53 protein-coding genes and 1 tRNA gene (2 of these 54 cut by a window edge) are annotated in these 56,728 nt (G+C 65.8%); 25 read left to right on the top strand and 29 right to left on the bottom strand.

Annotated elements, in window-relative coordinates; genetic code table 11:
* Nucleotides 1–104, top strand: partial view of an NUDIX hydrolase gene (locus VIK36_RS10370; RefSeq protein WP_071416678.1) — the 3' end only. It extends 385 nt beyond the left edge of the window; 104 of the gene's 489 nt are visible here — the last part of the coding sequence; its start codon lies beyond the left edge, outside the window; the stop codon is at nt 102–104.
* 5 nt (nt 105–109) lie between these two features.
* On the opposite strand, the gene VIK36_RS10375 is transcribed toward VIK36_RS10370, so the two are convergent.
* From VIK36_RS10375 to VIK36_RS10395, 5 genes are all read right to left on the bottom strand, one after another.
* Nucleotides 110–655 (bottom strand): GrpB family protein, encoded by a 546-nt coding sequence (locus tag VIK36_RS10375; RefSeq protein ID WP_071416677.1) that lies wholly within the window; start codon nt 653–655, stop codon nt 110–112.
* 224 nt (nt 656–879) lie between these two features.
* Nucleotides 880–1,278 (bottom strand): nuclear transport factor 2 family protein, encoded by a 399-nt coding sequence (locus VIK36_RS10380; protein WP_255175445.1) that lies wholly within the window; start codon nt 1,276–1,278, stop codon nt 880–882.
* Between the two features lie 388 nt (nt 1,279–1,666).
* On the bottom strand, nt 1,667–1,978 hold the full coding sequence (locus VIK36_RS10385) for a 4a-hydroxytetrahydrobiopterin dehydratase (protein WP_255175446.1): 312 nt from the start codon (nt 1,976–1,978) through the stop codon (nt 1,667–1,669).
* Between the two features lie 1,282 nt (nt 1,979–3,260).
* On the bottom strand, nt 3,261–3,440 hold the full coding sequence (locus VIK36_RS10390; protein WP_324645104.1) for a hypothetical protein: 180 nt from the start codon (nt 3,438–3,440) through the stop codon (nt 3,261–3,263).
* Nucleotides 3,441–3,596: 156 nt separating this feature from the next.
* Nucleotides 3,597–3,770 (bottom strand): CsbD family protein, encoded by a 174-nt coding sequence (locus tag VIK36_RS10395; protein ID WP_159633138.1) that lies wholly within the window; start codon nt 3,768–3,770, stop codon nt 3,597–3,599.
* Nucleotides 3,771–3,826: 56 nt separating this feature from the next.
* On the opposite strand from VIK36_RS10395, the gene VIK36_RS10400 reads away from it, so the two are divergent.
* Complete coding sequence (locus VIK36_RS10400) at nt 3,827–4,039, top strand: hypothetical protein (RefSeq protein WP_324645107.1); 213 nt, start codon at nt 3,827–3,829, stop codon at nt 4,037–4,039.
* A gap of 80 nt (nt 4,040–4,119) precedes the next feature.
* On the opposite strand, the gene VIK36_RS10405 is transcribed toward VIK36_RS10400, so the two are convergent.
* Nucleotides 4,120–4,443: a hypothetical protein gene (locus VIK36_RS10405; RefSeq protein ID WP_255175448.1), complete on the bottom strand. Its 324-nt coding sequence runs from the start codon at nt 4,441–4,443 to the stop codon at nt 4,120–4,122.
* A gap of 217 nt (nt 4,444–4,660) precedes the next feature.
* Here VIK36_RS10405 and VIK36_RS10410 point away from each other — a divergent pair, with 217 nt between their 5' ends.
* Complete coding sequence (locus tag VIK36_RS10410; RefSeq protein ID WP_324645110.1) at nt 4,661–5,449, top strand: helix-turn-helix transcriptional regulator; 789 nt, start codon at nt 4,661–4,663, stop codon at nt 5,447–5,449.
* Nucleotides 5,450–5,472: 23 nt separating this feature from the next.
* Here VIK36_RS10410 and VIK36_RS10415 read toward each other — a convergent pair whose 3' ends face one another.
* Both VIK36_RS10415 and VIK36_RS10420 read right to left on the bottom strand, forming a co-directional pair.
* Nucleotides 5,473–7,449 carry an amino acid transporter gene (locus VIK36_RS10415; RefSeq protein ID WP_324645112.1) on the bottom strand — a complete coding sequence of 659 codons (1,977 nt, stop codon included), beginning with the start codon at nt 7,447–7,449 and terminating at the stop codon, nt 5,473–5,475.
* Nucleotides 7,450–7,679: 230 nt separating this feature from the next.
* Complete coding sequence (locus VIK36_RS10420; protein WP_255175451.1) at nt 7,680–7,895, bottom strand: hypothetical protein; 216 nt, start codon at nt 7,893–7,895, stop codon at nt 7,680–7,682.
* 454 nt (nt 7,896–8,349) lie between these two features.
* Here VIK36_RS10420 and VIK36_RS10425 point away from each other — a divergent pair, with 454 nt between their 5' ends.
* The gene (locus VIK36_RS10425; protein WP_324645114.1) at nt 8,350–8,793 is read left to right on the top strand and encodes a YdeI/OmpD-associated family protein; all 444 of its coding nucleotides are present in this window, start codon (nt 8,350–8,352) and stop codon (nt 8,791–8,793) included.
* Nucleotides 8,794–8,950: 157 nt separating this feature from the next.
* On the opposite strand, the gene fdhA is transcribed toward VIK36_RS10425, so the two are convergent.
* On the bottom strand, nt 8,951–10,168 hold the full coding sequence (gene fdhA / locus VIK36_RS10430) for a formaldehyde dehydrogenase, glutathione-independent (RefSeq protein ID WP_255175453.1): 1,218 nt from the start codon (nt 10,166–10,168) through the stop codon (nt 8,951–8,953).
* 443 nt (nt 10,169–10,611) lie between these two features.
* Nucleotides 10,612–11,544 (bottom strand): LysR family transcriptional regulator, encoded by a 933-nt coding sequence (locus VIK36_RS10435; protein ID WP_255175454.1) that lies wholly within the window; start codon nt 11,542–11,544, stop codon nt 10,612–10,614.
* A 157-nt stretch (nt 11,545–11,701) separates the two neighbouring features.
* Between VIK36_RS10435 and VIK36_RS10440 the strand changes: the two genes are divergently transcribed.
* From VIK36_RS10440 to VIK36_RS10450, 3 genes are all read left to right on the top strand, one after another.
* Nucleotides 11,702–13,006: an aromatic ring-hydroxylating oxygenase subunit alpha gene (locus VIK36_RS10440; protein ID WP_255175455.1), complete on the top strand. Its 1,305-nt coding sequence runs from the start codon at nt 11,702–11,704 to the stop codon at nt 13,004–13,006.
* Nucleotides 13,003–14,418 carry a ferredoxin reductase gene (locus VIK36_RS10445; RefSeq protein ID WP_255175456.1) on the top strand — a complete coding sequence of 472 codons (1,416 nt, stop codon included), beginning with the start codon at nt 13,003–13,005 and terminating at the stop codon, nt 14,416–14,418. Before VIK36_RS10440 ends, VIK36_RS10445 begins: the two co-directional genes overlap by 4 nt.
* A gap of 153 nt (nt 14,419–14,571) precedes the next feature.
* Nucleotides 14,572–14,949 carry a hypothetical protein gene (locus VIK36_RS10450; protein WP_324645118.1) on the top strand — a complete coding sequence of 126 codons (378 nt, stop codon included), beginning with the start codon at nt 14,572–14,574 and terminating at the stop codon, nt 14,947–14,949.
* On the opposite strand, the gene VIK36_RS10455 is transcribed toward VIK36_RS10450, so the two are convergent.
* The 8 genes from VIK36_RS10455 to VIK36_RS10490 all read right to left on the bottom strand — a co-directional run bounded on the left by VIK36_RS10455 (nt 14,903) and on the right by VIK36_RS10490 (nt 24,808).
* Nucleotides 14,903–15,349 carry a rhodanese-like domain-containing protein gene (locus VIK36_RS10455; RefSeq protein WP_324645119.1) on the bottom strand — a complete coding sequence of 149 codons (447 nt, stop codon included), beginning with the start codon at nt 15,347–15,349 and terminating at the stop codon, nt 14,903–14,905. The two genes, VIK36_RS10450 and VIK36_RS10455, sit on opposite strands and share 47 nt — an antisense overlap.
* Before the next feature lie 263 nt (nt 15,350–15,612).
* Complete coding sequence (locus VIK36_RS10460; RefSeq protein ID WP_324645121.1) at nt 15,613–16,944, bottom strand: MFS transporter; 1,332 nt, start codon at nt 16,942–16,944, stop codon at nt 15,613–15,615.
* A gap of 237 nt (nt 16,945–17,181) precedes the next feature.
* A complete protein-coding gene (locus tag VIK36_RS10465; RefSeq protein ID WP_324645122.1) occupies nt 17,182–19,017 on the bottom strand; it encodes a glycoside hydrolase family 15 protein in 1,836 nt (611 codons plus the stop codon).
* A 130-nt stretch (nt 19,018–19,147) separates the two neighbouring features.
* Complete coding sequence (locus VIK36_RS10470; RefSeq protein ID WP_324645123.1) at nt 19,148–20,254, bottom strand: enolase C-terminal domain-like protein; 1,107 nt, start codon at nt 20,252–20,254, stop codon at nt 19,148–19,150.
* 3 nt (nt 20,255–20,257) lie between these two features.
* Nucleotides 20,258–22,048: a thiamine pyrophosphate-requiring protein gene (locus VIK36_RS10475; protein ID WP_255175461.1), complete on the bottom strand. Its 1,791-nt coding sequence runs from the start codon at nt 22,046–22,048 to the stop codon at nt 20,258–20,260.
* A 2-nt stretch (nt 22,049–22,050) separates the two neighbouring features.
* Nucleotides 22,051–23,706 (bottom strand): GMC family oxidoreductase, encoded by a 1,656-nt coding sequence (locus VIK36_RS10480; RefSeq protein ID WP_324645126.1) that lies wholly within the window; start codon nt 23,704–23,706, stop codon nt 22,051–22,053.
* A complete protein-coding gene (locus VIK36_RS10485; RefSeq protein WP_324645127.1) occupies nt 23,703–24,344 on the bottom strand; it encodes a gluconate 2-dehydrogenase subunit 3 family protein in 642 nt (213 codons plus the stop codon). The genes VIK36_RS10480 and VIK36_RS10485 overlap by 4 nt, the downstream gene beginning before the upstream one ends.
* The gene (locus VIK36_RS10490; protein WP_255175464.1) at nt 24,341–24,808 is read right to left on the bottom strand and encodes a hypothetical protein; all 468 of its coding nucleotides are present in this window, start codon (nt 24,806–24,808) and stop codon (nt 24,341–24,343) included. Before VIK36_RS10490 ends, VIK36_RS10485 begins: the two co-directional genes overlap by 4 nt.
* A 140-nt stretch (nt 24,809–24,948) precedes the next feature.
* Between VIK36_RS10490 and VIK36_RS10495 the strand changes: the two genes are divergently transcribed.
* A complete protein-coding gene (locus VIK36_RS10495; RefSeq protein ID WP_324645129.1) occupies nt 24,949–25,398 on the top strand; it encodes a MarR family transcriptional regulator in 450 nt (149 codons plus the stop codon).
* A 124-nt stretch (nt 25,399–25,522) separates the two neighbouring features.
* Here the strand turns inward: VIK36_RS10495 and VIK36_RS10500 are convergent, their stop codons facing one another.
* Complete coding sequence (locus VIK36_RS10500) at nt 25,523–26,491, bottom strand: aldose 1-epimerase family protein (protein WP_324645130.1); 969 nt, start codon at nt 26,489–26,491, stop codon at nt 25,523–25,525.
* A gap of 13 nt (nt 26,492–26,504) precedes the next feature.
* Complete coding sequence (locus tag VIK36_RS10505; RefSeq protein ID WP_324645132.1) at nt 26,505–27,551, bottom strand: glucose 1-dehydrogenase; 1,047 nt, start codon at nt 27,549–27,551, stop codon at nt 26,505–26,507.
* Between the two features lie 199 nt (nt 27,552–27,750).
* Between VIK36_RS10505 and VIK36_RS10510 the strand changes: the two genes are divergently transcribed.
* The 4 genes from VIK36_RS10510 (at nt 27,751) to nrfD (ending at nt 33,787) form a co-directional block, all read left to right on the top strand.
* Nucleotides 27,751–28,023, top strand: a complete 273-nt coding sequence (locus tag VIK36_RS10510; protein ID WP_324645134.1) for a hypothetical protein — start codon at nt 27,751–27,753, stop codon at nt 28,021–28,023.
* Between the two features lie 234 nt (nt 28,024–28,257).
* A complete protein-coding gene (gene fdh, locus VIK36_RS10515) occupies nt 28,258–31,590 on the top strand; it encodes a formate dehydrogenase (protein WP_324645135.1) in 3,333 nt (1,110 codons plus the stop codon).
* A 98-nt stretch (nt 31,591–31,688) separates the two neighbouring features.
* Nucleotides 31,689–32,699: a 4Fe-4S dicluster domain-containing protein gene (locus VIK36_RS10520; protein WP_255175470.1), complete on the top strand. Its 1,011-nt coding sequence runs from the start codon at nt 31,689–31,691 to the stop codon at nt 32,697–32,699.
* Nucleotides 32,696–33,787 carry an NrfD/PsrC family molybdoenzyme membrane anchor subunit gene (gene nrfD, locus VIK36_RS10525; RefSeq protein WP_324645137.1) on the top strand — a complete coding sequence of 364 codons (1,092 nt, stop codon included), beginning with the start codon at nt 32,696–32,698 and terminating at the stop codon, nt 33,785–33,787. The genes VIK36_RS10520 and nrfD overlap by 4 nt, the downstream gene beginning before the upstream one ends.
* Nucleotides 33,788–33,802: 15 nt before the next feature.
* Here nrfD and selD read toward each other — a convergent pair whose 3' ends face one another.
* Nucleotides 33,803–34,813: a selenide, water dikinase SelD gene (selD, locus tag VIK36_RS10530; RefSeq protein ID WP_324645139.1), complete on the bottom strand. Its 1,011-nt coding sequence runs from the start codon at nt 34,811–34,813 to the stop codon at nt 33,803–33,805.
* Between the two features lie 59 nt (nt 34,814–34,872).
* Between selD and VIK36_RS10535 the strand changes: the two genes are divergently transcribed.
* The 3 genes from VIK36_RS10535 (at nt 34,873) to selB (ending at nt 38,135) form a co-directional block, all read left to right on the top strand.
* Nucleotides 34,873–34,967, top strand: a tRNA-Sec gene (locus VIK36_RS10535).
* A 36-nt stretch (nt 34,968–35,003) separates the two neighbouring features.
* The gene (selA, locus tag VIK36_RS10540) at nt 35,004–36,335 is read left to right on the top strand and encodes an L-seryl-tRNA(Sec) selenium transferase (RefSeq protein ID WP_255175473.1); all 1,332 of its coding nucleotides are present in this window, start codon (nt 35,004–35,006) and stop codon (nt 36,333–36,335) included.
* A gap of 3 nt (nt 36,336–36,338) precedes the next feature.
* Entirely contained in the window at nt 36,339–38,135 is a 1,797-nt protein-coding gene (selB, locus tag VIK36_RS10545; protein WP_324645140.1) for a selenocysteine-specific translation elongation factor, read from the top strand.
* Nucleotides 38,136–38,177: 42 nt separating this feature from the next.
* Here selB and VIK36_RS10550 read toward each other — a convergent pair whose 3' ends face one another.
* Nucleotides 38,178–38,693: a nucleoside kinase gene (locus VIK36_RS10550; RefSeq protein ID WP_324645141.1), complete on the bottom strand. Its 516-nt coding sequence runs from the start codon at nt 38,691–38,693 to the stop codon at nt 38,178–38,180.
* Between the two features lie 47 nt (nt 38,694–38,740).
* Between VIK36_RS10550 and VIK36_RS10555 the strand changes: the two genes are divergently transcribed.
* Complete coding sequence (locus VIK36_RS10555; protein WP_324645143.1) at nt 38,741–39,493, top strand: lytic transglycosylase domain-containing protein; 753 nt, start codon at nt 38,741–38,743, stop codon at nt 39,491–39,493.
* A gap of 40 nt (nt 39,494–39,533) precedes the next feature.
* Here VIK36_RS10555 and VIK36_RS10560 read toward each other — a convergent pair whose 3' ends face one another.
* Together VIK36_RS10560 and VIK36_RS10565 are read right to left on the bottom strand one after the other, a co-directional pair.
* Entirely contained in the window at nt 39,534–40,700 is a 1,167-nt protein-coding gene (locus VIK36_RS10560; protein ID WP_324645144.1) for a cytochrome P450, read from the bottom strand.
* A gap of 81 nt (nt 40,701–40,781) precedes the next feature.
* Nucleotides 40,782–41,789, bottom strand: coding sequence for a type II CAAX prenyl endopeptidase Rce1 family protein (locus VIK36_RS10565; protein ID WP_324645145.1), 1,008 nt, complete (start codon nt 41,787–41,789; stop codon nt 40,782–40,784).
* 137 nt (nt 41,790–41,926) lie between these two features.
* On the opposite strand from VIK36_RS10565, the gene VIK36_RS10570 reads away from it, so the two are divergent.
* Genes VIK36_RS10570 through VIK36_RS10590 form a run of 5 tightly spaced genes read left to right on the top strand, consistent with a single transcriptional unit; the run spans nt 41,927 to nt 46,960 of the window.
* Entirely contained in the window at nt 41,927–42,505 is a 579-nt protein-coding gene (locus VIK36_RS10570) for a hypothetical protein (protein WP_324645147.1), read from the top strand.
* Nucleotide 42,506: 1 nt separating this feature from the next.
* Entirely contained in the window at nt 42,507–44,684 is a 2,178-nt protein-coding gene (locus VIK36_RS10575; protein WP_324645149.1) for a bifunctional polysaccharide deacetylase/glycosyltransferase family 2 protein, read from the top strand.
* Nucleotides 44,685–44,711: 27 nt separating this feature from the next.
* Nucleotides 44,712–44,978, top strand: a complete 267-nt coding sequence (locus tag VIK36_RS10580; RefSeq protein ID WP_255175480.1) for a hypothetical protein — start codon at nt 44,712–44,714, stop codon at nt 44,976–44,978.
* A 41-nt stretch (nt 44,979–45,019) separates the two neighbouring features.
* The gene (locus VIK36_RS10585; RefSeq protein WP_324645151.1) at nt 45,020–45,913 is read left to right on the top strand and encodes an SMP-30/gluconolactonase/LRE family protein; all 894 of its coding nucleotides are present in this window, start codon (nt 45,020–45,022) and stop codon (nt 45,911–45,913) included.
* A 15-nt stretch (nt 45,914–45,928) separates the two neighbouring features.
* Nucleotides 45,929–46,960, top strand: coding sequence for an aldo/keto reductase (locus VIK36_RS10590; protein WP_324645153.1), 1,032 nt, complete (start codon nt 45,929–45,931; stop codon nt 46,958–46,960).
* A 30-nt stretch (nt 46,961–46,990) separates the two neighbouring features.
* Here VIK36_RS10590 and VIK36_RS10595 read toward each other — a convergent pair whose 3' ends face one another.
* Together VIK36_RS10595 and VIK36_RS10600 are read right to left on the bottom strand one after the other, a co-directional pair.
* Nucleotides 46,991–47,236: a hypothetical protein gene (locus tag VIK36_RS10595; protein ID WP_420716263.1), complete on the bottom strand. Its 246-nt coding sequence runs from the start codon at nt 47,234–47,236 to the stop codon at nt 46,991–46,993.
* Nucleotides 47,237–47,252: 16 nt separating this feature from the next.
* The gene (locus VIK36_RS10600) at nt 47,253–48,686 is read right to left on the bottom strand and encodes a flotillin family protein (protein WP_255175483.1); all 1,434 of its coding nucleotides are present in this window, start codon (nt 48,684–48,686) and stop codon (nt 47,253–47,255) included.
* 374 nt (nt 48,687–49,060) lie between these two features.
* Between VIK36_RS10600 and VIK36_RS10605 the strand changes: the two genes are divergently transcribed.
* Genes VIK36_RS10605 through VIK36_RS10615 form a run of 3 tightly spaced genes read left to right on the top strand, consistent with a single transcriptional unit; the run spans nt 49,061 to nt 51,779 of the window.
* Nucleotides 49,061–50,383, top strand: coding sequence for an MFS transporter (locus tag VIK36_RS10605; protein ID WP_255175484.1), 1,323 nt, complete (start codon nt 49,061–49,063; stop codon nt 50,381–50,383).
* 6 nt (nt 50,384–50,389) lie between these two features.
* On the top strand, nt 50,390–51,043 hold the full coding sequence (locus VIK36_RS10610) for a flavin reductase family protein (protein WP_255175485.1): 654 nt from the start codon (nt 50,390–50,392) through the stop codon (nt 51,041–51,043).
* Nucleotides 51,036–51,779, top strand: a complete 744-nt coding sequence (locus tag VIK36_RS10615; protein WP_255175486.1) for an enoyl-CoA hydratase/isomerase family protein — start codon at nt 51,036–51,038, stop codon at nt 51,777–51,779. The genes VIK36_RS10610 and VIK36_RS10615 overlap by 8 nt, the downstream gene beginning before the upstream one ends.
* A 36-nt stretch (nt 51,780–51,815) precedes the next feature.
* Here VIK36_RS10615 and VIK36_RS10620 read toward each other — a convergent pair whose 3' ends face one another.
* Both VIK36_RS10620 and VIK36_RS10625 read right to left on the bottom strand, forming a co-directional pair.
* A complete protein-coding gene (locus VIK36_RS10620; RefSeq protein ID WP_303695330.1) occupies nt 51,816–52,679 on the bottom strand; it encodes an SDR family NAD(P)-dependent oxidoreductase in 864 nt (287 codons plus the stop codon).
* Nucleotides 52,680–52,725: 46 nt separating this feature from the next.
* The gene (locus tag VIK36_RS10625) at nt 52,726–55,305 is read right to left on the bottom strand and encodes an excinuclease ABC subunit UvrA (protein WP_324645264.1); all 2,580 of its coding nucleotides are present in this window, start codon (nt 55,303–55,305) and stop codon (nt 52,726–52,728) included.
* Between the two features lie 180 nt (nt 55,306–55,485).
* Between VIK36_RS10625 and VIK36_RS10630 the strand changes: the two genes are divergently transcribed.
* A complete protein-coding gene (locus VIK36_RS10630) occupies nt 55,486–56,310 on the top strand; it encodes a DUF1206 domain-containing protein (protein ID WP_255175487.1) in 825 nt (274 codons plus the stop codon).
* Here the strand turns inward: VIK36_RS10630 and VIK36_RS10635 are convergent.
* On the bottom strand, nt 56,258–56,728 hold the 3' portion of the coding sequence (locus tag VIK36_RS10635; protein WP_324645161.1) for an MBL fold metallo-hydrolase. Its footprint extends 393 nt past the window's final position; only the last 471 of its 864 coding nucleotides appear in the window; the start codon falls outside the window, past its right edge; its stop codon occupies nt 56,258–56,260. The genes VIK36_RS10630 and VIK36_RS10635 overlap by 53 nt on opposite strands.

Here is a 56,728-nt window from a genome sequence, read left to right on the forward strand (position 1 = left end):
CAAGCGCGGACGTACAGGTCTTCCCCGACAACCTGGTCGATCTCGTCCGACAGGCGTCTGAGCTCGTTCGCACTGAGGCGGCCAGCCCGCCTGGCGAGCTGTAGTCGGGTCAGGCGGCAGGGTCGTTGAGGCGCAAGATCTGAAGGCACTCGTCGGAGGTGAGGTCGGACTCCGCGAGGACCTTCTGGAGAACCGCAGACTTTCGAGCGATGTAGGTATCGATGTCCATGTCGGGCTCCGCTGCAAGCGCCAGCTTCACGGCTCCGTACTCGTCACGCAGATCTTCCCGCACACGAAGGACGTCGCGAACCGCGAGGTGGTTGCGGACGTTCAACGTGCCCGCCCGGCAGACATAGACGTTCCGCCGCGGGTTCGCATCAGGAGCATGGAAGGCCTCCCGATCGACAACTCCCAGATCGCCGCGGTGAACGTACCCGGCCGAACCCAGGGCGGCGACCGCTGCCGACATCTCCGCTCCGTCGACGATGACGTCGATATCGAGGATGGGCTTGGCCGCCAGCCCTGGCACTGAGGTTGAGCCCACATGCTCGACTCGCGCGGTCGCCAGTCCAGCGAGAGCCTGCTTCAGGTCGCCTGCGACCAGCGCAAACTGCGCAGGCCACGATGGCGAGGACGCGACCACTTCGATAGGCACTGGGCGATGCTAGCCGCCGGTCTCACCGGGTCTCATACCCGCCGAATACGCGCGGACTTGATACGCAGCCTGTCCACTAAAGCTGGGGGAGAGGCCCGCTCGCGGGGCGCGCTTTTTGAAGAGTTAGCTAGCGCGGCTTGTTTGCGTCGCATTTGCCGTTCGGCCCTCCTGGAATAGCGTGCGACGCACAACGCGGAAACCTTTGGACTGCATCCTCGTCGTTGTCAGGAAGTGACTGTATCGCCGTGGCGGTGGGCTACCTTCCAATGGCCGTCCTCGCGCCGGTAGATCTGGGTTGCCCGGAGGGTGTAGCTCCGCGGCTCGCCGTCTACGGAGGCGGAGGTGTGCTCCAGGCCGGCGGTGTAGGCAATGTCCCCGACCACGTCGTACGCCATCAGCTCGAAGCGGTAGGAAGTGCAGTTGGAGAACTGTCTGGCGAGACCGGTGAACAGGTCATCGAGCTCCTGCCGACCCAGCGCGTTGCGCCAGGCGCCAAGGACGCTCACGGGCTCATTGCGGGACCAGATGGCTCGGCGTGGTCCGGCGTCGCCGTTGTGGAGCGCCAATTCCGCCTCGTAAAGGGTCGACCGTACCCAGGCCAGAAAGTCATCGGAGTCAGCCATGTCTCAGTATGCTCCCGGCCACGGGCGACGGGAAGAGACGGACAGATTGAGGATCGATAGTTACTGTCGCCATTGCCTGGCGCTAGCTTAGCGGCACCGAACAGGGCCCGTATGCGGAATCAATCGTTCAGGACCGGCCACTGGCCTGCCGCCCGTGAAGATCCCGCAGGTATTCGCCAGGCTCACAGCACGTCCGAGACTAGTGACAGCGTAGGAAATCGACGCAGACAGAAAGACCCGCCAAAACCAGCCCGCAGGACCCTCAGCGGGCAGTTGAAACCAGCTCTTTCCGGGTTCCTTCCCCATCAATTTGAATGCCGGTAATGGCGAGTCCGTAAAGGTTGCTTAGCGCCTCGACGATCCTTCACCCCTGCTCGACGGCGGGGACTCACTCCGTGGCGGCGACCCCGAGGTCCGCGGCGTGGCCGCTGATAGTGCGGGCCAGGTCGATGTCGCGGCTGGTAATCCCGCCGACGTCGTGGCTCGAGAGCGTGACGCCGACCTCGGGGTAGGTAAGCGTGAGGTCAGGGTGGTGGTTGGCCTCCTCGGCGGAGGCGCCGATGCGGTTCACGAGCTCCAGCCCGGTGGAGAACTTCCGGGTCCTGAAGGTGGCGGCGAGGGCCTCGCCGGTCACGCGCCACCCCGTGAGCCCGGCCTCGGCGAGCTCGGCGGCGGACAGCTTCCGTTGGGGATCAGTCATAGTGCCATCATGACTCCGGAGGGCCGCCGTGGGCTACCCCGGGAGGCGCCACGCCTCCCCGGGTGATGGCCGGCGGGCCACTGCGGGTAAGACTCCGCACTGGGCGGGGATAACACTGTCGCACCCTGGGTGGGGGAACGGGCCAGTCACGATGCCAGGCGCGTCCTTCTCTGGGCCCCCAGACCCTATGCAAAGGGGGCCTAGAGCGTACTTTCCGTCAATTAGCCGTTGAGAGCTGGTCTGGTAGCGGTGCCGTCGGGGTGGAATTGTTGACCGGCTACCGTTTTCGGAGCTACGGGGTGGTGGTGACGGGCTAATGAATTCGCCCAGAAGACGACCATCTGAGTTCGAGAGTTTGGCGCCTGGGAGGGTGTGGACAATGTCCGCACTTTTCGTATCGGAGTGCCTCGTACCGCCGTCGAACTGACCCGGATTTTGTAGGCTTTCAGGAGTTCCGCATATGTTTTAAGGTCGGGAATGTAGTTCGAGTCCCACCTCGGGCAGAGTGTTTCCGCAAGCCAGCGGCTATGCACCTGGTCAGTCACGCTCCATATGAATGGTGACTTCATAGGAATCTGGGCCTTCCGGAGATGCATCGATACAAAGTGATTCCCGGCTTACTCCAGCAGTCGCGGTCCTGACGCACCCCACAGACCGTTCCAGGGCGGGGCCTCCCTTTCCGGACGTCATCCCGAACCTGCTTGCCGCACTTTCAATGCTGACCTTATGAGTCACGGACCATCGTGCGTTCAGCCGCAAACAGGATGTGTCAATGGAGAGACATCCGGGATCCACCTTGGGGTCGAAGCGGAAGACCTCCACCCAATCATGCTCCGGTACGTTGTCCGCGCGGGCCCTCATGGCACTCGCCTTTTCTTCCTGGGAGCCGCCACCACCATTAATCTCCTGGGCCAGTGCCGAGCATCCCGCGAAGACAAGAATGCACAGTAGGGCTACTGACAGCCCGACTCCGCCGAGGATCCATCCAAGCCAGCTATTCTTAGGCGGCGGAGGCCCCGGCCAGCCTGGCTGAGGGTATCCGTACGGCTGGTGCTGATACTGGACCTGGGGAGAATGGCGCGGCTGAGGGGGATGGGCTGGCTGCTGCTGGTCTGAATTCACTTCAGCACCCCAGTGAGGACCGGCCGCGGCCGCCGGAAGAGGAAGCCAGCCTTGTGGGAGGCGGCCGTGCTCCCGTGCGGTCCAGATGTCTGCTGGAGGTCCGGTGATGAATCCGGGTGGCCTGAAGACTACTCATCGTCTTGGCTTGAGGGACGGGGTGTTAGGTCCGCGCTGCCGCCGCATCATCAGCTTTTTGGGCTTCCGCACCCCCAGCGCCATGGCCGGCCCGGGTCCGCGACCGCCGTCGGGCCTTCGCCAAGGACACCAGCAGGATCACCACGGTACCCATCCAGGCAAATCCGGTGAGGAACACCAGACCGATCGACACTAAGGGGTGCATATCCAGAGCATAGGACCACGCGGCTGGGACATCCGGGTGAAACTCCGCACCATCGGCGCCGGGATCTGCACGGGCAGGCGCGGGCGGTTGCCGTCCTGGCAATGGACACAGAAAAGGCGCGCCCCGTTCGCTGAGCGCGCCTTTCCCTTGATCCGGTCAGTGCTTGAAAGCATCCTTGACCTTTTCGCCGGCCTGCTTCAAGTCACCCTTGGCCTGGTCTGCCTGGCCTTCGGCCCGCAGGCTCTCATCGCCGCTGGCTGCGCCGGCAGCTTCCTTGGCCTTGCCGCCCGCCTTCTCGGCAGCGTTATCAATCTTGTCACCCAGTCCCATGGTCTTACCTCCTGTGGTGTGGCAGCCGTTCGCATTCGGCTGCATCCATAGTAAGCATGCTTAGGTTCCCCATTTCAAGTGTTGTCACTGCCTGCGGCCAAGGCACCCACACCTGGATCACCACCGCCCAGCTCTCCGCCTACGTGCGGGCCGAGGTGCGCCATCCCATGGCCGACGGCACGGCGAGCAACGGGACCAATATGGGAACGACGCTGCTGCTGGGTCCAATGGCAGCATTGACCAACCCGATCTTCCTCGGCGCCAAATAGGGGTCGATAGGCGGAAAAGGCCCTAGGGCCGGGTCCTGCGAGGGACCGGCCCCAGAACCTTCTTCAGCTGTTGGGCTCCCTTATTGCTGCGCCGGGAGTGGGGCCCTGAGGGTGTCGGTATTGGAGGTTAGATAATTGTGTACCTCATGGAAAGTCAGTTTCGGGGGTGCCGCAAAGCCCAGTTCCATGCTGAGAGGTCCGATCTTCTCCTGGGCGAAGGCGTCGAACTGCTCACGGCTTTCCCAGACATCGGTGACTTGGAATCCTTTATCCGTAGCCGTGGCCCAGTGGGATATCGAACCTGCGGGACCGGCGCCGCCGGGCGTCAAGCCCATTTTCTTGTTGATCTCGTCATATTGTTCAAGCGTCGACCCGTCGAACTCCATGATGATTGCGACTGCCATGATCTTCTCCTTCTTGGGTCGGGTCCGTTTTTTGCAGACGCGCGGGTGGATGGCCTGCCACGTCCGGCAAGGCGAATATAGAACCCCTTGCATGGGGCTTATATACGCAATTCTGCGCATCGCGGGTGCGGACCAAATGGGGTAGCCCCCTACAACTGGCAAACCCTTGAATGTGCTGAATTCCGGCCCCTAGCCTTGAAAAACGAACCATTCGCTTATGGCGGGCAGAACAATGGATGCTGTTGGTGACCTTGCCGGCGAACTCGTCCGGCTGCCGGACCGCGGGACCTATCTGAAAGCGGCCAGCGAGCTCCTGTCGAAGCTTTTCCCCTGCGATGGGCTGGCATGGAATGAGCTGGATATGCAGCAGGTCCGAGCGGAGGTCTACGCCCGCCCCGGGAACCACCCGTTCGGTGATCTTGCCCGGAAACTGCTTGAAATCCGAAACGACCATCCGCTCGTCACAAGCGACGTAGGCGATTCCATGGCCGGCGTGTGGCGCCCGCGGCGCCTCAGCGACATTGTTTCCGACCGGGAGTTCTACGAATCGAGGCTTTATCGTGAAGGCTTCCGGGAGATGCGGATTAACCGACAATTGTCGCTACGGACGGCACAGGCGGGCCCCGGAATATTGCACAGTTGGGTCATGAACCGCTGGAATCATGATTTCAGCGACAGGGAAATGGACCTTGCCAGGGAAATCCAGCCTGTGCTGTGCCTCCTCGACACGGCCTATTCACAGCCGCCAACTGCAACGAACAATCCGTGGCGTGCCGACGAGTTCGGTCTGACGGACCGCGAGGCAGAGATCCTTGCGCTTGTGGCGCAAGGCCTGAAAAGCACAGCTGTCGGCCACCTGCTGGGAATCAGCCCGCGGACTGTGTCCAAACACCTGGAACATTCCTACTCGAAGCTCCGGTGCACCAACCGCGTGGACGCCGTCAGGCTGTTTACAGCGGCCCCCAGCAAGGCCCCGGGTACCGGTAACTTCAGCGTCCCGGCGTGAGCCGCGCATCCCCGTTGCGCCGGTCAACCCACATGAATGCCGGGCCTGGCCGCCTTGTCAGGTTCCGTCTCGCGGAGGATTTCCCGCACCAGCGGAGGCGTATCGCCCTGGCCAAGGAACAGGTAGCGCATGAGGTGGTTGACCGGGCTGCCCTCAGACCATTCGAAGTAGCACTGCGGCATGACCCCGGTCGAGTCCCGGAGGGCCAGCAGGACTGCTGCGATGGCGTTCGGCACGGCGGGGGACTGCACGCGGAGGACCCGGTAGCCGTCAACCTCGATGCCCTCGACCCGGAGCGTGTGGCTGAATTCCGAGGGGTCGGATATCTCAACTTCCAGGAAGATGACGTCGGCGGGGCCGGGGACGGGGTTCAGCCCGCGCTGCTCGAACTCCTTCTCGGCGTATTCCGTCCCGTCCCCGGTCTGGCGTTTGTTCGCGATGATGTGGAGTTCCCGGTCGTACGCGATGGAATCGGTAATGAACTGGCGTGCGGGTTGGTCGAATTCGATGGTGTCGACCCGCAGTTCGGTGGTCCGGGTAACGCGGGAGACCAGGGAGACAGCGATGATGCCGCCGATGAAGAACGCGGAGATAAGGAGGCCGTCCGGCTTTTCGATGACGTTATCGGCCAAGGCGTAAAGCAGGATCAGGGTCAGTACGGTGAAGCCCACGGCGCTGGCCCGGCTGCGACGCCGGATGGCCGAGACGGTGACGGCGACCGCCCCCGAGACCATCATGGCCAGGATCCCTGTGGCGTAGGCACCGGCTTGGGCGTTCACGTCCGCCTTGAAGGCGATCGTGATGCCGATGCTCACCACGGTGTAGACCAGCACAACAGGCCTGACGGCGCGGCCCCACTCGGGCGCCATGCCATAGGCGGGCAGGTAGCGGGGCACGATGTTGATGAGCCCGGCCATTGCAGACGCGCCGGCGAACCAGAGGATCAAGGCGCTGGAGATGTCATAGACGGTGCCGAATCCGGCGCCGAAGAGTTCGTGGGCCAGGAATGCCAAAGCCCGTCCGTTGGCTTGGCCGCCGTCCTGGAACTCGCTGGGCGGGATCATGACGGTGGTCAGGAAGCTGGTGGACATGAGGTAGACGCTCATGATCAGTGCAGCGGTGGTGAGCAGCTTGCGGGTATTCCTGACCCGTGAAGCCATGACGTCGTCCGGCGTGCTTCCGGAGGACTTGATCAGCGGCATCATGGAAACCCCGGTTTCGAACCCTGACAGGCCCAGGACCAGCAACGGGAAGGCGATGATGGCCGGGCTGACCAGCCCCATCGGGCCGCCGCCACTGGAGAGCAGCCGGTCTGTCCAGCCGGCCACCAGGGACGGGTCGGCCGCGAGGTGAATGAATCCGGCCACCACGACGGCGGCGTTAAGCAGCAGGTAGATGGCAACCAGCGGGATGGCGACCCCGACGGCTTCATTGAATCCCAGCAGGAACACTCCGCCCAAAATCAGCAGCAGGACCACCGTGATGATTACTGCTCCGCCTTTGAGGGCTTCGGGGATCAAGGGGTTTTCCAGCAGGTGGACTGAGGCGTCGGCGCCCGAGAGCGTGATGGTAATGATCCACGAGGTTGCCACGAAGCCCAGGAGCAGCAGGACGAAGAACTTGCCGCGCCAGAATGGCAGTAGTTTCTCCAGCATGGCCACCGATCCTTGACCATGGGGGCTTTCCTGGGCGACCCTGCGGTACATGGGCAGCATACCCAGCAGTGTCAGGGCCACGATCAGCAAAGTGGCCAGCGGCGACAGCGCCCCAGCGGCCAGGGCTGCAATGCCGGGCAGGTAGGACAGTGTGGAGAAGTAGTCGACGCCGGTCAGGCACATGACCTTCCACCAGGCGTTGGGCTTGTGGTCCTCCTTGGCCTCCGGGCCGCTGGGAGCCACCTGGTTGGCGAGCAGCCAGCGCACCAGAGGATTGCGGTCCGGGCCAGGTGCCTGCTTGAGGTCAACATGCGCGGGGACGACGTGGTCAGAGGGGGTTGTCATCGGGTCTTTCCCTTGGGATCTGGAACCACGGGCCCGAAGCGGAGCCCATGGAGCCGGGCAGGACTGGTTCGGATCGCCGGACCTAAGCTGCTCTTACCCGGCGGTCAGGAGTTCCAGACACTATAGAGTGGCATGTTGTTTTGGGGCTGGCGGAGTGCAGTGCCGGAAACCAGGCTCGGCTCCACGGGCAAGCTGCTTGGTTGGCAGAAGAGTCTTCAGTGCGGTGCACCCTAGCGATGGCATTCCAAGAGCCACGCCGAATCCACCTGGGCTTCCGGGAGGTGCCACAGTCTCCTGACCAGGATGGCGAACGGCAACAGCTGGAGCATCCCGCCTGCGAGAAGCAGGGCAACGAGCAGGAGGATGTCCGGAAGGTAGAGGAGGAAGACGCCGGCGATTGCGGCGAAATATCCGGCGATGAACCCGAGGGTCGTCCTGGTATCCATGATTGCTCCCAAGAACTGGTCACCCGCACTGGGTGATGGACAGTGTTCTGTTGGCGGCCCGGCTCTGTGCAGTACGGAACCGCACTCGCTGGGCGATGCTGCCCGTGGTGGATGACTTCACCGGCGGACTTTTCTGAGCCTCAACCTGCGTCTCGGTCCAGGGCTTTGGCCTGTGACGGAACGGACCCGGCGCCATGGCCTGTGGTGCCGGGGAGCGGTGGCGGCAGGGGGAGGTGGCGCGGAAGCCACGAGTGATGAACTTCTCCTGCGGCGGCGCAACTTCAGGAGGACGAAGACAGTCCCGCCAACCCACATGAAGGCGGCGCCGAGAATCAGAAAGACGGCCTCAACTGTGTTCACGGCTGTTACTTCGGGGAACTTCGGATTGCACCAGCGCCAGCGTGAGCGGGGGCTGAAGATCAATGCTGGTCTTGGGAAGGTGCATACTTTGGAGATGAAATTTACCACTACCCTTCGAGGGAGCGGCAACAAGGTGGGCATCGAGGTTCCCGAGGACGTCGTTCGGGCGCTTGATGCCGGAAAGCGGCCGCCCGTGGTCGTGACTCTCAACGGAAAGAGTTACCGCAGTACCGTCGCGGTGATGGGCGGGCTCAACATGATCGGGCTCAGCGCCGCCAACCGGGAGCTTACCGGTACGTCGGCCGGGGACGTCGTGGAGGTGGACCTGGAGTTGGACACCCAGCCGCGGAGCGTCGACGTTCCGGCAGACCTTGCCGCCGCCTTGGATTCCGACCCCGAAGCGAAAGCTTTCTACCAAACGCTGAGCTACAGCAGCCAGCGCCGCTACGTGGAACCGATTGCAGTGTCTAAGACCGCAGAGACGCGGTCACGCCGGATCGCAAAGGTTGTAAGTGACCTGAAGGCCCGCAGAAAGTAGGACCATTAGGGCCGGCGCGGTTTAAATGCAGTGAAACGAACTTTCAGTGCTGGCGGGTTCTTAGTGAGGATGTTGCTGAGGGGCGGGTGCCGGAGGCCGCAGGACAACTGCGCAGTGGGCGAAGTGCCCCGGACCTCCGGCTTCCCTTTGCTTCCTACTAAGCCTTCACATAGCCGTTGGGGTTCAGCACGAACTTTGTCGCCGCTCCGGCGTCAAATTCGGCATAGCCGCGGGGGGCATCTTCGAGCGGGATGGCCTTGGCGTTGACGGCCTTTGCAATCTGGACCTTGTCATGGAGGATGGCCATCATCAGTTGACGGTTGTACTTCATCACCGGGCACTGGCCCGTAGTGAAGGACAAGGACTTCGCCCAGCCGGTGCCCAAGGACAGTGAGAGGGAGCCGTGCTTGGCTGCTTCATCAATTCCACCGGGATCCCCGGTCACGTAAAGGCCGGGAATGCCAAGGGCGCCGCCGGCGGCCGTGATGTCCATAAGGGAATTCAGGACGGTGGCAGGCGCCTCGTGGGAGGCATCCTTTCCGTGGCCGCGGGCTTCGAAGCCGACGGCGTCCACGCCACAGTCCACCTCGGGAACCCCCAGGATCTGTTCAATCTGTTCCTTCGGGTCGCCCTTCGTCACGTTGACGGTTTCGCAGCCGAACGACCTCGCCTGCGCCAGGCGGTCTTCATTCATGTCGCCCACAATCACGACGGCGGCGCCAAGGAGCTGCGCGCCTACGGCCGCAGCAAGGCCCACCGGTCCGGCGCCTGCCACGTAAACGGTGGAGCCAACACCGACGCCGGCGGTCACGGCCCCGTGGAAGCCGGTGGGGAAGATGTCCGAGAGCATGGTCAGGTCCAGGATCTTTTCCAGGGCCTGGTCCCGGTCCGGGAAGCGCAGCAGGTTCCAGTCGGCGTAGGGGACCAGTACATACTCGGCCTGTCCGCCCACCCAGCCTCCCATGTCGACGTAGCCGTAGGCGCTGCCCGGGCGGTCCGGGTTGACGTTCAGGCAGATGCCGGTCTTTCGTTCCTTGCAATTTCGGCAGCGGCCGCAGGAGATATTGAACGGCACGGAGACAATGTCGCCCACTTTGATGAATTCGACGTCGGGCCCCACCTCCACCACTTCGCCAGTGATTTCGTGGCCAAGGACCAGGTTCTGCGGAGCGGTGGTGCGCCCCCGGACCATGTGCTGGTCCGAGCCGCAGATGTTGGTGGTCACCGTGCGGAGGATCGCGCCATGGGGTACCTTGCGGCCAACGTTCGCCGGGTTTACGCCCGGGCCGTCCTTGAGTTCGAACGTCGGATAGTCCGTGTCGATGATTTCGACGACGCCGGGTTCCTTGTAGGCAACTGCTCTGTTTCCTGACATGGTCACTTCCTTATCGGTAGGTGTTGCGGGGCGTGTGGAGAAGCCGGGATATCCGGTCATGGACGTTGGACTCCATGCCGGGCGGGTCTGGGATGGAGCAAAGTGCTGTCCCGGGGATGGCCGCGGGTAGTAGGGGAAGGCGCGGAGGGGGTGTGCAATTACCAACCCCCTCAACGATATATTCGGGCTACGTCGACTGATATACCAGGCTGGTGTCAGCGTATACGGGGTATTACTGCAGGTCAACAGGGTTTGGGTACTTGCTGCGGCGTCCTTCACCAGCCGGAGCGCGCGACCCCCGGGTCATGAGGGGCGGTGTTCGTTCTGTGTTTCAGGCAGCGCCGGATGGCAGGCATGCCCTGAGCGTCAAAGTTCACCCAACTCCTCAGGCGGGGACTGCCTGCCCCACGCTGCGTCGGGTCTTTCCGTTCAGCATTGCGGCTTCACAGGTCGTCTTCCGGGCGGGCGGCGAGGATCCGCTTGGCGTTGGTCTGCAGGATGCTGAGTGACTCCTGGATCAGGGGGGATCCGATACTCCCTCGGCGCGCGACAGCCACGATCCGCCGGACGGGCCGCCCTTTGCCGGTTATGCGCAGCCGGACCACGTTCTCTGCGCTATGGAGAGGCGCCAGTCGTGGCAGCAGGCCCACGCCCAGCCCCGCACCCACGAAAGCGATCTGGGTCTCCCACTCCACAGCCTCGTGGGCAATCCGCGGGGTCACTCCAACTGCGGTGAACGCGGCCGTGAAAAGGGCGTGGTAAGTGGAACCGGCGGCTTCGGTGATCCAGGGTTCCGAGGCCAATTCTTCAAGCGTCACAGTTTCCCGCGATGAGAACGGATGGTCGGACGGAATGATCACGTCAAGGGGATCGTCGAGCAGAACGGTCTGCTCGAAGCGCAAATCATCGTCGCTGTAGGTGTTGGACTGCATGGCGACTATGACCGCAAGATCGATCCGCTCGGCCACCAGCAAATCGAAGCAGCGGGCCGGGTTGGCTTCGAGTACCTGTACCTCCAACTGGGGGCGCGTGGAGCGGAGGGTGGCGGCCAGAGGGGCGAGCAACTGCGCGGCAGCTGTGGAAAATCCACCGAGGCCGAAACGGGACTGTACTTGGTCGCCGGCTTCCATTGCCGCCGCGCGCAGGCTCTCCCAATCCGCGATGAGGGTGTCCGAACCCGCCACGATGAAGCGGCCTGTGGCGGTCAGCCGGACACCCCGGCCGTCCTTCGTCAGCAGCTGCAAACCGAGCACGCGCTGGAGCTCACGCAGTTGGGCTGAGACTGCGGAAGGAGAGTAGCCCGTAAGCTCCGCGGTTCCGCTGACAGTGCCGCATCTGGCGAATACGCGAAGCGTTATAAGCCGTGGATCAATCATGCATCCATTGTGCACGGTTATCCGCTGATTCTTGCGCTTTTGTTGCAGACCCGGCAGCCCTAATGTGACTACAACGACTTTTGGCGACGGGCTGCGGAAACGCAACCCTTGTCTACGCAAACCAGCACACTCACCCACGCCTCTCGGGAGAAAAACCATGACTGCTCCAGTGCACCAGCCCCTCAACGCACGCGGAAAACTCGCTTCATCCTTGCCTGCAGAGCAGCTGGCGGAGATCACTGAGTTGTTTGCATTGCGTCGCACGGGATATTCACTCGACGCCCCTTTCTATACGGACTCCACGATTTTCAAAATCGACATGGAAGCCATCTTTGGCCAGCACTGGATTTTTGCAGCGAGCACCGCTGAACTTCCGGAGCCCGGCGACTACGTCACGGTCGACTATGGGCCCTACTCGCTGATCGTGCTGCGCAACGACGATGGCGGCGTGAACGTCCTGCACAACGTGTGCCGGCACCGCGGTGCCCGCGTCCTGACTGAACCCACCGGGTCAACGGGAAACCTGGTTTGCGGATACCACTCCTGGACTTATTCACCCAGCGGCGATCTGATCCACGCCTCGGCACCGGGAGAAACGAAGTTCGATAAGAGCTGCTTCGGGCTCAAGCGGGCCCACGGCCGCGAGGTGGCTGGGCTTATCTTCGTATGCATCGCTGACGAGCCGCCGACCGACTTCGATGAAACCTCAAAAATCTTTGAGCCCTACCTCGCGCCCCACGATCTGTCGAAGACGAAAATTGCCTACCAGCAGAACATCATCGAAGAGGGCAACTGGAAGCTCGTCATGGAGAACAACCGTGAGTGCTACCACTGCGACGGCCACCCTGAGCTCGCCTGCTCGCTCTTCCCCACCTGGGGCCTCACCGAGGGCCTCATCCCGGCCCACCTTGAGGAAGTATGGGACCGGAACAAGCAGGCGCAGTCATCCCTTGAGGAGCGCTGCCGCCGCTATGGTCTTCCCTACGAGGTGGTCGAGGAGCTTGACACCCGCATCGCGGGCATCCGCATCTCCCGCGAATCACTCGACGGAGAGGGCGAATCATTCTCTCCGGACGGCCGCAGGCTCTCCAAGAAGCTGCTCGGCGATCTGCCGGACTTCCGGCTTGGCCGATGCTCGATGCACCTGCAGCCCAACAGCTGGTTCCACTTCCTGGGCGACCACGTCATCACGTTCGGCGTCTTCCCCATCAACGAGCACCAGTCACTGGTACGCACCACCTGGCTGGTAGCGGACGACGCCGAAGAAGGCGTCGATTACGACCTCGAGAAGCTCACGTACACCTGGAAGCAGACAAACCTGCAGGACAAGGCGTTTGTTGAGCTCTGCCAGCAGGGTGCCGGGAGCCCCGCCTACCAGCCCGGCCCCTACATGAAGAGCGAATACCAGGTCGAGGCTTTCATTAACTGGTACGTACAGCGTGTGCAGGAGCACCTGGCATGACGGAACTCCTTATCGAGACACCGGTCCGGGAACCCCAGCGCATCCGCGGTCTTGAAATGCCGTGGAACAGGGTGATGGGCAGCACTGAAGCGCCCGCCCGCGCCGCCCGTGCCTTGGGGCCCTGGCATCCGCAGGAGTTCATGGCGGAATGCGTCGAGACCATCCCCGAGGCCGGCGGCATGATGACGTTAGTGTTCCGCCGCTGCGACGGTGCGCCCCTGGCGTTCCGTGCGGGCCAGTACGTAAACATTGCCTTCCCGGTGAACGGTGAGGAGCACGAGCCGGTGGACCGCAGCTACTCGCTGTCCAGTTCGCCCACGGAACCGTGGACCTTCAGCGTCACCGTCAAACGCGACCCGGGCGGACTGGTTTCGCCGTGGGTGCACGACAATGTCAGGCCCGGCACTGTCCTGGACATGCTGGGACCCGTGGGGGCCTTCCACCTGCCGGATGCCGACCGGCGCGCGCGCTACCTCTTCCTGGCCGCGGGCGCGGGCATCACCCCCATCATGTCGATGCTGCGGACCATTCACTCGCTGCCCGGGACCGCCAACGTGGTGGTGCTCTACCACGGCGCCGAAGCCGGCGGCTTTGCCTTCCACCGGGAGCTGGCCTATATCGCTTCCGTTGACCCGCGCGTCAAGGTTTTCTATGCCCTGGGCGACCGCGGCAGGCCTGAGGAGTGGGAGGGCTTCAGCGGACGGCTGAGCTCGGCAATGATCGAGGAGGTGGCCCCCGACGCCAACGGCCGGCAGGTCTACGCCTGCGGCCCGGAGGGTTACCTGAACACCGCTACTGAACTGCTCAAGAAGGTGGGCGTCGACGACACCTCGATTTATATGGAGTTCTTCTCCGGAGATCGCAAAACCCTCCTTGAATACCAGGCAGAGATCGCACTGGCATCGGACATCGCGGAGGAAATTGCCGAGGAAATCGCAGACTCGGCTGAGGACTACTACGAAAGCCAGCCCTCAGCGTTCGGGCTATACGAACCCGGCTATGACGCTGAGGGTACCTTGAAGGCATCCGGGCTGCCGCTGGAAATTGTCGAGCCGGAGGCGCCCTCGAGCGAAGCCGGTAAGGGTACTTCAGAGGCGGATTCCGCGGCCCCGTCCCCCGATGCGTCAAGCTTTGACACCGTGGGGACGGGAAGCCTCACCCTTTCCTTCATGCGCACCGGCATCAATGTACGGATCGACCCCGAAGAACACATCCTGGGTGCGGCCCAGCGCGCGGGCGTCCGGATCGGTGCTAACTGCAAGGAAGGCATGTGCGGCTCGTGCAAGGTGGTCAAGCTTTCGGGTGAGGTCGAAATGAACCACCAGGGCGGAATACGGAAGCGGGAAATCGATGCTGGCAAGTTCTTGCCCTGCTGTTCCACCGCTCAGACGGATCTGGTGATTGATGCCTAGAAGTACTGGCCGGTCGGGGCTCATTTAGCCGCCAAAGGGGCCCCGACTGCGCCATATCTGCAAAGCGGCCCAGGTGTTCCAACAGATTCTGATGCCGCCATGGATGCCGAAAGCCTCTGACACGGCACCGGATACCGTGTTTGTGTTGATGGCATGAAAACGAGTCATGCCGCCCTTCGGGCGGTGAAAGCCTTCCACACAGCCGCCTGGTTCAGCATCGAGGCCTGCATGGTCTATTTGCTCTATGCCGGATTCCGCGGCGAGACCGGCAGGCGGGCGGCCATGGCTGCTGCAGTTGTGGGCGGGGAGACCCTGGTCTTCGTCGTGAACGGCTTCCGCTGCCCCCTGACGCCGCTCGCGCAACGCCTGGGTGATGCCCGCGGGTCCGTTACCGACATTTACCTGCCGCGATGGTTCGCCCATAACCTGCCGGCCATCCACGTACCCCTTATCGTCCTCGCGGTGGCCCTGCATCGAAGAAATTTCAGGAATCTGCGCGCAGGGCAGCCCAGGCCTGGAAGCCGCCAATGAGGTCGGTCGCACGGCGCAAACCCAGCCGCTGCAGGGTATGTGCAGCCAGGCTGGAGCTGTAGCCCTCATTGCAGACCACCACTATCCGCCGGGTGGGGTCGTCAGCGATGGGGAGCCGGTGGGGGCAGGAAGGGTCGAGCCGCCACTCCAAAACGTTTCGGTCAATAACCACCGCACCCGGTAGATCGCCGTCGCGGTCCCGCTGGTCAACGGGCCGGGTGTCAACGACAAGTGCGCCCGCGGCCATCTCCTTCTCAAGGTCTGATGGCTGGACCCGCTCGAGCCCGGCGCGGCTCTCGAGCAGCAGTTGGTCAATTGTAAGAGGTTCATGCGAACTGCCCGGATCTGAACTGCATGGGCAGGCTGCGGTGCCGTCCTTGACGATATGAGGCTGATCCACCGGGTTCCTCGCTTTACCTTCTGGTCGGTTGGCGTTCCGCGATGCAGCGGAACGTCGCTCAATTCCTAAGGTATGGGCAGAGCCACGGTCAACATGCTTCCGCCCTGCGACCGCGGCGCTGATTGTGGCGGAGCGCGGGGCGCTCTTCCTGGTGGGAGCGTTCGACGGCGCCCGCTGCTCTAAAGGGCGCGGCCGTCCCCGCGCCGTGGCAAAAGGCTGCCCAGGCGGCCGGGCGCCCGGGCAGCTTATTCCACGACCGCAGATCAACTGACTTTTCCGGCATGCCTTTTCTGGGGTTCGTGCCCGTGGCCCCCGGCCACCGGCCTGTCGCCTCCGCGGCGCAGGGTCAGCATCACCAGGCCGGCGGCGAGCAGGCAGCATGCCAGGAAGATGGACGTGGCCAGGAAACTGCCGTGCGTAAGATCCTGCAGATACCCTCCGACATAGGGCCCGACGAATCCGCCGAGGTTACCTACTGCATTGATCAGCCCCATGGCGGTGCCGGCCACGGCGACCGGCATGGCACGGGATGCGGAGGCCCAGAAGGGGCCGTCGTATGCCAAAGCTCCCGCGACGGCGACGCTGATCAGGGTGACAGCAAGGAACGGAAGATTGTCCCCTGTTGCCACCGAGACGACCAGGGCGACGGCACCGATGGCCATCGACAGCAGCACGTGCGTGGAGTACCGGCCGGAACGGTCGGCTGCTTTGGCGTTGTACCAAAGGCCGAACATCGCCAAAACATAAGGAATCGCAGTGATCAGGCCGACCTCTATGGAGGACCCGGAGGTGATCGTCTTGATCACGTGGGGGAGCCAGATGTTGATGCCGTAGAAGCCGATCTGGATGAGGAAGTACACCAGGGTCAGGCGCCACACCACTGCGTTGGACAGGACATGGCGCAGGCCGAGCTTTTCCTGCTGGGGATGGGCCGCAGCGTCGGCAGCCAACCCTTTCTCGATGTACTCGCGTTCCTGCACCGAGCACCACTTCGCTTCACGCGGGTGATCGGCGATCAGGGACCACCACAGGGGTGCGGCGATGATGAACGGGAAGATGCCTTCGATGATGAACAGCCACCGCCAGTCCGAGAAAGAGAGGATCCACCCGGAGAGGGGCGCAGTGATGATTGACGCGATGGCGATGTTCATCATCCAGAACGCATAGGCCCGGGCCCGTTCGGCGGCGGGGAACCAGTGGCTGATCAGGACAAGGATGGCGGGCCAGATCCCGGCCTCTGCGACGCCAAGGAAGAAGCGCACCACGAGCAGCTGGGTGAAGTCCTGGATGAATCCGGAAAGGACGGCCAGCACGCCCCACACGAGCACCATGATGCCCACAAATTTCTTGGCACTCCAGTGCTCGGCCAGATGGCCGCCCGGTATCTGCAGGACGAGGTAGCCGATAAAGAAGATCCCGGCGGCCAGTCCCTGTTGGGCCGCGTCGATGCCCAGGTCCTGGTGGAGTCCATTGAGGGCGAACCCGATGTTGGTTCTGTCCATGAACGAGATGATGTAGACGATGATTGCGACAGGGATCAGCCTCTTCCACCGGGCATTGCCCACTGCCGGCGCTGACGTGACGTTGTATGCCATCGGATTTGCTCCTTCGCAATATGGCTTATAGGTAGCACCCCAGCATGCTGTTGCTCTTCCGCGGTCCCAGGGGTCCGGCATTACGTACAGGACGCAAGGATCAGGACTCTTTCAGGAAGCCGGCAGCGGGGCGGCGAATCCGGGGACCGTCAGCCGGCCGGCGGTCCTCCCATATGGACCACTCTTTTATTGAATAGCAACTGTTGCGCGAACGCAAGAGTTAACCTGGACCGCCTGTCAGCCTGTTCTTTCGCGGGCTGGCCGGTCACCGGACTGATGGGAGCCGGGCAAGGGCGTGTCGCTGCGGCCCGGCCGCCCATGGCCGAGTTGCAGGGCGCAGTGAATAAGGGGGAAGTGGCTGAAAGCCTGCGGGGTGTTTCCAAGTTGACGATGGTTCCGCGGGTCCCATTCTTCACTGAGCAGGCCTACGTCATTGCGTAGTGCGAGCAGGCGTTCAAACAGTTCCGTGGCCTGGCCGCGGCGGCCGATCCCCAACAGCGCGTCCACCAGCCAGAAGGAACAGGCCAGGAATACGCCTTCGGTACCGGGCAGCCCATCATTGGCCGCTTCGGGGTGGTAGCGCAGGACGAAGCCGTCCTGCGTGAGGTTTTTCTGGATTGCCTCAACGGTGCCCGTGACGCGTGGATGGTCGTGCGGAAGAAACCCGACCCGGGGGATGAGCAGCAGGCTGGCGTCGAGTTCGGTGCTGCCATAAGACTGGACGAAGGTGTTTTGTTTCTCATTGAAGGCGTGGGTCATGACGTCGTCGTGGATGTGCGTGCGCAGCGCGGCCCAGCGGTCCCGGGGACCTGGCAGCCCGAACTGCTGCACTCCTTTGACCATCCGGTCCGCAGCCACCCAGGCCATGACCTTTGAGTGGGTGAAGTTGCGGCGCGGGCCGCGCATTTCCCACAGGCCGTTGTCCGGCTGGTCCCATGCCCCTTCAAGGTATTCCATGAGGGCCACCTGGATGTCCCAGGAGTCATCAAGGGCGCCCGCAGGGGCAGCTGCCCGGGTGAGGGCCAGGCCATCGAGTACTTCACCCCACACGTCCAGTTGCAGTTGCGGCGCCGCTGCGTTTCCTGTCCGCACTGGCTTTGAGCCTTCGAATCCCCCCAGCCACGGCAGTTCCGTTTCCGGCAGGCGGCGTGTCCCGTCCAGCCCGTACATGATTTGCAGGTCGGCTGGATCACCGGCGACTGCCCGCAGCAGCCATTCCCGCCAGGCAGCGGCTTCCTCGGTATACCCGCAGGCGAGCAAGGACTGCAGCGTCAGGGTGGCGTCCCGGAGCCAGCAGAAGCGGTAGTCCCAGTTGCGGCTTCCCCCGGGGTCTTCGGGCAGGGAGGTTGTGGGGGCTGCGACGATCCCGCCAGTAGGTGCGAAGATCAGTGCTTTAAGCGTGATGAGGGACCGTTCCACGGCGTCCTGGTAGTCGCCTGACATGGTGTTGCGGCTGATCCACTGATCCCAAAACGCCTGGGTAACGGCCAGGGCGCGTTCAGGGTCGGTCCGGTCCGGGACCGGCTTATAGCTGTGGGCCCAGCGCAGGACGAAAGGGATCCGGTCTCCGGCTTTGACCGTGAACTCGCTGATGGTCCGCATGTCCTCGCCCTTCAGCGGAGCGGGGGTAGTGAGGTAGGCGGCGTCCGGTCCTGCGACGGCACTGATGCCGTGGTCCATGCGGCGGACCCACGGAATGATCCGTCCGTAGTCGAAGCGCAGCAGCAGTTCCCCTTTCATGGGGACGCTCCCTTTCAGGCCCTCCACAATGCGGATCATGTCTACTGAATCATCGCGGGCGGGCATGAAATCCGTCACCCTGACGCTTCCCCCTGGAGTGTCCCATTCCGTCTCCAGGATCAGGGTCCCGGGCCGGTAGCGGCGCCTGGTGCAGTTGCCCGCACCGGCCGGTGCCAGGAGCCAGCGTCCCGCCTCCGGGGAGTCCAGCAGGGCCGCGAAGCAGGCCGGCGAATCGAAATTGGGCAGGCACATCCAGTCTATGGATCCGCTGCGGCCCACCAGGGCAGCAGTATGCAGATCGCCCACCATCGCATAGTCGCTGATCTCTGGCATCAGGCGCTTTCCTGCACATATTCCGGTAACGGTGGTTCGGCCGGTCCACCTCGCGGGTTCTTCATGGGTGAGTCCTTTCCGTGTGTGTCCGGCTCCCTCGCAGCGGGTCGCTTCGGCGCCGGCGGGCGTGTCACTGGACCCGGTATTTCCCGGCCTCTGCCGCGCGCAAGGCGAGCCCGTTGCCAGGGCCGTCGCCCGGGCTCAGTGACCCGCCCGCGGGATCCAGCGTTCCGTCGAAGAAGAGATTCTCAATGCGGACGTGGTCGTGGAACCACTCCAAATGCCGGAAGTTGGGAGTGGCGGCGGCGACGGCGGCGCTGAGGTGGGGAGCGCAGTGGCCTGATACTTCCAGCCCGTGGGCAGCGGCCAGGGCAGCGATGCGGAACCATTCGCTGATGCCGCCGCACCGGCTGACGTCCGCCTGAAGGCAGTCGACGGCATCGGCGGCACACATGCGCTGGAAGTAGGGGAGCCCGGTGCCGTATTCACCGGCGGCAACGTCCGCTTCCACGGCGTCCCGGACCACCCGCAGCCCGGCCAGATGGTCGCTGGAGACCGGTTCCTCAAACCAGGTCACGTTCTCCGCATCAACCTCGCGCATGACGCGGACGGCCTGCTTGGCGGTGTAGGCGCCGTTGGCGTCGACAAAAAGTTCCGTGTCAGGGCCGACGGCGGCACGCGCCTGGCGGATGCGCGCCAGGTCCCGTGGCACGTTCGTTCCGTTGTCCTGGCCGATCTTGATCTTCACGCGCGGGATCTGCTGGCCCTGGGTCCAGCCTTCGAGCTGGTTCCGCAGCTGTTCGTCCGAATAGGTGGTGAAGCCGCCGCTGCCATAGATGGCCACTTGGTCGCGTACCGCACCGAGCAGCTGGTGCAGCGGCAGGTCCAGGAGGCGGGCCTTCAGGTCCCAGAGCGCGCAGTCGACGGCGGACACGGCATAGGACGCCAGCCCCGTACTTCCGGGGTTCCGCACCGCACGTGCCATCGCCCACGCCGCGGCCGGCACGGCGAGAGCATCCACGCCCAGGACGGCGGGGCCGAGGAGTTCCTCCACCAGGGCGGCTGCCGCCGCGGGTGCGTAGGTCCAGCCCATGCCGGTCTTCCCGCCCGCTGCTGCCTGGACCAGCACTATGGTGGTGGACTCCCACCAGAACGTGCCGTCCGCTTCCGGGCCGTCCGTAGGCACCGTGTAGGCGGCGGCCTGGACTGCGGTGACGGGCGCTTCGGCACTGGCCAAGGGTCAGCCCTCCTTGTGCGGGAGGAATTCCTGGATCTTTGTCTTGACCCCTTCTTTCACCACACCCCAGGCGCTGTCGTCGCCTTTGACCATTGCCTCGGCGGTCTTGCGGGCCTGCTCCAGGGTGGCGTGCGGGGGGATTGGCGGGATGTCGGGATCGGTGCGGACATCCAAAAGTGTGGGCCTGTCCGCGGCAAGGGCTTTCTCCCAGGCCGGTCCGACGTCGTCGGGATTATCCACGTGGATTCCCTGCAGCCCCAGGCTGTCCGCGAAACCGGCGTAGTCGACGTCGGGCAGCGCCTGGGACTCGCGGAAGGCGGGTACGCCGCCCATGGCGCGCATTTCCCAGGTGACCTGGTTCAGGTCGTTGTTATGCAGGACAGCCACGACCAGGCGTGGATCGTCCCATTCACGCCAGTAGTGTTTGACCGTGATGAGCTCTGCGAGCCCGTTCATCTGCATGGCGCCATCTCCGGCGAAGGCGATGGCGGGCCGGTCGGGATGGGCGAACTTGGCGCCGATGGCGTACGGGACACCGGGTCCCATGGTGGCAAGGTTGCCGGACAGCGAGCCGCGCACCGAACCGTGGAATTTCAGCTGCCGCGCATACCAGTTGGCCGACGAGCCCGAATCGGCACTCAGCATGGCGTTGTCCGGAAGCCGGGTGGAAAGTTCAGCAAACAGTCGCATGGGGTTGACGGGATCGGCGCTGACCATAGCCTCGTCGTGCATGGTTTCCCACCAGCGGCTGATGGATGCTTCGAGGCCCTCTTGCCAGGACCTGTCCTTCTTGCGGTCCAGGTGCGGGATCAGCGCCCGCAAGGCGGTGCCGGCGTCCGCGACGATGTTGAACTCGTTGGTGTAGCGCAGGCCGATCATTTTGGGGTCGACATCGATCTGGACACCCCGCGCCTGCCCCGGTTCGGGCAGGAACTGCGTGTAGGGAAAGCTGGATCCCACAGTGAGCAGCGTGTCGCAGTCCCGCATCATCTCGTAGCTGGGGCGCGTCCCCAGCAAACCAATGGAGCCCGTGACATACGGCAGGTCATCCGGGAGGGAGTCCTTGCCCAGCAGCGCCTTGGCCACGCCCGCGCCCAGCAGTTCAGCCACTTCCCGGACCTCATTTGCCGCGCCGCGCGCGCCCTGACCGATGAGGACAGCCACTTTTGTCCCCTCGTTCAAGAGCTGCGCGGCGCCCCGGATGGATGCGCTGTCCGGCTGGATGTCGGGCCAGTGGATTCCCAGGCTGGAAGGCACCATCTTGAACTCGTGGGTGGGCGGGGCATAGTCGAGTTCCTGGACATCGGCGGGGATGATCACGGCGGTGGGAGCCCGCTGTGCATCCGCGATCCGGATGGCCCGGTCGATGACGTTGGGCAGCTGCTGGGGAACGGTGACCATCTGGACGTAGTCCGACGCTACGTCCTTGAACAGGGTCAGCAGGTCAACTTCCTGCTGGTAAGACCCGCCCATGGCGCTCCGTGCCGTCTGTCCCACGACGGCCACCACCGGAACATGGTCCAGTTTGGCGTCGTACAGGCCGTTGAGCAGGTGGATGGCCCCAGGGCCCGAGGTGGCCATGCAGACGGCCGGGCGGCCGCCGAACTTGGCATAGCCCACGGCCTCGAAGGCCGCCATCTCTTCGTGCCGGGCCTGGATGAATTTCGGCTGGTTTCCCGCCTTGCCGAAGGCGGCGAGGATACCGTTGATGCCGTCTCCGGGGAAGCCGAAGACCTTGTCCACGCCCCACTCGGCCAAGCGGGAGAGCAGGTAGTCAGCCACTGTTGTTGCCATGATCAGTCTTCCTTCGTGCTCATCGGGGCACCCCTGCGGGCACCTTGGATCAGGTCGCGGGCGGCCCGGGCCGCCAGGGCCATGATGGTCAGGGCGGGGTTCGCGCTGCCCTGCGTGGGCAGGACGCTGCCGTCGGTGACCAGCAGGTTGGGTACCGCGAAACTCCGCAGGTTGCGGTCCACAACTCCTTCGCGCTCGCCGGCGGCCATCCGGGCACCACCCACCAAATGTGCGTAGCGGTTGATGGTGATCACTTCTTCCGCTCCCGCCGCGGTCAGGATCTGCTCCATGACCTTTTGCGCTGCGGACATCAGCTGCCGGTCGTTGTCGCACTGGCTGTAGCTGAAGCAGGCCACCGGGATGCCGTTGCGGTCCGTCTCGTCCGCCAGGGTCACCCGGTTTTCCTTCAGGGGGAGGAACTCGCAGAGGGCCCCAAGGCAGGCCCAGTGCGGGTAGTCGCTCATGTAGCGGCGCAGCGCAGCACCCCAGTGTCCCTGCGCCGCAACATGTTCCGCCCAGGTGATGGGAAGGGGGGAAACGGTCTGGATGGAGAAGCCACGCTTGTACGGTTGTGCCGGGTCTGTCTCGTAGAACTCCTCGGTGCTGACCTCCGGGGGCGGGGCCTTCCACATCCGTACTTCGGCCTGGAACCGTCCGGCCGTCTGCGGCGCCCCCTGGACCATCAGGTAGCGGCCCACCTGGTCGAAGTCGTTGCACATCCCATCCGGGAAGCGCGGTGACGTGGAGTTCAGCAGCAGCCTGGGCGTTTCGATCGAGTAGCCGGCCACGGCCACCATTCGGGCGCGCTGGAACCTGTGCACGCCCCCTTGGATGTACTCGACGCCGGTCGCCAGGCCGGTGGACTCGTCGAACCCTACGCGGGTGGCCATGGAATCGGCCCGGATTTCGGCGCCGTGGGCCAGGGCGTCCGGGACATGGGTGATCAGGGGAGAGGCTTTGGCATTGACCTTGCAGCCTTGGAGGCAGAAGCCGCGGTAAATGCAGTGCGGGCGGTTGCCGAAGCGGCCGTTGGCGATGGCCACCGGCCCCACCTTTGCGGTGATGCCGCAGGCGTTGGCGCCTCTCAGGAACAGCTCCCCGTTGCCGGACAGAGGGTGTGGCCGGTGGGGGTAGCTGTGCGGGTCGCCCCAAGGCCAATGCTCTCCGGAGACCGGCAGTTCGGCCTCGATGTCCTCGTAGAACTCCCGGAGTTCGGCGTACTCAAGCGGCCAGTCGGCGCCTACTCCGTCCGCGCTGAACGTGTGGAAGTCACTCGGATGGAACCGGGGAGTGTAGCCGGCGAAATGAACCATGGAGCCGCCTACTCCCCGGCCCGAATTGTTCGAGCCCAGCGGAACAGGATCCTTCCCGGTGATGACCCGCGGCTCGGTCCAGTAGAGATGGTGGGAGCCGGCCTCGTCGCTGACCCAGTCCTCTTCGGGGTCCCAGAACGGCCCTGCGTCCAGGCCCACGGCCCGCCACCCGGCCCGTGCGAGTCGCTGGAGCAGTGTAGCGCCACCGGCACCGCAGCCCACGATGACAATGTCCACCTCGTCATCGTCGCGGAAACGGCGCATGTCAGCGCGCAGGCGCTGGTTGCTGCCGGGCCCGGCGGGCAGCAGCCACGCCGACTCGTTGCGCCTGCGCAGGCTGTTCACCGGCCGGTCCTTCGGGTGGGGTCTGCACCAGGTTGGACGTCGCGCACTTCGAATGGCTCCAGCCTGTCCACCCCGAGGTTTTTGTAGCCGCGGGGGTACGCCGGGCCGGCAAAGCCGATCTCGTCCCAGGCCAAGGGGTGGGAGTAGAACGCGGTGCAGGCGTACCGGGTCCACAGGCTCCAGACCCGGTCGGCGGGGAGGCCGCGCCAGAGGTCCTGCTCCAGGTCACAGATGTCCTGCAGCAGTCCGGCCTTCCTCTCGCGGCTGAGCTGGGCGAAGGTGCAGTCTTCGCGGGAGCGGGCCTCCTGGTCGAGCGCTGCCAGGGAGGCGCGCCAGGCCTCGCCGTCGCGGGGCATGTTGTCATAGTGCCAGCCGTCCGTCTGCTCCTCGGCCAGGCGGGCGTCCACCATGTTCACCAGCGGCACCCGCGGCTCCGCATCCTGGTTAAGCAACTGGTCCAGGAGCGCCCGCGCCGCTGCCTCCTCCTCCGGGGTGAAGAAGCGCACGTGCGGAGGCAGCGCCATCCTTGACTGCACGACGGCGGCCGTCACCGGATCCCAATGCCGCACCTGCGCAAGGGTGCTGAAGCCCGGATACCGGCCGCCGCCGTCATCCCCGGCCAGGGGGAGCGCGCTCACGGCTCCCGCCTCAGGATCGACGCCAGGACACCCATGCCGCCCACCATGGTGACCAGCAGCGGTGCAAACAGGGGCGGCCCCATCTCCAGGTTGTAGCGCAGGTTGGACAGGCCCCCGGGCTTCTGCCGGATACCCTGCAAGTGAAGCCAGGTGCCCTGCAGGCCGTTCACCACGATGGCAGCGCTGGCCAGCGGAAGCGCCGTCTTGGCCATGCGGCGGCTGAAGACTGCAGCCACTCCTGCCGCTGCGCCCACCGGGCCCAGGGCCACGGGGGCCCACATCCACTTGTTGCCGAAACTTGCCTTGTCATGCTCAAGGAAGATCTCCGCGGCGGTCACCAGGGCGCCTGCCGCCGTCAATGCGGAGAGGGAACGTTCAAAGCGGCCCGTTTGTACGTTTCTGATCAGCCGGTCGATGCCGTTGACTGTTCCCGCCACGGTACGTTCTGCCTGGTGTGTTCTCACGATTCTCCTTACTGATGGGATTTCCCGCCTGGATCCAGTGGAACCTTCAAACTTTGCGGGAAAGCAACTATCGGAGGAAACTGGTGCGCATGGATGCAGCTGGTGGGTCTGACCCAATCCCGGAACCGTCGAGTCGGGAAGTGGAGGCAGTGCTGCGCGCTGCGGACACCCTTCTGGGTGTTGTGGCCCGGTCAGTTGCCGAGGTTGAGGACGTGGTGAATACGCCGCAGCTGCGGGTGCTGGTCCTCATCCACACCCGCGGACCGCAGAACCTCGGCGGGGTGGCCGCTGAACTTGGAGTGCATGCTTCCAACGCCACCCGCATCTGCGACCGCCTCGTCGCGGCTGACCTGCTCGAGCGGCGCGAAGACCCGGCAGACCGGCGGTACGTCCGGCTGGAGCTGACCCCAAAGGGAAAATCTCTGGTGGATTCCGTGCTGGACCACCGGCGGCAGGCGATCGCGGAGGTTATCTCGAGGATGCCGTCAGGTCGCCGTCCGGCACTGGCTGCTGCACTGGAGGCCTTCGCCGCTGCCGCCGGTGGCCAGGGCACCTCCGACGGACGCTTTACCTTGGGAGCCGGCACGTAAACTGACCGGATTATGCTGCCGCAAGCCATGCTTACATTGAACTCCGATAGTTGCGGTAGCGCAATAGTTGGCAGTTTGCTTTTGACTGGTTCTTCTTCCCTGGCAGCATGCCGGCGAAAGGCACTCAAAGCGGCCTGATGCCCCACTCGCCGGTGTGGGATTGCCCGGGCTCAAGGGTGATCAGGCCTTCACCGGAGTTAAAGGCGTCAGGGGCGCATGTCATGGGTTCCACTCCCAGACCCGTGCGCCGCCTGTCCAGCTGTGGGAGGGTGTCCCCGGTGAAGATTTCCAGGTACGGATAGGACTCATCCACCCACAGCTCGACACCTCCGGAGCGGTCCGGCCGCAGGATTTTTACCCTGGCCCGTCCGTCCGCATCACGCGTCAGGTCCGTATAGGCAACATCGATGTGCCGACCTCCCAGCTGCTGGAGTTCCCGCAGGTCGTACTCTGTGCCATCCACGCGCTCATGACCGGTGGGGATGCCGTGTTCGTCAACCGGCAGGAAGGTGCGCCCGGGCACCTGCACCAGGCCGGCGTCGATGGCGCCCGGGGGCCCGGAACCGGTACTGAGGTAGGGATGCGCCCCCGTTCCGAACGGGCAGGAGGATGCACTGCGGTTGACGACTGTGGTCCGCACGCTCAAGCCGTGATCGCCGAGCTCATAATCCAGCCTGGCATCGAGAACCCACGGCCAGCCCTGGCAGGCGTGAAGGGTATAGGTGAAGGAAATCCTGTCCTTCACATGCTCCACGGCCGGGACGTCCCAGTTCCGCCAGCGGGTCAGGCCATGGATTGCCCCGCCTTTGTCCGGCTCACTCAGGTCCAGCTGAAACTCCTTGCCGTCCCACTCGTACCTGCCGTCCTTGACTCTGTTGGGCCAAGGAATCAGGGACTGCCCGCGCGCGCCCGTGCACATGTCGTCCGGCACGTACCCATCCAACAGGTTCCGGCCGTCGCACAAGTAGGCGCGAAGGGCGCCCCCCACTTCGGTCAGCATGACACTTTGCCGGCCGGCGGTGATTTCATACTGTCGGCCCGAGGGAAGCCAGCGTGCTGCCCCTGGGCCGTCCGGCGCTTGCCCCGCATTCATGGTGGTCCCCCCGTCAGTCCAGCAGCTCGAGGACGACCTTGACGTCGTCGGGTTGGTGGTCGAAAGCCTCACGGAAGCTTTCCAGCGGAAGCCTGCGGCTGATGAGGCGGCGCAGCCAGTCAAGGTCCGCTTTCGCCAGGGCCTGCGCTCCGGCGTCGTAATGGCGGCGGTTGGCGTTGACGCTGCCGAACACCACGCCGTTCATGAGCACCTCCTCCCGGTTGAGGGCCCCGACGTCCACTTTCGTCTGTTTCCCGGTTCCCGAGACGCCGGTGAGGCAGGTGATGGCATCCTGGTCCCGGCAGGTGAGGGCATCAAGAACCACCGGTGTGACTCCCGTGCATTCGACCAGGACATCGGGCTTGAGGCCCGATTCCGGGAGGGGTTCGCTGTGGTAGGTGGCGCCCAGGTCGCGGACAAGCTGTGGCTTGGGGCCGTCGGTGACGACGTCGAAGACGTGGACGTCCAGGCCCTGTTGGACCCCCACCAGTGCCGCGAGCAGCCCGACGGGCCCCGCTCCGGTAACCACGGCGGTGTGGGGATCGAAAAAGGCCCGCTGCCCGATCCTGTTGATCTGTTCCCAGGCCTTGGCGACGATGGTGGTGGGCTCCAGGAGGACGCCCACGTCCTCCATCCCGGGATCGAGTTTCACCATTGCATCGGGGTCCGCGCGCCAATGCTGCCGCGCGAAACCGTCGAGGCCCTTGATCCCGTGCTCGGTGTATTTCCCGTTCAGGCACATGTCCCATTCCCCGGAGGCGCAGGCCTTGCACGGTTCCGGGTCAGGCCTGCGGACAATGCCCACCACCAGGTCTCCCTTTGCCAGGCCGGAATCCGGGGGAGCGTCGAGCACCCGGCCCAGGTTCTCGTGCCCCAGTACCAGGAAGTCCTGGCGGGGCGGCGCTTCCCCGTATTCCGCCGCGATGATCTCGTTGTCGGTTCCACAGAGTCCCACGGCCAGCGCCTCCACCAGCACCTGGCCCTCGCTGGCCGGCGGCTCCGGTATGTCGCGGAGGTGGATTGAGTCCTTTTTTCCAGGTGTAACTGCCAGTGCACGCATCGTCTCTCCTCAAGCAGAAGGTCCGTACTGCCAGTCTTACCCATTACTTGCGCATGCGCAATAATCATCGAGTGGCAAAGGCGTCGGCGTCGTCCGTGACGTCCGCCTCCTTTGGGCCAGGGCGGGAATACCAGAACGTGCTCTTGCCTTGTTATGAGTGAGGCGCCCACCGCAGGCTGCCTCGCTCGAAAGGACCCCCTTGCCCGTAGCTTTCATTCCATTCACCATGCACGCCTCTGCCCGGCATGACCACCGGCGCACCTTCCGCACGGACATCGAACGCTTGACCGACGGACATCTCCGGTCAACGCCGCTCGACGTACTCAGGTCGACGAACACCCAGGCTGTGTTCCGCGGCGCCGTTCCAAAAGGCGCACATACCGCCACTGATGCCAGCCTCGCCAAGTACCTCCAGGACCGTCTCGCCAGCGAGAACATCCACCTGGATCTCAGCGTCAGCATCGAGCGGTAAAACACATTTGCGACGCCCGGCCGCCGGGCGTACGGAACGGCCATTGCGGCACCGGAACCTCCGGGACCTGCAATGGCCGTTTTCCTTGTTGGGACGGGAACCGGCCGCCGGCGTTCCGGCTGCGCAGGTCCGTGCAGGCTCTCCTGCCGCCTACCGGCCCAGGCGGGACCTCCCCGCGGGACACGCCCAACCTTGTCCTGTTGCTCCCGCCGTCGTCTGGGATATGCTCCAGAAATGGCACCGCGAAGTTTTCTTCAATGGCCGGTCGTCCGTCAGCTAAGCACGGGCGACCTGTTGGGCCGTGGGCCGTCGGTGACGTCGGCCAAGACAAAAGCAATAGCCCCCCGGACCGCCACTGCCGACCGCGTCGTGCAGAGCGTGTGCCCTTACTGCGCCGTTGGATGTGGACAGCGTGTCTACGTCAAGGACGAGAAGGTCGTCCAGATCGAGGGAGATCCGGACTCGCCGATTTCGCGCGGCCGCCTGTGCCCCAAGGGCTCTGCGAGTGAACAGCTGGTTAACTCGCCCGGCCGGCAGACCAAAGTGCTTTACCGTGCGCCCCGTTCCACGGAGTGGCAGCGCCTGGACCTGGCGACGGCCGTCGAGATGGTGGCCGACCGGTTCATCGAGACGCGCCGCAGGACCTGGCAGCAGGAAGACGACCAAGGCCGGCTGCTGCGCCGCACGATGGGCATCGCCTCACTGGGCGGCGCAACCCTGGACAACGAAGAAAACTACCTGATCAAGAAGCTCTTCACAGCCGCAGGGGCGGTGCAGACCGAGAACCAGGCCCGCATATGACACTCCGCCACGGTTCCCAGTTTGGGAGCCTCGTTTGGACGCGGTGGTGCTACGCAATCACTGCAGGACATGGCCAACGCCGACTGCATCGTCATCCAGGGTTCCAACATGGCCGAGTGCCATCCCGTGGGGTACCAATGGGTGGCGGAGGCTAAGGCCCGCGGAGCGAAGGTCATCCATATCGACCCCCGCTTCACGCGGACGTCGGCGGTCTCGGATAAGCACATCCCTATCCGTGCGGGTTCTGACGTCGTGCTGCTTGGCGCGCTCATCAACTACGTGATCACCAACGATCTCTGGTTCAAGGAGTATGTCAGCGCCTACACGAACGCTGCCACGCTGGTCCATGCCGATTACCGCGACGCAGAGGACCTTGGCGGACTGTTCTCCGGCTTCGACCCGGAGAAGGGCGCCTACGACACATCCTCCTGGGCCTATGCGGAGAAGGGGGAGGGCGCCATCGACGAGCCGGGACCCGGTTCGGAACATGGCGCCGATGCCACGGCGCGCGCCGCCGGCCACGCCTTTGGCAGTGGCGGGCCGCCCCTGGAGCACGCCGAAGTGCAGCGTGACGACACGCTCGAGGATCCACGGACCGTTTTCCAGATCGTGAAGCGGCACTACGCCCGCTACACGGCGGAGATGGTGCAGGATATGTGCGGCATCAGCGTCGCCGACTTCGAGTATTTGGCCCGTACCATCACGGAAAACTCGGGACGCGACCGGACCACCTGCTTCGCCTACGCGGTCGGCTGGACCCAGCACTCCCTGGGGGCGCAGTTCATCAGGGCCGCAGCCATCCTGCAGCTCCTGCTCGGAAACGTCGGACGCCCGGGCGGCGGCATCATGGCCTTGCGGGGCCACGCCAGCATCCAGGGTTCCACGGACATCCCCACCCTGTTCAACCTCCTGCCCGGGTACCTCCCAATGCCCAGCGCCGGACGCCATGACAGCCTCGAGGAATACCTGTCCGTTATTGGGTCGAAACAGCAGAAGGGCTTCTGGGCAGACGCCGATGCCTACACCATCAGCCTCCTGAAGGCCTGGTGGGGCGACGCTGCGACGGAAGACAATGACTGGGCCTACGACTACCTGCCCAGGCTGACCGGAGCTCACGGCACGTACGAGACAGTGATGGGCATGCTCGATGACGAAGTCGAGGGCTACTTTATCCTTGGCCAAAACCCGGCAGTGGGCTCCGCCCACGGCCGGATGCAGCGCCTCGCCATGTCCCATTTGAAGTGGCTTGTGGTGCGTGACCTGAACCTCATCGAGTCCGCCACCTGGTGGAAGGACGGCCCGGAGATCGAATCCGGCGAACTGCGCACTGAGGACATCGAAACCGAGGTGTTCTTCCTGCCCGCCGCGACCCACGTGGAGAAGGCCGGCTCCTTCACCCAGACCCAGCGGCTGCTGCAGTGGCGGCACCAGGCAGTGGCCCCGCCGGGGGAGTGCCAAAGCGAACTGCAGTTCTTCTACGAGCTGGGCCAACGGATCCGCGAGAAGCTCGCCGATTCGGAGGACGAACGCGACCGGCCGCTGCTCGACCTGACGTGGGACTATCCCACCGACGAGCACGGTGACCCGGACGCCGAAGCGGTGCTTGCCGAGATCAACGGCCGTCACGTGACCGGTCAGGATGCCGGAAAGCCCGTTTCCGCATACACGGAACTCCGCGCCGACGGTTCCACGGCGGCCGGCTGCTGGATCTACACCGGCGTGTACGCTGACGGTTTCAACCACGCCGCCAACCGCAAGCCGGGCCGTGAGCAGGGACCGGCGGCTCCGGAATGGGGCTGGGCATGGCCCGCCAACCGCCGGATCCTCTACAACCGCGCGTCCGCCGATCCCGCCGGCAAACCGTGGAGCGAACGGAAGAAATACATCTGGTGGGACCAGGAGCAGGGTAAATGGGTCGGAGACGACATTCCGGACTTCCCGATCGACCGGGCACCGGGCAGCAAGCCCGATCCCTCCGTGGGTGGACCAGCCGCGCTCAGCGGAGACGATCCGTTCATCATGCAGGCCGACGGCAAGGGCTGGCTGTTCGCGCCGAAGGGCCTGTTGGACGGCCCCCTTCCCACCCACTACGAGGCCCAGGAATCACCGGTGGCCAACGCGCTGTACCCGCAACAGCAAAGTCCTGCGCGGCTGGTGTTCCCCCGTGCAGACAACCTCAGCGCGCCCAGCGCGGGCACCAGCGGGGCGGACGTTTACCCGTTCGTCTTCACCACGTACCGGCTCACGGAGCACCATACGGCGGGCGGGATGAGCCGGTGGCTCCCGTACCTGTCGGAGCTGCAGCCGGAGATGTTCTGCGAGGTGTCGCCTGAACTGGCAGCTGAGCGCGGACTGGAACCGTACGGGTGGGCCACCATCATTTCGCCCCGCTCTGCCATCGAGGCGAAGGTGCTTGTGACCGACCGCATGAGGCCGCTGGCAGTTGGGGGCCACACCGTGCACCAGATCGGACTGCCTTACCACTGGGGGGTGGGCAGCAACGCGGTGGTCAGCGGTGACGCGGCCAACGACCTGCTGGGTGTGACGCTGGACCCCAACGTCCAGATCCAGGAATCCAAGGTGGCCTCCTGCGACATCCGTCCGGGCCGCCGCCCGCGTGGCGAAGAACTCCTCGCCCTGGTTGCCGAGTACCAGACGAGGGCCGGTCTGACCCCCGAGACCGGTAACCAAGCGGTCACCGACCCCGCGGCGGAAGGCATTGATCCTCGGGGGAAAGATGGCGACGCCGATGGTGGGCCGGGATGATGAGCGTCATCGCCGGCCAGGCCGGCACATACATTGACCGGCCCGGAACGCTGTCTGCCGGCAGCGTTCCGGGTATCGACGCGACGTTGGAGAATTAGATGGGCCAGCTGTCCGGACCGACCGACCCCACCGCCGATGCCCATTGGGAGCACAACCATCCGCGCAAGGGGTTCTTTACCGACACCTCGATCTGTATCGGCTGCAAGGCCTGCGAGGTCGCCTGCAAGGAATGGAACCACAACCCGCAGGACGGCAACCTGGAACTGCTCGGATCCTCCTACGACAACACCGGCTCCCTGGGCGCCAGCACCTGGCGGCATGTTGCCTTCATCGAGCAAGGCCAGGACCGCATCGTCGAGGCACGGGAATCGGGCCGGGCCCTGGTCAGCCTCGGCATGCCCCGCATCGGTCCCCCCACCCCCGCAGCGTCCGCCCCGGCGGATCTGGCGGAGGCGGACACCACGCCGCCTGACACAGCAGACTTCCGCTGGCTGATGTCCTCTGACGTCTGCAAGCATTGCACCCACGCCGGGTGCCTTGACGTATGCCCCACGGGAGCGCTGTTCCGGACCGAGTTCGGCACGGTGGTGGTTCAGGACGACGTCTGCAACGGCTGCGGAACGTGCGTGGCCGGGTGCCCCTTCGGCGTGATCGAGCGCCGCAGTAACGGCACAGTGAAGGTGGCCACCAGCAGGGAAGACCAGCACGCCGGGCATCCCGACGTCCCCAACGTAGGCATCGCCCAGAAGTGCACCCTCTGCTACGACCGGCTGGTGGCCGACGAGACGCCCGCCTGCGCCAAGGCCTGCCCGACGACGTCCATCAAGTTCGGCGACCACGACGACATGGTGGAGGCAGCCCGGGAACGGGTTGCCGACCTGCACGCCAAAGGCCTCACCGAGGCAAGGCTTTACGGTGCGAACGAAAATGACGGCGTCGGCGGAACCGGCTCCGTCTTCCTGCTGCTCGATGAACCGGAGGTCTACGGACTTCCGCCGGACCCGCGCGTACCCACAGCTGATCTGCCAACGATGTACCGGCGGGCCGGGATGGCGGTAGCAGGCATGGCCGCCGCCGCTGCGCTGGCCTTCCTGGGAGGACGCGCGTGACACTTTCCGAGTTCGATAGTTTCCGGCCAGCAGAGCCCGCACGCCGCCGTCGGGAGGGCGGCAAGCGGGGGACGGGCCGCCGCCGGGACAACGGTGACGGCTCCCGGGAAATGCCGATGGTGCCGGAGCCGGAATTCACCTCGTACTACGGCCGTTCCGTAGTGAAACCCGCTCCCTGGGGCGACGACGTTGCGATCTACCTCTTCCTGGGTGGCGTGGCAGCCGGTTCGGCCCTCCTGGGCGCCGGCGGCCAACTGACCGGACGCCCGGCGCTGCGCAGGAACGCCCGGCTGGGCGCCCTGGCAGCGGTGAGCGCTGGTGCGGTTGCCTTGGTGAAGGACCTGGGCCGACCGGAGCGTTTCCTGCACATGCTGCGGACTTTCAAGGTCACCTCCCCGATGAGTGTGGGCTCGTGGATCCTCAGCGCATTCAGCGCCGGCGCTGGCGTGTCGGCCGTGGCGGAAATCGACCGGATGAGCGGCGACCGGCTGCCGCTGGGTCCGTTGCGCAAGGTGCTGCGCGCTGTGGAAGGACCGGCAGGCATCGAAGCTGCGGTGTTCGCCGGGCCGCTGGCGGCATACACGGCCGTCCTGCTCGGTGACACAGCCACACCGACGTGGAACGCGGCCCACGAGGAATTGCCTTTCGTTTTCGTGAGTTCGGCCTGCCTCGCGTCTGCCGGGCTCGCCATGGTCACCACGCCGGTGCGCGAGACGGGTCCTGCGCGGAAACTGGCCGTGCTCGGCGTTCTGGGAGATGTCGTGGCCATGAAGGTGATGGAGCACCGGATGGACCCGGTGGCCGCGGAACCACTGCACCAGGGCAAGGCCGGCGCCATGCTGAAGTGGAGCGAGCGGTTGGCCGTGGCCGGCGGCCTGGGCACACTGCTGGGCGGACGAAACCGGATGGTCGCCGCCGCTTCGGGGCTGGCACTGCTGACCGCCTCGGCCCTGACCCGGTTTGGTGTGTTCGAGGCAGGGCTCGCCTCTGCCAGGGACCCGCGGTACACCATCGAACCGCAGAAGAACCGGCTCGCAGCCCGCCGCGCCGCCGGTGTTACCGGCGACGCAATCACCACCGGCAGCTGAGGCAGTTGCCGGGTTTCAGCGGATCTGAATACCCTGCCCCGCAGTGGTATGGCCGATTACGGGGTGGCCCGGCAGCTCGCCGACCACCAGCAGTCCGCCGGACGTCTGCGCATCAGCCAGCAGCAGCAGATCATCCTCGGTGATGCCCGGTGCGGCCTCCAGGTGCGGACGTACCCAGTCGAGGTTGCGCCGGGTCCCGCCCGAGACGAAGCCGTCCCGGAGTGCCTCGCGGGCTCCATCGATCAGCGGTACGGCCTTCAGGTCGATGACGGCGCCCACTTCCGAGGCGCGGACCATCTTGTAAAGGTGCCCCAGCAGGCCAAAACCGGTCACGTCAGTGGCTGCACGGACGCCGGCGGCCACGGCCGCCTCGGAGGCGTCGCGGTTCAGGGCCGCCATCGTCTCCACGGCTTCGGCAAACACCTCACCGGTCTGCTTGTGCCGGTTGTTGAGGAGGCCGACGCCGAGTGGCTTGGTCAGAGTGATGGGCAAACCCGGCCGGGCGGCGTCGTTGCGCAACAAGCGGTCGGGATGGGCGACGCCGGTGACGGCCATGCCGTACTTGGGCTCCGGATCATCAATGGAGTGCCCGCCGAGCACGGGGCACCCCGCCTGGGACGCCACGCTCAGGCCACCGCGCAGGACCTCGGTCATCAATTCCATCGGCAGGACGCCGCGGGGCCAGCCGACGAGGTTGATCGCCGTGACGGGCCGGCCGCCCATGGCGTAGATGTCCGACAGGGCATTGGCGGCGGCAATGCGGCCCCAGTCATATGCATCGTTGACAACGGGGGTGAAAAAGTCGGCGGTGGTCAGGACCGCAAGATCATCGCGCACCAGGACCGCCGCAGCGTCGTCGCCGCTGTCAAGGCCCACAAGGACCTCCGCGCCGGGTTGGCCGATGAGGCCACGGACCGCATCTTCGAGTTCGCCGGGAGGAATTTTGCACGCGCAGCCGCCGCCGTGGGCATAGTCGGTGAGCCGGAATGCGCCGGTGGCACCATGATCGAGTTGCTGGACTGACATCTGAGCCTCATTCACCCGCCCAGCGTACCCTCCAAGGCAACCCTGCTATATTGAGGCGCGGTGGCGTCCGGGTCCTGGTGGGCCCCCCGGTCTTCAAAACCGGTGAGGCTGAGCATCTCGGCCTGGCGGGTTCGATTCCCGTCCGCCACCGCCAACTTTCGGCAGCGAATGCCGCGATATGAGGAGGGCTGTGGACCACGTCGATCCCCGGCGCCTGATTCCCCGCACAAATGACCTGCTGGCCTTGCCTGCCGTCCGCGAAGCCCGCACCCGGCTGAACGAGCGCGTCATCCGCGAACTTGTCCGGGACGTCCAGGAGCAGGCCCGGCGCGGCGGGCTGCCCCCCGGCCAGGTGGAACCGGCCCTGCTGGCGGCCGTCGCTGCGCGTGCGGCAACCACCCTGCGCCCGGTGCTGAACGCCACCGGCGTCATCGTCCACACAAACCTTGGGCGCGCCCCTCTTTCTGAAGGTGCAGTGGAAGCTCTCGTCGCGGCCAGCGGCTACGTCGATGTGGAGCTGGACCTGTCAGACGGCAGCCGCTCCCGCCGGGGCGCCGGTGCCCGGGCGGCACTGCTGGCCGCCTGTCCCGCCGCCGAGGACGCACTGGTGGTCAACAACGGAGCCGCGGCGCTGGTGCTGGCCACGACAGCCTTCGCCGCTGGCCGGGAAGTGGTGGTGAGCCGCGGCGAACTCGTTGAAATTGGTGCCGGATTCAGGCTGACGGACCTGATGGAATCCACCGGTGCCAGGCTTCGCGAGGTGGGCACCACCAACCGAACGCACCTGCACGACTACGCCGGAGCCCTCGGTCCTGACACCGGATGCGTCCTAAAGGTCCATCCAAGCAACTTCCGGGTTGACGGTTTTACCTCAGCTGTTCCCATCAATGAGCTGAGCCGCCTGGCCTCGGCCAACGGCGTCCCCCTCGTGGCCGACCTGGGCAGCGGACTGCTGGCCCCCGACCCGTTCCTGCCGGATGAACCGGATGCCGCCTCCGCCCTGGCGAGCGGCGCCGACGTCGTCATCGCCAGCGGGGACAAACTCCTGGGCGGCCCCCAGGCGGGGTTGCTGCTGGGCCGCAAGGAGGTCATCGCCCGGCTGGCCCGCCACCCGCTCGCCCGCGCCGTCAGGGCAGACAAACTTGTCCTCGCCGCCCTGGAAGCAACGGTTGCGGGCGGGCCGCCGCCCGTCGTGCAGGCGCTGCACACCGACGTCGGGCAGTTACGCGGCCGTACGGACCGGCTTGCCCGGGAACTGGGCGTACCCGTGGTCCCGCATGACGGCAGGGTAGGGGGTGGCGGCGCCCCCGGCGTACCCCTGCCCGGGTGGGCACTCCGGCTCCCCGAAGGACTTGCGCGTCCCCTGCGGACCGGCGACCCGGCCGTGCTGCCGCGCGTCCACGACGGCTCCTGCCTGGTCGATCTGCGCTGCGTGCCCGAAAAGGACGATGACCGGATTGTCGAGGCGGTACGGCGTGCCCTGGCAACCCTTGATGTTGCGGATGCAGGGAGGGCGGGCTGAACCGTGCACGTCATTGCCACAGCCGGGCACGTCGATTCCGGTAAAAGCACACTGGTCCGCGCCCTCACCGGCATGGAGCCCGACCGCTGGGAGGAAGAACGGCGCCGCGGGCTGACCATTGACCTGGGGTATGCCTGGACCACGCTGCCGTCCGGACAGGACGTGGCGTTCGTCGATGTACCGGGCCACGAACGTTTCCTGGGCAACATGCTCGCCGGCATCGGACCTGCGCCGGTGGTCTGCTTCGTGGTGGCCGCCGACGAAGGCTGGCAGGCGCAGTCGAGCGACCACCGGGACGCCGTCGCTGCACTGGGCATTGAACACGGCGTCGTGGTGCTGAGCCGCGCGGACCGGGCATCCGGGCAGCGGGTTGCGGAGGTGCTCGCGCGGACCCGAACGGAACTGGCCGGGACCGGCCTGCAGGACGCGCCCGCAGTAGCTGTATCCGCCATCGACGGCACGGGCCTGGCTGACCTGCGTGCAGCGCTCGACGGCGTACTGGCCAACGTGCCTCATCCCACCACGGATGGGCGGGTCCGGTTGTGGGTGGACCGTTCGTTCACCATCACCGGTTCCGGGACGGTGGTGACCGGGACACTGGCAGCAGGAACGCTCGCCCAGGGTGACCGGCTGGAACTGATCGGCCACGTCGATTCCCGGCCGGTGGTGGTCCGTGGCCTGCAAAGCCGGGACACCTCGTACGCCTCGGTGGAACCGGTCAGCCGGGTGGCGCTGAACCTGCGCGACGTTGCCGCAACGGATATCCGCCGCGGTGACGCGCTGGTTACCCCGGACGCATGGCCCACCACAGCAGTGGTGGGAATCCAGCGCACCACCGGGGTGGCCTACACCGAGGTCCCGGAACAGCTCATGGTGCACGTTGGCACGGCGTCCGTGCCGGCCCGGCTGCGCCCCTTCGGCGCCGACCATGCCCGGCTGGTCCTCGACAGGCACCTGCCCCTCGTCCTGGGGGACCGCCTGGTGCTGCGCGATCCCGGAAGCCGTTCGGTGCTGGGCGGCGCGCGTATCCTCGATGCCGACCCACCGGCCTTGCGGCGGCGCGGTGACGGCGCCCACTGGGCGGAGCGTCTTGCAGGAATGGACCCCGCCGGAGACGTACTGTCAGAGGTTGCAGCCCGCAGGGCTGTGCAGGCGGAACACCTGCGCCGGCTCGGACTGCTGCCCGGGCATGACGCGGAGGCACCCGCCGGCGTACAGGTCATCGAGGACTGGTGGGTGCACGCTCCCGTCCTTGAGGCCTGGCAGCATCAGCTGCGCACCGCGGTCCAGGCGCTGCAGGAGCGGGACGCCCTGGCCCCAGGCCTTTCCATGGGTGCGGCGCGGGACCTGCTCACGTTGCCCGACGAGAAGCTGCTTTCCCACGTCATCCGCGGTGCCGGCCTGGAACAGGACGGCGGACACGTCCGGCTGCCTGGCAGCCAGGGCAACCTTGGTCCCATCGAGCCGGCAATCGCCACACTGGAGGGCAGGCTCAGCGCGGATGCCTTCCGTGCCCCCGAAGCCGATGAGCTGGCGGCACTCGGCCTCGGTGCCCGCGAGCTCGCAGCCGCTGAACGCACCGGGCGCCTGCTGCGCCTGCGCGACGGGGTGGTGCTGCTGCCCACCGCCCCGGCGCTTGCCATGCGCACCCTCGCCGGCTTGGACCAGCCCTTCACCACGAGCCAGGCCCGCCAGGCGCTGGGCACAACACGCCGGATCGCGGTTCCGCTGCTGGAGCACCTGGATTCGCGCGGCTGGACCAAGAGGCTGGATGCAGGACACCGCACGGTGGTGCGCTGACCCGCCGTCGGCCAGGAAGAGCGGTGCCCGGCCTACTGAGGGTTAGTCAGGGTCCGCTGCCTGCACGTGGTGCAGGATGTCGTCCACGACCCGGGAAAGCGGCGCGGTGGCGTCAATCGGAATGCCGCCCGGCGGGATCTCTTCCCGTGTTCCGTGCAGGTGTTCGATCAGCTGCCGCTCCGCCGGCTGCCCTCCCCATTCGTCTGCCGGACGCTGGTCGAGGCGCCGCCTCAGTGTGCCCAGGTCCACCTCAAGGACGAAGACGCCGTCGAACAGATCGATGAACTTGGCGAGGTTTCTCGACCCGCCGCAGAAGAACGTCACCGCGTCCCGCTGGTCTGCTGCCTCGGCGCGGACGTCGGCGACTCTCCAGATGTGGTGCCTGTGCACAGCGACGCCGGTGACGCCCCCCAAGGGTTCGCCGGTTTCCGGATCACCCTGATAGGCAAGTTCACGGTCTCCGTTGATGGCGTGGTAGCCGCGCCGCCGCAATTCGTTGCAGACCGCGGTCTTGCCCGTGCCCGAGCCGCCCTCGATAAGGTAATTCTTCCTGCCCATGCCTGATGGTACCGATGAGGGAGAGCCGGGGATGGTTTGATTGGTCAGTGCTCCGTGTAAAACGCTTTGTGGCCCTTAGCCTGTTCGTGGTCTGCGCGAGCGCAGTTTTCTCGTTCTGGCTGCTGGGCCAGCCCGGCGCCGGAGCCCGTACGGCCGTTTTCCTGCCCCCGCGTGCGGGAGCCAAGCTTCAGCCGGGGCCCGATGGCATCGCCACCGCCGTGAACGTCACGCGAAGCCCGGACGCCGAGTGGCTTGGCACGGCTGCCGCCCACACCGGAATCCCTGCACGGGCGCTGCGTGCCTATGTCAATGCGGCCGTTGCCGCCAATGAATCCGCTCCGAAGTGTGGCATCGGCTGGAACACGCTCGCCGCCGTCGGCTTCGTCGAATCAGCCCACGGCACGTACGGTGGCGGCAGCTTGAGCCCCGCCGGCCAGGCCAGCGGCCCGATCGTGGGCCCCAGCCTCAACGGTGCGGGATTCGCCGCCATAGCCGACACCGACGGCGGCGCCCTGGATGGCGACGCGAGTTGGGACCACGCGGTGGGACCGATGCAGTTCATTCCCTCCACATGGCGGATCGCAGGCAGGGACGGGAATGGGGACGGGGCGGCGGACCCGTTCAACATCGATGACGCCGCCCTCAGTGCGGCCACGTATCTTTGCGGCCACGGGCGCGACCTCACCACAGCGCAGGGCTGGACAGCTGCCATTTACGCCTACAACCAGTCCGATGCCTACATCCGCCAGGTGAGCTCCCAGGCCACCGCCTACGCCGCGAAAACGGGCACCGCCGGTTGACTGGATCCCGCGGCGTCCCCGGATCCGTTCCACGGGCCGGTCAGGCAGGCTGCCAGGTGACGGGAAGTTCCTTCAGCCCGTAAACGATGCTGCTGTCCATCCGCTCCAGTTGCGCTCCGGGAGCCACGGAAAGTCCCGGGAGACGGGACAGCAGCGCTTCCAGCGCAATCCTTGCCTCGAGCCGGGCGAGCGGTGCCCCGAGGCAAAAGTGGATGCCATGGCCGAACGCCAGGTGCCTGTTGGGGTTGCGGTCCACATCGAACTCGGACGCCCGCTGGAACTGCTGCTCGTCACGGTTGGCCGAGCCGATCCAGGCGACGATTGGAGCACCGGCGGGAATCAGTTGGTCACCCACGACGGTGTCCGCCACCGCCACCCGGTACATGGACTGCACCGGCGACCGAAAGCGGAGCACTTCTTCGAGGGCCGGGGGAAGCAAGGCCGGCTCGTCGATGAGCCGCTGGAGGGCGCCGGGAGACTCCGTCAGGCACAAAACGGCGTTGCCGATCAGATTGGTGGTGGTCTCGTTGCCGGCTACCAGCAGCAGGGCACAAAACCCGAGCAGTTTGGGCACCGTCAGTTTTTGCCCGTCAATCTCCGCGGACAGCAGGCTGCTGATGAGGTCCGTGCCGGGACGGCTCCTGCGCTGGTCGATCAGGGCAAGGAAGTACTCGACCATCTCCGAAGTGGTGGAGTCCTGCGTTTCGCCGGCGGGGAGGGTCCGCGTCTGGCTGACAATCACGTCAGACCAGTGCTTGAAGCGCTCGCGGTCCTCGCTGGGGATGCCCATCAGCTCGGAGATGACGATGACCGGCAACGGGTAGGCAAGGTCCTTGATCAGGTCAGCGCTTCCCTTGCCGCTGATCTCCGCCAGGAGCTCGTCGGTGAGTCCGGCGATGCGGGGAGCCAGCGCGTCAACAGCCTTGGGCGTGAAGGCCTGCGTAACCAGCGAGCGTAACTGGCGGTGCCTCGGGGGATCGGTGGTGATCAGGCTGGACGCGAACAATTGCCCGGTGCCGGAGGGATTGTCACCACCCATGCGCGACGAGAACGTTGCGTGTTCGGACAACACCCGCTGGACGTCGTCGTACCGGAACACGTGCCAGCTCCCTGACTGGTCATCCTGGAAGACGGGGGCCGTTGCCCGCATGCGTTCATACTGCGGAAAGGGATCAAGCGGGTATTGGGCGGACTGGGTGACATCCATGGTGGCCTCCCTGCTCACCTGGCGCCGTGCGGTCCACGGACGGCGCCAGGCCGTCAAATGACTGACCGTAGAACCTCGATCCTAGCCAAAGCGTTTCCCTGCGTCACCACGATGTCGTAAATGCCGGCGCTTCCTGGTGGACTCCCGGCCCCGGGGTGCGCCTGCCAGTCGCCGGCGTTCGCGCCTGGCGGCAAACCAGATGGCGGCAACCATGACTCCCAACACGTCCGCGAAACCCAGGATGGCCTCCCACGGCATTTGGATGGAACTGCCCCGCAGGTTGTTGTAAAAGGATCCGAGGGGAAGAAGCAGGGGCCAGAGGACGATCAAGTTCCGGACAACGCAGTAGGCCACCGCGTAAACCACGCCGAGGCCGAAGAGGAAGAGCATTTCCTGCGCGTCCATTCCGTAGCCGACATGGTAGGCCGCATAAAGGGCAGCCGCCCCGGCCACCCCTGCTATCGGGCCGAAGCTCGCTTCCAGGCGCGCCTGGATGAAGCCCCGGAAGAATACGGCCTCAAAGAATCCCACGGTGATCGCCAAGGCTGCCAGGGGCACCCAATCGACCGGCCTGGGAAGTGGGTATCCCCACAGCGTGATGGCGAACTGCACGGCGGCAAGGATGAGCCCCAAGGCGACTGCCTGGCGCAGGTTGGCGCGGCCGATGCCCAATTCGGCCAAAGCCCTGCGGCGGATCCATGTGGTGTAGGCGAGCGGGCCGAGGACGCCGAGGAGCATGCCGGCCGCGAAGCAAAGGAACAATCCGAGTGTGTTTCCCTGGGTAAAGACCCTGAAAGCCAGCCAGAAGAGGGCCACAACACCCACATACAATGTGGCAACGGCGCCCACGTCGCGCCAGTCCGGATGTCCGGTCCAACGAGGCCGGGACATGGGCATGACGAGCGCCAGAACCAGTGCTGCGAGCGGGACGCCGACGCCGTAAACAGTAGGGTTTCCCAGCGCGAGCAGCAGGATTGCGCCCACGAGGAATACCGGCCACGCGTACCTTGGCAGGAGCTGGGCCGTTCCACTCAAGTTCGTTCCCGACATGGCTCCCCACTCCACATAACTGCCTGGTTCATGGCTCAAGTCTTCTCCCAGCCGGTGGCCGTCCGTAGGGGCCAAGGGCCCAACTGAACCCACGACGTACGGCCAGTGAGCGGCCTAAGCCAACCGGGCGCCGGTTTTTGTGGTAGCGATGAGGGGTCCCCTAAGGTTATTGCTCGATGAAAGCCCCTGAAGATACATCCGGTCAGTCGCCCGCCATCTCCCCGCGTGGACCCGTGTTTGTCGACGCGTCAGGCCGCCGGCTCCGGCGGGTCAAGATGATCGGCCTCGGGGTCGTCGGGCTTGTAGCGGCATACGTCATCCTCGTACTGGCCACCTTCATCGGCGGGTCAGGATCCTCGGCACCATTCCTTCCCCTGCCGGCCGCCGCCGGACCCCGCGATACGCCAACAAGTCCGCCCTCTGCCGATCCTCGGGCCGGCCTGACCGGGGCCGCCGTTCCGGTTGTTGAGCAGTCGCCGGCGGCCGTCCCGGTGCCCGTCTCTGCTGTTACTGCCGTACCTCCGGCGGAGGGCGCCGCCGTCGTGCCCGCTGCGCCCGCCGCCCCCGCCGCTGCTCCTGCCCCGGCTCCGGCCGCCGCCCCAGCAGCCCCCGGAACGTCGGGAACCGCCACCGGCTCCGGTGCAACCGCCCCCGGCTCCAGCGGAACAGCGCCAGGCTCCAGCACGACCGCCTCCGGCGCGAGCGGCTCGGCGCCGGGCCAGGCCACACGGCCCACCGCCCCCGCGCACCAGTAACATGACCCGCCGGAATAAAGGTTCCCGACCCGCCGCAAGCAACGTCCCCGCTACTGTCAGGGCGCATTGGTTTGTCCTTCTCGCCACCCTGATGGCCCTGGGGCTCGCCCTGGCCGTGCAGGGATACATCCATCATCTGGGCGGAGCGCCCGGGGACTCTTTGCCGGCGGACACAGCCGCAGGCGCCGTCCCCACAACGCTCTCGCACGGCGGCCCCGTGGTGGATTCGCGCGGCGGCTCCGTGACAACCGTCAGCCCGCCGGACCGGACCATCGCCCTGACCTTCGACGACGGCCCGGACCCGGTTTGGACGCCCCGCATCCTGGACGTACTCCGGGAACACCACGTCCATGCCACCTTCTTCGTCGTTGGTTCCGCGGCGGTGGACCACCCGGACCTGGTGCGCCGCATGGTGGCGGAAGGCCACGAAGTGGGTGTCCACACGCTGACCCACACCGACCTTGGCACAGCCCCGGACTGGCGCCGCGAACTGGAGGTGCAGGGCGGACAGGATGCGATTGTCGGAGTGACGGGCCAAGCGGCTTCCCTGCTGCGCCCGCCTTACACCGCCGGCAACAGCGCCATTACGAACGGCATGTGGTCCGCGCTCCATGGAATGGCGGACGAGGGCTACCTCACCGTGCTCAGCAGCCTGGACAGCGAGGACTGGCAGACCCCGGGCACCAAAGCCATCGAAGCCAACCTGACCCCGTCGGGGCCGCAGGGGCAGGTGGTCCTGATGCACGACGGCGGCGGAGACAGGGAACAGACCGTCGCCGCGCTGGACTCCGCCCTGTCGCGCTTCTCCGCACAGGGGTACAAGGTCACAACGGTCGGGGAAGCCGTGGGCGTGGACAGCATGCGCCCCGCTTCCAGCGTTGAACAGCTGCGCGGCTCTGCCCTGGTCTGGGGGATCCGCCTCAGCGATTTCGTCGTCTGGGCGATCTCCTTGGGGCTCGTCGCCGCCGGCGTCGTGACTTTCCTCCGTGCCGTCCTGGTGATGTTCTTCGCAGCACGCCACAGCCGTGCTGCACGCCGCCTCCCCGGTTCGGGACGTGGCCGGCGCCGCGTCGACGTGATGGTGGGGCCCGTGGTGACTGAAGCGGCGACCGTGATTGTCCCGGCCTATAACGAATCCGCGGGAATTGAAGCCGCTGTCCTGTCGATCCTTGCCTCCACGCACCCGGTCGAGGTCATCGTTGTGGACGACGGGTCCACCGACGGGACGGCGGACATCGTGGAGGCCCTCGACCTGCCTGGCGTCACCGTCATCCGCAAGGAGAACGGCGGCAAACCGTCCGCGCTGAACGCAGGGATCCAGGCCGCCAGCCACGACCTTGTGGTCATGGTGGACGGCGACACGGTCTTCGAGCCTGATACGGTACGTGCCCTCATCCAGCCGTTTACCGATCCCCGGGTGGGAGCGATTTCCGGCAACACCAAGGTGGCCAACCGGGGCGGCATCCTCGGCGCATGGCAGCACATCGAGTACGTCGTAGGGTTCAACCTTGACCGCAGGCTGTTCGACGTCGCCGAATGCATGCCCACCGTCCCCGGGGCCATTGGTGCCTTCCGGATTGAGGCCCTCCGCAATGTCGGGGGCGTCAGCGACGACACACTCGCCGAGGACACCGACCTGACCATGGCACTGTGCCGGGACGGCTGGCGGGTGGTGTACCAGGAGGACGCACGGGCCTGGACGGAGGCACCCGCCACCCTTGGCGCCCTGTGGCGACAGCGGTACCGCTGGTGCTACGGCACCCTCCAGGCAATGTGGAAGCACCGGGGTGCCGTGGTTCAGGGAGGTGCGGCCGGCAAGCTTGGCCGGCGTGGACTGGGCTACCTGCTGGTACTGCAGGTGCTGCTTCCCCTCTTCGCGCCCATCGTCGACGTCTTTGCCCTCTACGGCCTGATCTTCCTGGACCCGCTGCGGATCGGGGCTCTGTGGCTGCTCTTCCTGGCGGTCCAGTTGCTCATGGCCGCCTACGCGTTCCGGCTCGACAAGGAACGGCTGGGACCGCTCTGGACACTCCCGCTGCAGCAGTTCGTCTACCGGCAGCTCATGTACCTGGTGGTCATCCAGGCCGTTGTCACGGCAGTTGCCGGAGTCCACCTTCGCTGGCACCGGATGGAGAGGTACGGCAGCCTGCGCGTCCCGCAGACCCAAAGCCAGGGCTAGGGTAAGTTCGGGCCCATGGAATGTGTCGTGATCTACAGCTTGCGTGAGGGCGTGGACAGATCCACGGTCATGGACGTCTACCCCCGCCACAAGGCGTACTACGAGGCTTTCCGGGCCGCCGGGGGAGGACTGCTCGCCCTTGGCCCCTTGCAGTCCCCGGAGCCCGGCCTGAGCTCGCTGGGCATCTTCACGTCGTACGGGGAAGCCGAACGTTTCATTGCCGGTGATCCCTTCGTGACGGAGGGTCTCGCGGACCCTAAGCTGCTCGAATGGAACGCCGTGCACCTGGCGTAGGCGGGCATGGCAAACAACCTGGACGGCGAAGGGGCTTTCTCATGGGTGACGGACTGACGACGGGCGTGCTGGAGCGCCTGTACACCGGCACGGTGTGGGCGCAGGGTCCATTGTGGGTGCCGTCGTCGCAGACGGTGCGGTGGAGCGATATCCCCAACGACCGCATTCTCGAGTTCCACCCGGACACCGGGATGACGCAGGAATACGCGACCGGCGTGGAGTTCACCAATGGTCGTACCCTCGACGCCGACGGCAGCGTTGTGCAGTGCAGCCACGGCCGGCGCCGGGTGGAGCGCGACCGCGACGGGACCGTCACCGGCCTGGTCGACTCCTTCCAGGGCCACCGGCTGAATTCACCCAACGACGTGGTGATTGCCCGCGATGCCGGCATCTGGTTCACGGACCCGCCCTACGGGATCCTTCCGGGAACAAAGGAAGGGCATGAGGGCGAGCAGGAATACGGGGGCTGCCATGTGTTCCGCTTCGACCCCGCCTCCGGAACGTTGACCCCTGTGGTGACCGACCTCGTGCATCCCAACGGACTGGCCTTCTCGCCTGACGAATCCATCCTCTACGTTGCGGACACGGCCGGCAGCGCCTACGGCGTCCCGCTGCGGATCGCCACCTACGCTGTGCGCGACGGCCACTGCAGCGCCAGGACCGGCACGCTCGAGTTGGAGGACGGCCACGCGGCCGACGGGTTGCGGGTGGACGTCGAGGGAAGGATCTGGACCTCGGCCGGCCCCTCCGTGCGGATTTACTCACCGTCCTTCAAACTCCTGGGCACCATCCCCGTGCCGGAGACCGTCTCCAACCTGTGCTTTGGCGGTCCCGACGGGCAGGACCTCTACCTGACCGCGACCACCAGCCTGTACCGGATCCGCACCACCACCACGGACGCGGCCGCACGCAACCATCCCACCGACCGCAACTGAACGCGAGGACACACCATGCAGCACCGGACACTGGGCCACAGCGGCACCGTCGTCACCAGCTTCGCGCTGGGCACCATGACCTTCGGCGCGGAAGCGACCGAAGAAACATCCCACGACATCCTGGATAGCTACTTCGAAGCGGGCGGCAATTTCATCGACACCGCCGACGTCTACAGCTCGGGAGTGTCCGAGGAAATCATCGGCCGCTGGAGGGCCCGGCGTCCCGGCCTGCGGGACACTGCGGTGATTGCCACCAAGGGGCGTTTTCCCATGGGGACGGCACCGAACGACGTCGGAACATCCCGGCGGCACCTGACCCGCACCCTGGATGATTCGCTCCGCCGCCTGGGCGTGGAGCAGATCGACCTCTACCAGATGCACGCGTGGGACCCCATAACCCCCGTGGAGGAAACCCTCCGGTTCCTGGAAGATGCCGTGACCCGCGGCAAGATCGCCTACTACGGCTTCTCGAACTTCCTGGGCTGGCAGCTCACCAAGGCTGTCCATGTTGCCCGCAGCCAGGGGTGGAACCCGCCGGTCAGCCTGCAGCCGCAATACAGCCTCCTGGTCAGGGACATCGAGTTCGAGATCGTGCCGGCCGCCCTTGACGCGGGAATCGGCCTGTTGCCGTGGTCGCCCCTGGGCGGCGGATGGTTGTCGGGCAAGTACAGGCGTGACCAGAGTCCCTCCGGAGCAACCCGTTTGGGGGAGAACCCCGAACGCGGCATGGAAGCCTGGAAGGCACGCAACGACAATCCTCGCACCTGGACGGTCATCGAAGCCGTGGAAGGCATCGCGGCCGACCACGGCGTGAGCCCCTCCCAGGTCGCCCTGGCCTGGCTGGTAGACCGGCCTGCCGTAACGTCCGTGATCCTGGGTGCCCGGTCCACAGAGCAACTTGCGGACAACCTGGCGGCCGCCGACCTGAGCCTCAGTGCGGACGAAGTCCACCGGCTCACCGAGGCCAGCCGGCCAGAGGCAGGGGTGTATCCCTACGGACCCATGGCCGAGGAGCAGCGCAGCCGCAAAATGGAGGGCGGAAGGTAGCCCCACCCCGGGAGGGGACGCCGCCGGGCCTCACTGATCGTGCTTCAACACGTCCGGCAGCTCCTCCACGTACACCGTTTGCGGCGGGTCGAAATAGATCACCAGCACTTCCGCGCCCACCGGATAATCGCTTTTCTTGTCGAATGGATGCGCGTGGAAGGCCATGGTGCCGCCAAGGTAGGGCAGCATGACTTCGCCGATGGTGCCCGGGCCGATACGCCCGGTTACCCGGCCGATCTTCCCGGTCAGGCTCCGGTCAATGTTCCTGCGGATCATGACGTGGCTGGAGTTCCTACGCGCCCGGCGCCTTGGGCTGGCGCTTGGCGTCTTCACCCTTCCGGAGCGCCGATGCGAGCGCCGGCAGGTAGTCGCCTGCCTGTGCCAGGATTCCGCCCAGCATCTTGTTGACGCCCTCGCCGCCGTTCAGCACGGTCATGTGGCCAACATGGGAGAACGGCTCGGCCGCTGCGGCGATGATGGCCGGCATGTTCTCGGCGAGCTGCTGGGAGATAACCGCGTCCTGGTTGGTACCGAGTGCTTCGGCGCGGGCCTTGATGCCGTCCGCCTCGGCCAGCGCCTTGGCCTTGATTGCAGACGCCGCGGCGTCACCTTTTGCCCTGGTCGCCGCGGCTTCGGCCTCGCCCGTGACCTTGGTGGCTCCCGCCGCGGCAGCCGCGGCGGTGGCGTTGGCCTGGGCCTGGAGCTCCGTCCGGCGGGCATTCGCCTGGGCCTCAAGCTCCGTCCGGCGTGCCAGTGCCTCAGCGGCGCTGATGTCTGCCGATTTCTGGCCCTCCGCATCGGTGCGTTTGGCGTAGGCTTTCGCGTCCGCGGGTTTCCGGATGCTGGTCTGCAGCTTCTGCTCTTCCCGGTCCGCCTCAAGCTTGGCGACTTCGGTTTCCTGCACCACCACCTGCTGCCGCGCCGTGGCCTCGGCCAGCGGGCCGGCCTGGGCGGCATTGGCGCGGGCGCGTTCGGCGTTGGCCTGCGCCACTGACTGCCGGATGGCCGAGACGCTCTGCGCATCCGCGATCAGGGCCGCCGCCTCCGCCTCCTTTTCCGCCGCCTCCCGGTTACGGGTGGCCTCCGCGATCCGGGCCTCCATCTTTACTTGGGCGATATGGGGCTTTGCGATGTTCTGGATGTAGCCGGTGGGGTCCTGCAGGTCCTTGATCTGCAGCGAGTCCACCACAAGGCCCAGCTTCTCCATCTCCACGCCGCTGGCGCCGCGGACCTGCGACGCGAGCTTGTCCCGCTCGCGGATGATCTCCTCCATCGTCATGCTGCCAATAATGGAACGCAGGTGGCCCTCGAAGACGTTGTATACCTGGCTTTCCATCTTTGGTTGCTGGCCCAGGAAGCGGCGGGCGGCATTGGCGATAAAAGGCGGCGCGTCCCCAATCTTGTAAATGACGACGCCCTCCACAACGACCTGGATTCCCTGTGAGGTGACGCATGAAACCTTGAGCTCGGTTTCATTCAGGGTCAGTGACAGGGGCCGCACGGTCTGGAGGCCGGGAAGGACCAGGGCACCCTTGCCCGTGACGATTTTGAAATCCATTCCTTCCCGGGTTTCCAGGGTTCCCCGGGTCAGCCCGGAAATGATCAGGGCCTCGTTTGGCTCAGCCACCTTCCACATCAGCTTCGTGGCAACCCAAATGAAACCAACGGCAAACAGCACTCCGAGAATAATGGCGATAAGTGGAAAGAACGGTGCAAAGTCCGGCATGGCCAGGTCCTTTCGACGCCGCAAACGGCATCACGGTAAAAACCCCAATAAATGCAGCCGTCCAATTACCCGACCAATGAAAGTGCCGTCAATTCCGGTGCACCTGGCCGGCTGTTGTAGACAGTCTGATTGGGCCCCGCCCAAGAGTCCAGAGCCGTGCCGATATTTGCCTGCGGCAACGGAATAAGGCGTACGACGGCGGCACCTGGCATCCGCCGCCGCCCGCGGCCGGGAAGCCGTTGACATGGGCAACTACTGCTCGCACGATGGGAAGACGAACCGCAATGCGGGTCCAGCGCCTGGTTTCACTATTCCTTATCCTTGTTTTGCCGTTCAAACCGGGCGTTCTACTACATCTGACCAATGGAGTGATGATGAGTATTCAAGGAGTGACCCGGGAGCAGGCCGTCAGGCGCGCCACCGTGGCAAGCGTGGTGGGCACCACCATCGAGTGGTATGACTTCTTCCTCTACGGGACTGCCGCCGCACTGGTGTTTCCCCAGCTGTTCTTCCCGGGCCAGGTGGCCTTTGCCGGTGTGCTGGCCGCATTCGGCACCCAGTTCGTCGGCTTTGTGGCCAGGCCAATCGGCGCCGCCATTTTCGGCCATTTCGGTGACCGGATCGGCCGCAAGACAACACTCATGGCCACGCTGTTCCTGATGGCGTTCGGAACGGTACTGATCGGCTGTCTTCCGACATACCAAAGCATCGGCGTGGCCGCGCCGGTACTGCTGGTGGTCCTCCGCATCATCCAGGGCATCGGCGTGGGCGGTGAATGGGGCGGTTCGGTCCTCCTGAGCATGGAATGGGGCGACCCGAACCGCCGCGGCCTGTCCGCTTCCTGGCCGCAGATCGGAGTGCCACTGGGCCTGGTGCTGTCCACCGGCGTCGTCAGGATCACCACAGCCGCCACCGGCACTGACGGATTCGTTGCCTACGGCTGGCGGATCCCGTTCATTTTGAGCATCATCCTGATCGGCGTGGGCCTGTTCGTCCGGCTCCGCGTCATCGAGAGCCCGGAGTTCGACGCGGTCCGGAAGTCGAACAAGGTGGTGCGGGCCCCGATCATCGAGGTGATCCGGCGCCAGCCCAAGGAAATCCTCCTTTCCGCCCTGGTGCGTACATCGGAGCAGGCTCCGTTCTACCTGTTCATTACCTTCGTAATTACCTACGCCACCAAGCAGCTGAAGCTGGACAGCAACTCAATCCTTGATGACACACTGATCGCGGCCGCACTCGGGCTGATCAGTGTTCCCCTGTTCGGGCGCCTTTCAGACCGTTTCGGCCGGCGCCGCGTGTATGGAACCGGCATCGTGCTGACGGCGCTGTTCGCTTTCCCCTATTTTGGGCTGCTCAACACCAGGGACGCCCTGTGGGTTGGTGTTGCCGTCGTGGTCAGCCTGATCCTGCACGACATCCAGTACGGGCCGCAGGCCGCCTTGATCGCCGAAAGTTTTGACACCGACATCCGCTACACGGGCGCCGGTCTGGGGTACCAACTGGCCAGCGTCGTCGCCGGTGGTCCCGCGCCCCTCATTGCCGCCGCCCTGCTGGCGACCTATGGGAACTCGACGTCGATCTCGCTGTACATCATCCTCTGCTGCGTGATCGCCATGGCCGCCCTGGTCTTCCTGCCGAGGGCCAAGGGAGCCCTGGCCAAGGATGCCGCTGCCGCCGCCACGCCAGGAAGCCCGTAGGACCGGATGCGGACAGACTTCGATCCTGAACAACTGGGTCCGCGGGACTTCTACAAATTCCTCACGTCCGTGGTGGTTCCGCGGCCCATCGCCTGGGTTTCGAGCACCTCCCCGGCGGGGGTGGACAACCTGGCGCCCCATTCGTTCTTCACGGTCGCCTCGGTGGACCCCCCGATCATCCAGTTCACCTCCGTGGGCGAAAAGGATTCGCTGCGGAATATCGAGGCAACCGGGGAGTTCGTAGTGAACCTCGCCCCGGCAGCGCTGATCCAGGAGGTCAACGCCACCGGGACCAACTTCAGCGCAGATGTGAGCGAATTCGACGCCGCCGGCCTGGCCCGTGAGCCCAGTGCTGCGGTCCGGCCGCCCAGGGTTAAGGAGTCTCCGGCTGTTCTGGAATGCTCGCTTCACCAGACCTTGCGGATGGGCGACTGCGTCCTGGTGTTCGGGCTGGTGGTGCACGCGTCCGTCTCATCCCAGGTGCTCAGCGGCAACCACCCGGAGGTGGCCCGGCTTGATCCGCTGTCCAGGCTTGGCGGGGACGAATGGGGGAGCCTGGGCCCCGTCCACCACCTGCCTCGGATCCGGGCATCGCAATGGCCTGGCCCGTTCACACCGCGGGCCACGGGAGACAGGACGCGTGATACCCCGGATGGATGACGAATCAGGGTCTGTTGCGACGCTTTCTATTGGCAGCGGGGAACGGCTCAATGCCCTCGGCCTGAAGGACTGGCAGGAGCTGCGGCTCGCCGTCCACCGTCTGGCAGCGGTCCCTTCACTCCGCGCCGTCGTTGTGCGGGGCAGGGGAGGGGTGTTCTGTTCCGGCTTTGACGTCCGCGAATGGGAGGGAGCGCCAGACAGCGAGGTCAACCAGACATTCGGCATCATCGAAGCAGCGCTGCAGGCGCTCGAGGACCTGCCCGTTCCCACCGTGGCTGTCGTTGAGGGGGTGGCCGCCGGTGCCGGCTGCCAGTTGGCCCTCGCCTGCGACCTCCAGCTGCTCACCGCCTCAGCCCGCATCGGGATGCCCGTGGCACGCCTTGGACTGCTGGTGCCGGCAACCTTCGCAACCCGCATGGCATTGCGCGTCGGCCCCTCCCGCAGCAAGGACCTCCTTTACGCGGGCCGTATGTTGACCGCGCGCCAGGCGTGGGACATGGGGCTGGTCACCACCCTGGCCCCGGACGACAACGCGGATGCTGCGCTCGCTGCGGTCCTCGACCCGTGGAAGGGAGCCTCAGCGGCCTCCCTGAGGGCATCGAAGGCAGCGGTGGACGAGGGCCTGCGCCTGCTGACGGAAACCGGCCGCCGCGCACCACAGGGACCGGCGGTGGATCCCCATGAGTTCCGGAGCCGGGTCTCAGGCTTTCTCCATCGCCGCCGGGGCAGCCTGTAGCCCGGCTCGGCCGGCGCCGAGGATGCCGGGTCCGGACTAGGACGGGTCGGGTGGCTCCAGGACGGTGATGTCCAGCGGCATCCTGTTTGCACGGCGCAGGCGGCCGCCCAGCACGTTGCGCAGGCCGTGCGTGACCATCCGCCGCCGGGTCAGGAACCGGAATTCCGCGGCATCTGAGGTCACCAGGTCCAGGATCGGTAGCGCCGCCTCACGCGGGGCCTGTCCCCACAGCCCGACCACCACCTGCAGGCCCGTGAGGCGCTGCTCGTACCCTGCCTGCGACGCCACACGCCCCAGGAGTTGGGTCTCCACCAGTCCTGGGTTCATGCCGTGCACCCGGACGCCGGTGCCTTTGGTTTCCAGCCGCAGGGTCTCCGTGAACTGGCGGACCCACCGTTTGCTCGATGCGTAGGCGTTCTGCAGGGCCACCGGACCGCGGTCGCCCTGGCCGTACAGGTTGACCAGGTCGCCATGGCCCTGACCCAGGAACACAGGCAACGCCATCCTGGCACCATGGAACGTGCCAAGGACGTTGGTGCGAACCACTCGCGTGAAGTCATCGATGGGTGTCGACGCCGTGGGCCCGAAAACCCCGGAGGTGCCGGCGTTGTTGACCCAGATGTCCAAGGTCCCCCGGGCCAGGGCCTCGTCCCGGAGCGCCTCAACGTCTCCCGGTTCGGCGGTGTCGCAGCGCTTCCCGGAAGCCGCGATCCCTTCAGCACGCAGGCGCCGGACGGCGGCAGCAACGCCGTCGTCCGCCCTGGCTGCCAGCACCACCTCTGCGCCGTGCAGGCCCAGGACCCGGGCCATTTCAAACCCCAGCCCGCGCGAAGAGCCGGTCACCACCGCCACGCGGCCGCGAAGGACATCGTGGGTGGGCACCGCCCGTCGGGTACGCATTCCTCTGTCCTACGCCCCCGCACGCACGGGGGCAAGAGGGGCCGCCCTAGCGGTCCTTGCCGGCGGACGCGGCCTGCAGTGCCGCGGCGAGGTAAGGGGCCGTGCGGCTGCTGCGGGAACGGGCGACGGCGGCCGGGTCACCGGCGGCGACGATCGTGCCGCCGGCATCGCCACCAGCGGGTCCAAGGTCCATGACCCAGTCGGCGTCGGCCACCACGTCCATGGCGTGTTCCACCACGATTACGGTGTTCCCGGCGTCCACCAGGCGGTTCAACTGCGCCATCAGGAGCTGGACGTCGGCAGGGTGCAGCCCCGTCGTGGGCTCATCCAGGAGGTAAAGGGTGTGCCCGCGCCGGGCCCGCTGCAGTTCGGTGGCCAGCTTGATCCGCTGCGCCTCGCCGCCGGAAAGTTCGGTGGCGGGCTGGCCCAGCCGCAGGTAGCCCAGGCCCACTTCCTGGAGGGTCTGCAAGGACCGTGCGGCCGCGGGAACCCCGGCCAGGAAATCGGCCGCGGCATTGACCGTCATGCCCAGTACTTCCGCGATGTTCCTGCCCTGGTAGGTGACCTCCAGGGTCGCAGGGTTGTATCGGGTGCCGCCGCACTCCGGGCACGGGCCGTAACTGCCGGGAAGGAACAGCAGTTCCACGGCCACGAATCCTTCGCCCTGGCAGGTCTCGCACCGTCCACCGGCCACATTGAAGGAAAAGCGTCCGGGGCCGAACCCGCGGCTCCTGGCGGCATCGGTGGCGGCGAATTCCTTGCGGACGGCGTCGAACAGCCCCGTGTAGGTGGCCAGGTTGGACCGCGGCGTGCGTCCGATCGGTTTCTGGTCCACTTTCACCAGGCGGTCGATCCGTTCCAGCCCGGAGACGTGCCCCACGGTCAGTGGTCCGCCCTGTTCCTCGACGTCGTCGTCCGGCTCCCCGGCGGGTGTGGCGGTACCGGCCTCACCGGTGCCGTGGAGTGCGGCTCCGGCAACGTCGGCGAGGACCCGGCTGACCAGCGTGGATTTCCCGGAACCCGAGACGCCCGTGACCGCTGTCAGGACGCCGAGCGGAAAGGCGGCGTCCAGGTCCCGCAGGTTGTGGCGGCTGACGCCCCGCAGTTCCAGCCAGCCGGAGGGTGCCCGCAGGGAATCCGTGCCCGCGCCCTCAGTTGCCGCCCCTGTTTCTTTCGCACCTGTTGCGCCGGGGAACAGGAACGGACGCGTTACCGACTGCGGCACCTCATCGAGGCCCTGCACGGGCCCGCTGTACAGCACCTCTCCGCCGTCCTCGCCGGCCCTGGGTCCAACATCCACAACCCAGTCAGCCCGGCGGACCATGTCCATATTGTGTTCCACCACGAACACGGAGTTTCCCGACGATTTGAGCTGGTCCAGGACGGCCAGGAGGGGTTCGGCGTCGGCCGGGTGCAGACCCGCCGACGGCTCATCCAGCACGTAGATCACGCCGAACAATCCCGACCTGAGCTGGGTGGCGATCCGGAGGCGCTGCATTTCCCCCGGCGAGAGCGTGGGCGTGGCCCGTCCGAGCGCCAGGTACCCCAGGCCCAGTTCCAGCAGTACGTTGATGCGCTGCAGCAGGTCGCGGGTGATGGCCACAGCCACCTCATTGGACTCGGAGGACTGCTTGCGGGACGCGGTTCCCGCCGTGGCCAGCCTGGTGGTGGGGCGGATGATGTCCGCGAGTTCGGTCATGGGCACCGCGTTGAGCCCGGCGATGGTCTGCCCTGCGAAGGTCACCGCGAGGGCCTCGGGCCTGAGCCCGGTTCCACTGCACCGCGGGCAGGGCCCGGTTTCCATGAAGCGCAGCACCTTTTCCCTCATGGCGGGGCTTTTGGAGTCGAGCAGCGTGTGCATGACGTAGCTCCTGGCGCTCCAGAACCGGCCCTTGTAAGGTTTGGCAACCCGGTCCCGCTGCGGCGTTACTTCCACCACCGGCTGTTCTTCGGTGAAGAGGATCCAGTCCCGCTGTTTCCGGGGCAACTGCCGCCACGGGATGTCCACGTCGTAGCCCAGGTGGGTCAGGATGTCGCGCAGGTTCTTGCCCTGCCACGCCCCGGGCCAGGCGGCAATCGCCCCGTCGCGGATGCTCAGGGACGTGTCCGGAACCAGGGATGCCTCACTGACGGTGTGGGCGGTGCCCAGGCCGTGGCACTCCGGGCAGGCGCCCGCCGCGGTGTTGGGGGAGAAGGCATCCGAGTCCAGCGGCGCTGCGCCCTCCGGGTAGCTGCCGGCACGGGAGAACAGCATGCGCAGCGAATTGGACAGCGTGGTGACGGTCCCCACGGTGGACCTGGAGGTCGCCGTTCCCCGGCGCTGTTGGAGTGCGACGGCGGGCGGCAGCCCGGTGATCAGGTCCACCTTGGGGTTGTGGCCCTGCTGGATGAGGCGGCGGGCGTAGGGCGCCACTGATTCGAAGAACCGCCGCTGCGCCTCCGCGTAGATGGTGCCGAAGGCCAGGGACGACTTGCCGGAACCGGAAACCCCGGTGAACGCCACGATCGCATCCCGCGGCACATCCACACTGACGTTCCGCAGGTTGTTTTCGCGGGCGCCGCGCACGCGGACGAACCCGTCTTCCGCGTGGTCGGCCGTGGGTTCGGAGATGTTCAGCTCGGTCAGTTCATCAAAGTTCTGTTTGGCATGCACCGCTTCGACTGTAGTAGCCAACAGTGCGTGGCCGGAACTTTCCTGGACCTGTCGGGACGGCGCGGACGGATTTACACTGAAGCATTCCGCGGCGCAGGCATGCGAAGCCGGCGGCGGAACAGGACATCAACTACATATGTGGAAGGGCCGGCCATGGGCAACGCGTCGCAGGGAGCTAACAGGGCAGTATCCGAGGCGGCCTCGGCGGGCCGCAGCCCGGCAGTTCGCGTGCTGGCCCGTGCCGGATATGTCTTCATTGGCCTGCTCCATATCCTGATTGGCGCCATCGCCCTGCAGTTGACCCGGGGCCAGGGTGGAGAAGCTGATCAGTCCGGGGCCCTGGGAAGCCTGGCATCCAAGCCGGGGGGCGGGATCCTGCTCTGGGCCGGCGCTGTTGCCTGTGCGGCGCTTGCCCTCTGGATGCTCAGCGAGGCTGCTTTTGGGGCGCGCACCGAGCCGGATTCCAAGAAGAAACTGAAGAAAGCTGCCGGTGCTGCGGGGAAAGCTGTGATTTTCGCTTTCCTTGCCTTTACCTTCGGAGTCTTTGCCGCCGGGGGCAGCAAGAACTCCAGCCAGTCGGCCAGCGATTTCACCGCAAAGCTGATGGGAGCGCCCGCCGGGGTGGTGCTTCTGGTGGTGCTGGGGCTGGCGATCATTGCAGGCGGCGTCCTTTACGCCTACCGGGGCGTTTCCAGGAAGTTCATGAAGGACCTGCAGGACCCTGGCAACGCACGGACCGCCGTGGAATGGCTGGGCATCATCGGTTACGCAGCCAAGGGTGTGGTGCTCGCCGTCGTGGGTGTCCTGGTCATCGTGGCGGCAGTAACCGCCGATCCGTCCAAATCCTCCGGCCTCGACGGCGGCTTGAAGACCCTCGGCGCACAGCCCTACGGCGGGTTCCTCCTCGCCGCCATCGCCGCGGGCCTCATTTGCTACGGCGTGTACTCGATGGCCCGGGCGCGGTACGGGAAGTTCTAGGCGCGGTACGGAAAGTTCCACCCACGGCAGGGGACGCTCCAGGCGTCCGGGACCTGAGAACTGCCAGCGCTTCCGCCAGCGGGGCGCCCAGGGCGGGGCCGTGGCCGGGAAGGACAGCCGCGGATTCCATGCCGGCCAGGTTCTGCAGGGCGGCCAGCGCGGCGGCCGGATTTTCGTGGTACATCGGGTGCAGCATCTGCGGTCCGGAAATCCGGCTGATCGGGTGGCCGCTGACAAAGCAGTCGCCCACGGCGATGGCACCAGCCCCGGGCAGGTGGATGGCTGCATTGCCTGGCGTATGGCCGGGCATGGGTACGGCAACGGGCCGCCCAGGCAGGGCCCGGAGCCTGGCAGCGTCCCACGCTTCGGCCGCCGGCACTGGCTTGGCACCCAGGGCGCCCGCCCTGATGACGTGCAC

The organism is Pseudarthrobacter sp. LT1, from assembly GCF_035621795.1.
Classification (GTDB): domain Bacteria; phylum Actinomycetota; class Actinomycetes; order Actinomycetales; family Micrococcaceae; genus Arthrobacter.

Coding starts and splice junctions, on each gene's coding strand:
- VIK36_RS10585 (WP_324645151.1), top strand. CDS start 45,020: ATGGGTGACGGACTGACGACGGGCGTGCTGGAGCGCCTGTACACCGGC.
- VIK36_RS10560 (WP_324645144.1), bottom strand. CDS start 40,700: ATGGATGTCACCCAGTCCGCCCAATACCCGCTTGATCCCTTTCCGCAG.
- VIK36_RS10595 (WP_420716263.1), bottom strand. CDS start 47,236: ATGATCCGCAGGAACATTGACCGGAGCCTGACCGGGAAGATCGGCCGG.
- VIK36_RS10390 (WP_324645104.1), bottom strand. CDS start 3,440: ATGCACCCCTTAGTGTCGATCGGTCTGGTGTTCCTCACCGGATTTGCC.
- VIK36_RS10500 (WP_324645130.1), bottom strand. CDS start 26,491: ATGAATGCGGGGCAAGCGCCGGACGGCCCAGGGGCAGCACGCTGGCTT.
- VIK36_RS10415 (WP_324645112.1), bottom strand. CDS start 7,449: ATGACAACCCCCTCTGACCACGTCGTCCCCGCGCATGTTGACCTCAAG.
- VIK36_RS10440 (WP_255175455.1), top strand. CDS start 11,702: ATGACTGCTCCAGTGCACCAGCCCCTCAACGCACGCGGAAAACTCGCT.
- VIK36_RS10460 (WP_324645121.1), bottom strand. CDS start 16,944: ATGGCATACAACGTCACGTCAGCGCCGGCAGTGGGCAATGCCCGGTGG.
- VIK36_RS10590 (WP_324645153.1), top strand. CDS start 45,929: ATGCAGCACCGGACACTGGGCCACAGCGGCACCGTCGTCACCAGCTTC.
- VIK36_RS10385 (WP_255175446.1), bottom strand. CDS start 1,978: ATGACTGATCCCCAACGGAAGCTGTCCGCCGCCGAGCTCGCCGAGGCC.
- VIK36_RS10380 (WP_255175445.1), bottom strand. CDS start 1,278: ATGGCTGACTCCGATGACTTTCTGGCCTGGGTACGGTCGACCCTTTAC.
- VIK36_RS10410 (WP_324645110.1), top strand. CDS start 4,661: ATGGCGGGCAGAACAATGGATGCTGTTGGTGACCTTGCCGGCGAACTC.
- VIK36_RS10395 (WP_159633138.1), bottom strand. CDS start 3,770: ATGGGACTGGGTGACAAGATTGATAACGCTGCCGAGAAGGCGGGCGGC.
- VIK36_RS10610 (WP_255175485.1), top strand. CDS start 50,390: ATGCGGACAGACTTCGATCCTGAACAACTGGGTCCGCGGGACTTCTAC.
- fdhA (WP_255175453.1), bottom strand. CDS start 10,168: ATGTCAGGAAACAGAGCAGTTGCCTACAAGGAACCCGGCGTCGTCGAA.
- VIK36_RS10405 (WP_255175448.1), bottom strand. CDS start 4,443: ATGGCAGTCGCAATCATCATGGAGTTCGACGGGTCGACGCTTGAACAA.
- VIK36_RS10600 (WP_255175483.1), bottom strand. CDS start 48,686: ATGCCGGACTTTGCACCGTTCTTTCCACTTATCGCCATTATTCTCGGA.
- VIK36_RS10605 (WP_255175484.1), top strand. CDS start 49,061: ATGAGTATTCAAGGAGTGACCCGGGAGCAGGCCGTCAGGCGCGCCACC.
- VIK36_RS10450 (WP_324645118.1), top strand. CDS start 14,572: ATGAAAACGAGTCATGCCGCCCTTCGGGCGGTGAAAGCCTTCCACACA.
- VIK36_RS10630 (WP_255175487.1), top strand. CDS start 55,486: ATGGGCAACGCGTCGCAGGGAGCTAACAGGGCAGTATCCGAGGCGGCC.
- VIK36_RS10420 (WP_255175451.1), bottom strand. CDS start 7,895: ATGGATACCAGGACGACCCTCGGGTTCATCGCCGGATATTTCGCCGCA.
- VIK36_RS10575 (WP_324645149.1), top strand. CDS start 42,507: ATGACCCGCCGGAATAAAGGTTCCCGACCCGCCGCAAGCAACGTCCCC.
- selD (WP_324645139.1), bottom strand. CDS start 34,813: ATGTCAGTCCAGCAACTCGATCATGGTGCCACCGGCGCATTCCGGCTC.
- VIK36_RS10465 (WP_324645122.1), bottom strand. CDS start 19,017: ATGCCAGAGATCAGCGACTATGCGATGGTGGGCGATCTGCATACTGCT.
- VIK36_RS10550 (WP_324645141.1), bottom strand. CDS start 38,693: ATGGGCAGGAAGAATTACCTTATCGAGGGCGGCTCGGGCACGGGCAAG.
- VIK36_RS10445 (WP_255175456.1), top strand. CDS start 13,003: ATGACGGAACTCCTTATCGAGACACCGGTCCGGGAACCCCAGCGCATC.
- VIK36_RS10520 (WP_255175470.1), top strand. CDS start 31,689: ATGGGCCAGCTGTCCGGACCGACCGACCCCACCGCCGATGCCCATTGG.
- VIK36_RS10425 (WP_324645114.1), top strand. CDS start 8,350: ATGAAATTTACCACTACCCTTCGAGGGAGCGGCAACAAGGTGGGCATC.
- VIK36_RS10570 (WP_324645147.1), top strand. CDS start 41,927: ATGAAAGCCCCTGAAGATACATCCGGTCAGTCGCCCGCCATCTCCCCG.
- VIK36_RS10615 (WP_255175486.1), top strand. CDS start 51,036: ATGGATGACGAATCAGGGTCTGTTGCGACGCTTTCTATTGGCAGCGGG.
- VIK36_RS10620 (WP_303695330.1), bottom strand. CDS start 52,679: ATGCGTACCCGACGGGCGGTGCCCACCCACGATGTCCTTCGCGGCCGC.
- VIK36_RS10505 (WP_324645132.1), bottom strand. CDS start 27,551: ATGCGTGCACTGGCAGTTACACCTGGAAAAAAGGACTCAATCCACCTC.
- VIK36_RS10400 (WP_324645107.1), top strand. CDS start 3,827: ATGCTTAGGTTCCCCATTTCAAGTGTTGTCACTGCCTGCGGCCAAGGC.
- VIK36_RS10435 (WP_255175454.1), bottom strand. CDS start 11,544: ATGATTGATCCACGGCTTATAACGCTTCGCGTATTCGCCAGATGCGGC.
- VIK36_RS10475 (WP_255175461.1), bottom strand. CDS start 22,048: ATGGCAACAACAGTGGCTGACTACCTGCTCTCCCGCTTGGCCGAGTGG.